The sequence below is a fragment of the Amycolatopsis sp. NPDC051758 genome (genome assembly GCF_044453095.1).
Taxonomy (GTDB): domain Bacteria; phylum Actinomycetota; class Actinomycetes; order Mycobacteriales; family Pseudonocardiaceae; genus Amycolatopsis.
Genome location: NZ_JBITCJ010000001.1, coordinates 973,217 through 1,029,086 on the forward strand (window position 1 = coordinate 973,217; position 55,870 = coordinate 1,029,086).

At 71.3% G+C, this 55,870-nt stretch carries 56 protein-coding genes (1 of these 56 only partly in view); 23 read left to right on the forward strand and 33 right to left on the reverse strand.

What is annotated here, in order from left to right:
- Positions 1-122: 122 nt before the first annotated feature.
- Both ACIA5G_RS05075 and ACIA5G_RS05080 read right to left on the reverse strand, forming a co-directional pair.
- On the reverse strand, positions 123-1,025 hold the full coding sequence (locus tag ACIA5G_RS05075) for a GNAT family N-acetyltransferase (protein ID WP_395920909.1): 903 nt from the start codon (positions 1,023-1,025) through the stop codon (positions 123-125).
- A gap of 152 nt (positions 1,026-1,177) precedes the next feature.
- On the reverse strand, positions 1,178-3,604 hold the full coding sequence (locus ACIA5G_RS05080) for a glycoside hydrolase family 3 C-terminal domain-containing protein (protein ID WP_395920910.1): 2,427 nt from the start codon (positions 3,602-3,604) through the stop codon (positions 1,178-1,180).
- A gap of 74 nt (positions 3,605-3,678) precedes the next feature.
- On the opposite strand from ACIA5G_RS05080, the gene ACIA5G_RS05085 reads away from it, so the two are divergent.
- Complete coding sequence (locus ACIA5G_RS05085) at positions 3,679-4,260, forward strand: TetR/AcrR family transcriptional regulator (RefSeq protein ID WP_395920911.1); 582 nt, start codon at positions 3,679-3,681, stop codon at positions 4,258-4,260.
- A gap of 2 nt (positions 4,261-4,262) precedes the next feature.
- On the opposite strand, the gene ACIA5G_RS05090 is transcribed toward ACIA5G_RS05085, so the two are convergent.
- Positions 4,263-4,646 carry a TIGR03618 family F420-dependent PPOX class oxidoreductase gene (locus ACIA5G_RS05090; RefSeq protein ID WP_395920912.1) on the reverse strand — a complete coding sequence of 128 codons (384 nt, stop codon included), beginning with the start codon at positions 4,644-4,646 and terminating at the stop codon, positions 4,263-4,265.
- A gap of 26 nt (positions 4,647-4,672) precedes the next feature.
- Positions 4,673-5,260, reverse strand: coding sequence for a dihydrofolate reductase family protein (locus tag ACIA5G_RS05095; RefSeq protein WP_395920913.1), 588 nt, complete (start codon positions 5,258-5,260; stop codon positions 4,673-4,675).
- Positions 5,261-5,350: 90 nt separating this feature from the next.
- Between ACIA5G_RS05095 and ACIA5G_RS05100 the strand changes: the two genes are divergently transcribed.
- Positions 5,351-5,806: a winged helix-turn-helix transcriptional regulator gene (locus ACIA5G_RS05100; protein WP_395920914.1), complete on the forward strand. Its 456-nt coding sequence runs from the start codon at positions 5,351-5,353 to the stop codon at positions 5,804-5,806.
- A 70-nt stretch (positions 5,807-5,876) separates the two neighbouring features.
- Positions 5,877-6,377, forward strand: coding sequence for a hypothetical protein (locus tag ACIA5G_RS05105; RefSeq protein WP_395920915.1), 501 nt, complete (start codon positions 5,877-5,879; stop codon positions 6,375-6,377).
- A 24-nt stretch (positions 6,378-6,401) separates the two neighbouring features.
- Here ACIA5G_RS05105 and ACIA5G_RS05110 read toward each other — a convergent pair whose 3' ends face one another.
- Entirely contained in the window at positions 6,402-6,848 is a 447-nt protein-coding gene (locus ACIA5G_RS05110; RefSeq protein ID WP_395920916.1) for a MarR family winged helix-turn-helix transcriptional regulator, read from the reverse strand.
- A gap of 49 nt (positions 6,849-6,897) precedes the next feature.
- On the opposite strand from ACIA5G_RS05110, the gene ACIA5G_RS05115 reads away from it, so the two are divergent.
- From ACIA5G_RS05115 to ACIA5G_RS05130, 4 genes are all read left to right on the forward strand, one after another.
- Positions 6,898-7,365, forward strand: coding sequence for a DUF1579 family protein (locus tag ACIA5G_RS05115; RefSeq protein ID WP_395920917.1), 468 nt, complete (start codon positions 6,898-6,900; stop codon positions 7,363-7,365).
- Positions 7,366-7,730: 365 nt separating this feature from the next.
- Positions 7,731-9,641: an ABC transporter ATP-binding protein gene (locus ACIA5G_RS05120; protein ID WP_395921891.1), complete on the forward strand. Its 1,911-nt coding sequence runs from the start codon at positions 7,731-7,733 to the stop codon at positions 9,639-9,641.
- A 176-nt stretch (positions 9,642-9,817) separates the two neighbouring features.
- Complete coding sequence (locus ACIA5G_RS05125; protein ID WP_395920918.1) at positions 9,818-11,293, forward strand: wax ester/triacylglycerol synthase family O-acyltransferase; 1,476 nt, start codon at positions 9,818-9,820, stop codon at positions 11,291-11,293.
- Positions 11,293-12,168 (forward strand): alpha/beta fold hydrolase, encoded by an 876-nt coding sequence (locus tag ACIA5G_RS05130; RefSeq protein WP_395920919.1) that lies wholly within the window; start codon positions 11,293-11,295, stop codon positions 12,166-12,168. Before ACIA5G_RS05125 ends, ACIA5G_RS05130 begins: the two co-directional genes overlap by 1 nt.
- Positions 12,169-12,228: 60 nt before the next feature.
- Here the strand turns inward: ACIA5G_RS05130 and ACIA5G_RS05135 are convergent, their stop codons facing one another.
- Both ACIA5G_RS05135 and ACIA5G_RS05140 read right to left on the reverse strand, forming a co-directional pair.
- Positions 12,229-12,984: a 2-keto-4-pentenoate hydratase gene (locus ACIA5G_RS05135; protein ID WP_395920920.1), complete on the reverse strand. Its 756-nt coding sequence runs from the start codon at positions 12,982-12,984 to the stop codon at positions 12,229-12,231.
- The gene (locus ACIA5G_RS05140) at positions 12,981-13,781 is read right to left on the reverse strand and encodes a 2-keto-4-pentenoate hydratase (protein ID WP_395920921.1); all 801 of its coding nucleotides are present in this window, start codon (positions 13,779-13,781) and stop codon (positions 12,981-12,983) included. The genes ACIA5G_RS05135 and ACIA5G_RS05140 overlap by 4 nt, the downstream gene beginning before the upstream one ends.
- Positions 13,782-13,920: 139 nt before the next feature.
- On the opposite strand from ACIA5G_RS05140, the gene ACIA5G_RS05145 reads away from it, so the two are divergent.
- The 3 genes from ACIA5G_RS05145 to ACIA5G_RS05155 are packed head-to-tail and all read left to right on the forward strand — an operon-like array spanning position 13,921 to position 15,478.
- Positions 13,921-14,424, forward strand: coding sequence for a VOC family protein (locus tag ACIA5G_RS05145; protein ID WP_395921893.1), 504 nt, complete (start codon positions 13,921-13,923; stop codon positions 14,422-14,424).
- A gap of 56 nt (positions 14,425-14,480) precedes the next feature.
- Positions 14,481-15,053 (forward strand): hypothetical protein, encoded by a 573-nt coding sequence (locus tag ACIA5G_RS05150; protein ID WP_395920922.1) that lies wholly within the window; start codon positions 14,481-14,483, stop codon positions 15,051-15,053.
- A gap of 23 nt (positions 15,054-15,076) precedes the next feature.
- Positions 15,077-15,478 carry a CoA-binding protein gene (locus tag ACIA5G_RS05155; protein WP_395920923.1) on the forward strand — a complete coding sequence of 134 codons (402 nt, stop codon included), beginning with the start codon at positions 15,077-15,079 and terminating at the stop codon, positions 15,476-15,478.
- Here the strand turns inward: ACIA5G_RS05155 and ACIA5G_RS05160 are convergent.
- The 11 genes from ACIA5G_RS05160 to ACIA5G_RS05210 form a co-directional block, all read right to left on the reverse strand.
- A complete protein-coding gene (locus ACIA5G_RS05160) occupies positions 15,475-16,008 on the reverse strand; it encodes an NHL repeat-containing protein (RefSeq protein WP_395920924.1) in 534 nt (177 codons plus the stop codon). The genes ACIA5G_RS05155 and ACIA5G_RS05160 overlap by 4 nt on opposite strands.
- A gap of 74 nt (positions 16,009-16,082) precedes the next feature.
- A complete protein-coding gene (locus tag ACIA5G_RS05165; RefSeq protein ID WP_395920925.1) occupies positions 16,083-16,640 on the reverse strand; it encodes a GvpL/GvpF family gas vesicle protein in 558 nt (185 codons plus the stop codon).
- Positions 16,637-16,864, reverse strand: coding sequence for a hypothetical protein (locus tag ACIA5G_RS05170; protein WP_395920926.1), 228 nt, complete (start codon positions 16,862-16,864; stop codon positions 16,637-16,639). Before ACIA5G_RS05170 ends, ACIA5G_RS05165 begins: the two co-directional genes overlap by 4 nt.
- Positions 16,865-17,013: 149 nt before the next feature.
- Positions 17,014-17,286, reverse strand: coding sequence for a gas vesicle protein (locus ACIA5G_RS05175; protein ID WP_395920927.1), 273 nt, complete (start codon positions 17,284-17,286; stop codon positions 17,014-17,016).
- Positions 17,181-17,903, reverse strand: coding sequence for a GvpL/GvpF family gas vesicle protein (locus ACIA5G_RS05180; protein WP_395920928.1), 723 nt, complete (start codon positions 17,901-17,903; stop codon positions 17,181-17,183). Before ACIA5G_RS05180 ends, ACIA5G_RS05175 begins: the two co-directional genes overlap by 106 nt.
- The gene (locus tag ACIA5G_RS05185) at positions 17,900-18,199 is read right to left on the reverse strand and encodes a gas vesicle protein (RefSeq protein ID WP_395920929.1); all 300 of its coding nucleotides are present in this window, start codon (positions 18,197-18,199) and stop codon (positions 17,900-17,902) included. The genes ACIA5G_RS05180 and ACIA5G_RS05185 overlap by 4 nt, the downstream gene beginning before the upstream one ends.
- Before the next feature lie 16 nt (positions 18,200-18,215).
- Positions 18,216-18,308: a hypothetical protein gene (locus tag ACIA5G_RS05190; protein WP_395920930.1), complete on the reverse strand. Its 93-nt coding sequence runs from the start codon at positions 18,306-18,308 to the stop codon at positions 18,216-18,218.
- Positions 18,309-18,650: 342 nt separating this feature from the next.
- Positions 18,651-19,331, reverse strand: coding sequence for a response regulator transcription factor (locus ACIA5G_RS05195; RefSeq protein ID WP_395920931.1), 681 nt, complete (start codon positions 19,329-19,331; stop codon positions 18,651-18,653).
- On the reverse strand, positions 19,331-20,719 hold the full coding sequence (locus tag ACIA5G_RS05200) for a sensor histidine kinase (protein ID WP_395920932.1): 1,389 nt from the start codon (positions 20,717-20,719) through the stop codon (positions 19,331-19,333). Before ACIA5G_RS05200 ends, ACIA5G_RS05195 begins: the two co-directional genes overlap by 1 nt.
- Positions 20,720-20,739: 20 nt before the next feature.
- A complete protein-coding gene (locus ACIA5G_RS05205) occupies positions 20,740-21,447 on the reverse strand; it encodes a type 1 glutamine amidotransferase (RefSeq protein WP_395920933.1) in 708 nt (235 codons plus the stop codon).
- The gene (locus tag ACIA5G_RS05210) at positions 21,440-22,633 is read right to left on the reverse strand and encodes a MurT ligase domain-containing protein (RefSeq protein ID WP_395921894.1); all 1,194 of its coding nucleotides are present in this window, start codon (positions 22,631-22,633) and stop codon (positions 21,440-21,442) included. The genes ACIA5G_RS05205 and ACIA5G_RS05210 overlap by 8 nt, the downstream gene beginning before the upstream one ends.
- A 397-nt stretch (positions 22,634-23,030) precedes the next feature.
- Between ACIA5G_RS05210 and ACIA5G_RS05215 the strand changes: the two genes are divergently transcribed.
- The 3 genes from ACIA5G_RS05215 to ACIA5G_RS05225 are packed head-to-tail and all read left to right on the forward strand — an operon-like array spanning position 23,031 to position 26,107.
- Positions 23,031-23,813: an IclR family transcriptional regulator gene (locus tag ACIA5G_RS05215; protein ID WP_395920934.1), complete on the forward strand. Its 783-nt coding sequence runs from the start codon at positions 23,031-23,033 to the stop codon at positions 23,811-23,813.
- 41 nt (positions 23,814-23,854) lie between these two features.
- Positions 23,855-25,543, forward strand: coding sequence for an L-lactate permease (locus ACIA5G_RS05220; RefSeq protein ID WP_395920935.1), 1,689 nt, complete (start codon positions 23,855-23,857; stop codon positions 25,541-25,543).
- A 9-nt stretch (positions 25,544-25,552) separates the two neighbouring features.
- Positions 25,553-26,107, forward strand: coding sequence for an HD family hydrolase (locus ACIA5G_RS05225; protein WP_395920936.1), 555 nt, complete (start codon positions 25,553-25,555; stop codon positions 26,105-26,107).
- Here the strand turns inward: ACIA5G_RS05225 and ACIA5G_RS05230 are convergent.
- From ACIA5G_RS05230 to ACIA5G_RS05240, 3 genes are read right to left on the reverse strand one after another with little or no spacing between them, the layout of a single operon-like run.
- Positions 26,104-27,369 carry an RNA polymerase sigma factor gene (locus ACIA5G_RS05230; RefSeq protein ID WP_395920937.1) on the reverse strand — a complete coding sequence of 422 codons (1,266 nt, stop codon included), beginning with the start codon at positions 27,367-27,369 and terminating at the stop codon, positions 26,104-26,106. The genes ACIA5G_RS05225 and ACIA5G_RS05230 overlap by 4 nt on opposite strands.
- A gap of 39 nt (positions 27,370-27,408) precedes the next feature.
- Entirely contained in the window at positions 27,409-27,759 is a 351-nt protein-coding gene (locus tag ACIA5G_RS05235; RefSeq protein WP_395920938.1) for a YciI family protein, read from the reverse strand.
- Between the two features lie 4 nt (positions 27,760-27,763).
- Entirely contained in the window at positions 27,764-28,186 is a 423-nt protein-coding gene (locus tag ACIA5G_RS05240; protein ID WP_395920939.1) for a YciI family protein, read from the reverse strand.
- Between the two features lie 148 nt (positions 28,187-28,334).
- Here ACIA5G_RS05240 and ACIA5G_RS05245 point away from each other — a divergent pair, with 148 nt between their 5' ends.
- Both ACIA5G_RS05245 and ACIA5G_RS05250 read left to right on the forward strand, forming a co-directional pair.
- Positions 28,335-29,315, forward strand: a complete 981-nt coding sequence (locus ACIA5G_RS05245) for a small ribosomal subunit Rsm22 family protein (protein ID WP_395920940.1) — start codon at positions 28,335-28,337, stop codon at positions 29,313-29,315.
- 25 nt (positions 29,316-29,340) lie between these two features.
- Positions 29,341-29,916, forward strand: a complete 576-nt coding sequence (locus tag ACIA5G_RS05250; RefSeq protein ID WP_395920941.1) for a dihydrofolate reductase family protein — start codon at positions 29,341-29,343, stop codon at positions 29,914-29,916.
- On the opposite strand, the gene ACIA5G_RS05255 is transcribed toward ACIA5G_RS05250, so the two are convergent.
- Positions 29,913-30,749 carry a maleylpyruvate isomerase N-terminal domain-containing protein gene (locus ACIA5G_RS05255; protein ID WP_395920942.1) on the reverse strand — a complete coding sequence of 279 codons (837 nt, stop codon included), beginning with the start codon at positions 30,747-30,749 and terminating at the stop codon, positions 29,913-29,915. The genes ACIA5G_RS05250 and ACIA5G_RS05255 overlap by 4 nt on opposite strands.
- Before the next feature lie 167 nt (positions 30,750-30,916).
- On the opposite strand from ACIA5G_RS05255, the gene ACIA5G_RS05260 reads away from it, so the two are divergent.
- Together ACIA5G_RS05260 and ACIA5G_RS05265 are read left to right on the forward strand one after the other, a co-directional pair.
- On the forward strand, positions 30,917-32,248 hold the full coding sequence (locus ACIA5G_RS05260; RefSeq protein WP_395920943.1) for a sensor histidine kinase: 1,332 nt from the start codon (positions 30,917-30,919) through the stop codon (positions 32,246-32,248).
- A gap of 56 nt (positions 32,249-32,304) precedes the next feature.
- On the forward strand, positions 32,305-33,621 hold the full coding sequence (locus tag ACIA5G_RS05265; RefSeq protein ID WP_395920944.1) for a DUF2079 domain-containing protein: 1,317 nt from the start codon (positions 32,305-32,307) through the stop codon (positions 33,619-33,621).
- A 141-nt stretch (positions 33,622-33,762) separates the two neighbouring features.
- Here ACIA5G_RS05265 and ACIA5G_RS05270 read toward each other — a convergent pair whose 3' ends face one another.
- The 6 genes from ACIA5G_RS05270 to ACIA5G_RS05295 all read right to left on the reverse strand — a co-directional run bounded on the left by ACIA5G_RS05270 (position 33,763) and on the right by ACIA5G_RS05295 (position 40,379).
- Positions 33,763-34,368, reverse strand: a complete 606-nt coding sequence (locus ACIA5G_RS05270; RefSeq protein WP_395920945.1) for a DUF4232 domain-containing protein — start codon at positions 34,366-34,368, stop codon at positions 33,763-33,765.
- 23 nt (positions 34,369-34,391) lie between these two features.
- A complete protein-coding gene (locus ACIA5G_RS05275) occupies positions 34,392-34,880 on the reverse strand; it encodes a DUF4232 domain-containing protein (protein ID WP_395920946.1) in 489 nt (162 codons plus the stop codon).
- 131 nt (positions 34,881-35,011) lie between these two features.
- A complete protein-coding gene (locus ACIA5G_RS05280; protein ID WP_395920947.1) occupies positions 35,012-37,558 on the reverse strand; it encodes a CHAT domain-containing protein in 2,547 nt (848 codons plus the stop codon).
- 132 nt (positions 37,559-37,690) lie between these two features.
- Complete coding sequence (locus ACIA5G_RS05285) at positions 37,691-38,176, reverse strand: hypothetical protein (RefSeq protein WP_395920948.1); 486 nt, start codon at positions 38,174-38,176, stop codon at positions 37,691-37,693.
- Positions 38,173-38,748 (reverse strand): RNA polymerase sigma factor, encoded by a 576-nt coding sequence (locus tag ACIA5G_RS05290; protein WP_395920949.1) that lies wholly within the window; start codon positions 38,746-38,748, stop codon positions 38,173-38,175. The genes ACIA5G_RS05285 and ACIA5G_RS05290 overlap by 4 nt, the downstream gene beginning before the upstream one ends.
- A complete protein-coding gene (locus tag ACIA5G_RS05295; RefSeq protein WP_395920950.1) occupies positions 38,745-40,379 on the reverse strand; it encodes a S8 family peptidase in 1,635 nt (544 codons plus the stop codon). The genes ACIA5G_RS05290 and ACIA5G_RS05295 overlap by 4 nt, the downstream gene beginning before the upstream one ends.
- A gap of 197 nt (positions 40,380-40,576) precedes the next feature.
- On the opposite strand from ACIA5G_RS05295, the gene ACIA5G_RS05300 reads away from it, so the two are divergent.
- Positions 40,577-43,753 carry a SpvB/TcaC N-terminal domain-containing protein gene (locus ACIA5G_RS05300; RefSeq protein WP_395920951.1) on the forward strand — a complete coding sequence of 1,059 codons (3,177 nt, stop codon included), beginning with the start codon at positions 40,577-40,579 and terminating at the stop codon, positions 43,751-43,753.
- 18 nt (positions 43,754-43,771) lie between these two features.
- Here the strand turns inward: ACIA5G_RS05300 and ACIA5G_RS05305 are convergent, their stop codons facing one another.
- Complete coding sequence (locus tag ACIA5G_RS05305; RefSeq protein ID WP_395920952.1) at positions 43,772-44,656, reverse strand: sigma-70 family RNA polymerase sigma factor; 885 nt, start codon at positions 44,654-44,656, stop codon at positions 43,772-43,774.
- A gap of 155 nt (positions 44,657-44,811) precedes the next feature.
- Here ACIA5G_RS05305 and ACIA5G_RS05310 point away from each other — a divergent pair, with 155 nt between their 5' ends.
- A complete protein-coding gene (locus ACIA5G_RS05310) occupies positions 44,812-47,625 on the forward strand; it encodes an alpha-L-fucosidase (protein ID WP_395920953.1) in 2,814 nt (937 codons plus the stop codon).
- On the opposite strand, the gene ACIA5G_RS05315 is transcribed toward ACIA5G_RS05310, so the two are convergent.
- Positions 47,614-48,234 (reverse strand): hypothetical protein, encoded by a 621-nt coding sequence (locus tag ACIA5G_RS05315; RefSeq protein WP_395920954.1) that lies wholly within the window; start codon positions 48,232-48,234, stop codon positions 47,614-47,616. The genes ACIA5G_RS05310 and ACIA5G_RS05315 overlap by 12 nt on opposite strands.
- 310 nt (positions 48,235-48,544) lie before the next feature.
- Between ACIA5G_RS05315 and ACIA5G_RS05320 the strand changes: the two genes are divergently transcribed.
- Entirely contained in the window at positions 48,545-50,872 is a 2,328-nt protein-coding gene (locus tag ACIA5G_RS05320) for a chitobiase/beta-hexosaminidase C-terminal domain-containing protein (protein ID WP_395920955.1), read from the forward strand.
- A gap of 59 nt (positions 50,873-50,931) precedes the next feature.
- Here ACIA5G_RS05320 and ACIA5G_RS05325 read toward each other — a convergent pair whose 3' ends face one another.
- Positions 50,932-51,849, reverse strand: a complete 918-nt coding sequence (locus tag ACIA5G_RS05325; RefSeq protein WP_395920956.1) for an erythromycin esterase family protein — start codon at positions 51,847-51,849, stop codon at positions 50,932-50,934.
- A gap of 80 nt (positions 51,850-51,929) precedes the next feature.
- On the opposite strand from ACIA5G_RS05325, the gene ACIA5G_RS05330 reads away from it, so the two are divergent.
- Entirely contained in the window at positions 51,930-52,670 is a 741-nt protein-coding gene (locus tag ACIA5G_RS05330; RefSeq protein WP_395920957.1) for a TioE family transcriptional regulator, read from the forward strand.
- Here the strand turns inward: ACIA5G_RS05330 and ACIA5G_RS05335 are convergent, their stop codons facing one another.
- On the reverse strand, positions 52,671-53,519 hold the full coding sequence (locus tag ACIA5G_RS05335) for an ion transporter (RefSeq protein WP_395920958.1): 849 nt from the start codon (positions 53,517-53,519) through the stop codon (positions 52,671-52,673). It lies immediately after the preceding gene.
- Between the two features lie 129 nt (positions 53,520-53,648).
- On the opposite strand from ACIA5G_RS05335, the gene ACIA5G_RS05340 reads away from it, so the two are divergent.
- Both ACIA5G_RS05340 and ACIA5G_RS05345 read left to right on the forward strand, forming a co-directional pair.
- Positions 53,649-55,046 (forward strand): MFS transporter, encoded by a 1,398-nt coding sequence (locus tag ACIA5G_RS05340; protein ID WP_395920959.1) that lies wholly within the window; start codon positions 53,649-53,651, stop codon positions 55,044-55,046.
- A gap of 14 nt (positions 55,047-55,060) precedes the next feature.
- Positions 55,061-55,687: a TetR/AcrR family transcriptional regulator gene (locus ACIA5G_RS05345; RefSeq protein WP_395920960.1), complete on the forward strand. Its 627-nt coding sequence runs from the start codon at positions 55,061-55,063 to the stop codon at positions 55,685-55,687.
- On the opposite strand, the gene ACIA5G_RS05350 is transcribed toward ACIA5G_RS05345, so the two are convergent.
- A protein-coding gene (locus ACIA5G_RS05350; protein ID WP_395920961.1) for an alpha/beta fold hydrolase crosses the window boundary here: on the reverse strand, positions 55,674-55,870 show its 3' portion. 676 nt of this gene lie beyond the right edge of the window; the window shows 197 of its 873 coding nt (coding positions 677-873); the start codon falls outside the window, past its right edge; its stop codon occupies positions 55,674-55,676. The two genes, ACIA5G_RS05345 and ACIA5G_RS05350, sit on opposite strands and share 14 nt — an antisense overlap.

Genomic DNA, 55,870 nt, shown 5'->3' on the forward strand with positions numbered 1-55,870 from the left:
GCCCACCCCCACCCACCCGACCCACTCCGCCCCCGGGCCCCCGCGCCCCCCCCACACCCCCCCCCCCCCCGGGGGGCCCGGGGGGGGGGCGCCCCCCCCCCCCCCCCCCCCCCCACTCCTGGTCAGACCAGGTCGATGCGGTGCTGCGTCACCGGGTAACCCGCCTTCGCGAAGGCCTTGGCCATCGGGACGTTGCCGACGTCGGTGCCCGCGATGATCCGGTCCGCACCGTGCGCGACGAGATCGTGCGTCGCCTCGACCACCAGGTCGTACGCGTAACCGTGACCGCGGTGTTCCGGCAGCACGGCGACGTAGCCGACCACCGGGTCGTAGACGTTGCGGCTCGGCAGCGTGAACCCGACCAGCTCGCCGTCACGTGTGTACGCCAGCCGCCACCAGTCCCGCGGCGCCGGCATCCAGCGCATGATGTCGAGGTCTTCCTGGGCCGCCGCGTCGAGACCCTTCTCGGCCACCGTGTGGCGGACGTGCGCGTCGAGACTGCCTTCGTGCACCCGCTTGAACACGGCCAGGATGACGTCGTCGTCCGGCTCGGGCCGGAACTCGAGCCGTCCCGGCCGGTCCGGCAGGCCGTTTTCCGGCGTCCAGCAGAACCGGTAGCGCTCGACGAGCTTGCGGTAGCCCGCCTTCTCGGCCGCCTCGACCCGGACGTTCACTTCGTGCGCGACGTCCGGATCGTCCTGCCACGCGGGAGGCGTGGTCAGCGAGTACTCCGAGCGCAGCGGCACCGTCTTCAGCAGGTGGACACCCGCGTCGAAGTCGGTGAAGTCGAACCAGTCCAGCGCGATCGGCTCTTCGTCGTCAGGCCTGGCCCACCAGGCGGCCCGCGCCACGACGACGTCGTCGCGCAGCGCGACCCAGGTCCACTCGGGCCGGTATTCGCCCTTCTTGGCCATCTCGGCGAAGTCGTTGCCGAGGAGCTTGCGGCCGACGAGACCGCGGTCGGGCAGGGAGGTGAAGAGTGTTTCTTCGCCCGCTTCGAGCGGGCGCACGACCAGTTCGGTCATGGAAGTCCTTCCGGGAGTACACGCTCCCGGTCAGAAACCCGGCACCCTCGAGGCGAGGTGGGAGCGCGTGATCGGTTGCGTGATCATCGGACCCACCTCCTTTCGCTCGTTCCGGGGTGCACGGCTGAAGTTAGGGACTCCCGCGGCGCACGTCAACGTATTTTCTGGAGAACCACTCTCGTGCTCAGCCGAGGCTGGGCGTAGGAGTGCGAAGCCTCCAGGACGTACTCGCCGGCGATGTGCCGCCAGCCGTCGCGCCAGACTTCGGCGGACCTCGGCCTGATCACGATGTCGGACTCGACGGCCTCGCCGGGTCCCGCTTCCACGTTCGCAAAACCCACGAGCCACCGCTGCGGCCGGTCGCCGCGCTCGGTCGGGACCAGGTAGAGCTGGACGACCTCGCGGCCCCTGCGTTTGCCCGAGTTGCGCACGCGCACCCGGACCCGCGCACCGCCCTCTTCGTCCGGGTAGACGTCGAGCTCTTCGTACACCCAGCTCGTGTAACCCTGGCCGTGGCCGAACCAGTAGGCGGGCTGCCGGTCCGTGCGTCCCCAAGCGCTGTAACCGATGTAGACGCCTTCTTCGTACGGCAGCACCCCTTCTTCCGGCGTCACCCTGGTGACCGGCGCGTCTTCGAGCTTCGCCGGCCAGGTGGTCGGCAGGCGGCCGCCGGGTTCTTCGAGGCCGAAGAGGACGTCGGCGAGCGCGTCGCCGCCGGCCTGGCCGGGGAACCAGGTGAGCAGCACCGCGGCGACGTCGGCCCGCCACGGCATCTCGACCGGGGAGCCGGCGTTGACCACGACCACGGTGTTCGGGTTGACCTCGGCGACCCGCTTCACCAGCTCGTCCTGACGGCCGGGCAGCGCCAGCGAAGTCCGGTCGAAGCCCTCGCTTTCGACCTCTTCGGTGGTGCCGACCACCACCACGGCGACGTCGGATTTTCCGGCCGCGGCAACGGCTTCGTCGAGGGCGGCGTCCGGGTCGGGCACCGGGCCGCGGTGCCCGAGCGCGAAGGTGACCCAGGCGAAGGTGCCCCGCGCGAACTCCGCCATCTCCGACGGGATCCAGTAGGTCAGGCTGACGTCGACGAGCTCACCCGCGGTCAGGTCGACCTCCCGGCGTTGTTCGTTGACCTGCATGATCGAGGTGAAGACGTCGCCGCCTTCCGGCAGGTTCACGCCGTCGAAGAGGGTCTGCCCGGCGACGGTGAGGCGGAGGTCGCCGGGGCCGGTGACGGCGAAGGTGTGCGTGCCGGTGGCCTCCGGCAGGTACGTGCCTTCGATCGCGACCGACGCGAGCGTGGCCAGGTCGAGGGCCTTCGGCAGCTCACCGATCCAGTTTATTTTGGCTTCCCTGAGCGGAAATTCAGCCAATCGGGTGCCGTCTGCCGCGTAGGCGGTCGCGCGGAGCCGGAAATTGTCGGTGGCCGGCGGTAGCGTCGTTCGCGGATCGGCACCGAGGGCGAACGTCAGGTCGGTGCCGGGGGGAACGGCCTTCCGGAGGCCGTCGAGAGGGGAGACGATGTGGTCGGGGAACACGGTGGCGCTGCCACCACCGAGGATCTTCGGGTCCGTGGCCAGTGCGCCGATGAGCGCGATGCTTCGCGGTTCGTGCAGCGGCAGCAGGCCGGTTTCGTTGCTGAGCAACACGAACGACCGGTGCGCGATCTCGCGCGCGACCGCTTCACCGTCCACATCGGACTGAGCCGGCTCGGGCCCGTTGCCGAGCGCGCCGGTCCGGTGCGCCAGCAGGAGCACCCGGCGGACCATGTCGTCGACGACGTCTTCGTCGACTTCGCCACCGCGCACGGCTTCGGCGAGCCGTTCGCCGAACACCGTGCGCGGGCCGGGCATCGCCACGTCGAGGCCGCCGTTGGCGGAGGCGACGGTGTCGCGCGCGGCCAGCCAGTCGGAGACGACGAAGCCGTCGAAACCCCATTCGTCGCGCAGCACCCCGGTGAGCAGTCCGGCGTGCTGGGTCATCGTGGTGCCGTTGACACCGTTGTAGGCGGCCATGATCCCCCACGGCTTGGCCCGGCGGACGATGAGTTCGAACGGCGCGAGGTAGAGCTCGCGCAGCGCGCGCTCGCCGACCTGGACGTCGGCGGTGAAGCGTTCGGTCTCGAAGTCGTTGGCCACGAAGTGCTTGAGGGTGACGGCGACCCCGCCGTCCTGCACGCCGGTGACGTAACCGGCGCCGATCATCCCGGTGAGGAGCGGATCTTCGGAATAACACTCGAAGTGGCGGCCGCCCAGCGGCGACCGCTGGAGGTTGACCGTCGGCGCGAGCAGCACGTGCACACCCTTGCGGCGGGCCTCCTGCGCCAGCAGGCGCCCGGCCCGCACGGCCAGCCGCGGGTCCCAGCTCGCGGCGAGCGCCGTCGGGCTGGGCAGGGTCACCGAAGGGTCGTCCGGGCTCCACCGCACCCCGCGGACGCCGACCGGGCCGTCGGAAAGGACCAGCGACCCGAGGCCGATCCGCGGCAGCGCGGGGAGGCTCCAGACGTCCTGCCCGGCGAGCAGGCTCGTCTTCGCGTCCAGGTCGAGCTCGGCCAGCAGGGCGTCGACGTCGAAGCTCATGGACACCTACTCTACCTGGCGATGAGTAGCGAACGTTATGGTTCCGTGACGGCTTGTCCCGTAGGCTCGGGATCATGACCCGGGCCAGGGGCGCCGACCGCCGAGCGAGCATCGTCCGAGCGGCGTTCGAGGTGATCGCCGAGCGCGGTTACCGCGGCAGCTCGCTGGCCGCCGTCGCCGATCGGGTCGGGCTGACCCAGCAGGGCCTGATGCACTACTTCCCCACGAAGGAAGACCTGCTCACGGCGGTGCTGGAGACCCGGGACGAGTGGGACCTGCTGCACTTCGGCCACGCGCCGGCGGGTGATCCGTCGGCGATGACGGTGAACCAGCTGGCCGACCTGGTCGACTACAACGCGACCCGGCCGGGGATCGTCCAGACGTACACGGTGCTGGCGGCGGACAGCGTCACCGACGACCATCCCGCCCGGGAGTACTTCCAGGACCGCTACGCGCGGGTCCGGGCGGGCATGACCGAGATGCTCGAACGCCACCGTGACGAGCTGCCCCCGGGTACCACACCGGAACAGCTGGCCCCGATCGCGATCGCCGTCCTGGACGGCCTGCAGCTGCAGTGGCTCCTCGACCCGGCGGCGGTCGACATGCCCGCCGGGTTCCGCACGTTCCTGACGGCGCTGGGGATCAAGCCCGGCTGACGTCAGCGCATGCCCACGCTCTGCCGTTCGACCTCGATCAGCCCGACGACCCGCAGCAGGTCGCGCGAGTAGGGCTGCCCGATGTACTTGTTCGCGATCCGGTCGACGATCTCCCAGCCGGCGTCACCCTCGATCCAGTCGACAACCCGGCCGCGGATGATGACCGGCTCGAAGGGGTTGTCCGCGGGCGTCAGGGAAAGCGCGACCCGCGGGTCGCGGCGCAGGTTGCGGGCCTTCTGCGAGTCCGGCCCGGTCATGATCGCGATGTGGTCGCCTTCCGGGTCGACCCAGAGCGGGATCGAGTGCGGTGCGCCGTCGGGCAGGACGGTGGCCAGGTGCGCCACCACGTTCGTCGAAAGGATGCGGCGGACGTCGGCGTTGAGCATGGTGCTCTCCTTCAGCAGATGGCGGTTCAGCGGACGGTGTAGTGGAGGTGGGTGACGCCGGGCGCGGCGACGGCCTGGACCAGGTCGAGGCGCACGTGCGAGGGCAGCTCCTGGAAGAACGACCGGCCGCCGCCGAGCAGGACCGGCACCTGGTGGAGCACGAACTCGTCGACGAGCCCGGCCCGCAGCGCCGAGGTCAGGACACCGCCGCCCATCAGCGCGACGTCCTGGTCACCGGCGACCTCACGAGCGGCCTCGATCGCCTCTTCGACGGTCTTGCACAGGGTCTGCCGCTCGGTCAGCTCCGGCGCCGGACGGTTGCTGACGAGGAAGAGCGGGGCGTTCGGGTGCGGGCTGCCGCCGCCGAAGTGGTCGGAGTCCTCGTAGGTGTTGCGGCCGGCCACCACCGCGCCGACCCGCCCGGCGAGCTCGTCGAACACGCGGGCGCTGGGCTCGCTGAGCTTGAAGAAGTCGAACACCTGGCTCTGGGTGTCTCCGTCGGAATACCAGTCGAAGAGCGTGCCACCGTCACCGAGGCCGTGCCCGGGGCCGGCGCCCCGGCCGGTGATGTAACCGTCGACCGAGACCGCGTGGGCGCTGATGACCTTGCTCATCGCTGCGTTCCTCTCTGGGTTCCTTCAGGAGACTCCATGACCGTAGCAGCCTACGTTCCTTAAGGGAACCCCGAATGCTAAAGTGGGGTCATGCAGCGCACGAACTTCAGCGAGCTGGCCGCGTGCTCGATCGCGCGCACCCTCGACGTCATCGGAGAGCCCTGGTCACCCCTGATCCTGCGGGACGTGTTCGCCGGGTTCGGCCGGTTCGAGCAGATCCAGGCGGACCTCGGCATCTCGCGCAAGGTCCTCACCGAGCGCCTGAACCACCTCGTCGACCAGGGCGTACTGGAGCGCAAGCCGTACGACCGCCGGCCGCGCTACGAGTACGTGCTGACCGAGAAGGGCACGGACCTGGTCGACCTGCTCCTGGTCATGACCCGCTGGGGAGACAAGTGGCTGGCGGGCGAGGCCGGCCCGCCGGTGCTCTACCGCCACCACGCGTGCGGCGAGATCAGCACCGTCGACCTCCGCTGCGCCCACTGCGGCGAGCCGATGCACGCCGGCGACGTCGACCCGCTCCCCGGCCCCGGCTCAGCCGTCTGACGCACACGACGCCGGCTTCGTCTTTCGTCGTTATGGTCGGGCCACTGGACGCCCGAGCAAAGGACGGCAGATGGCCCTCTGGGAGTCAGCTGTGTTGGCCGGCCTGGCCGGCGGCTTGACGATGACAGGCACCTGGCTCGGCTTCCGGTGGCAGTCGCGCGAGGCGCGCCGGGGCCGAACGGAGCAGTTCGCCAGGGAGGATCGGTTTCGGCTCCACAACGAGCGGCTTGAAGCTTATTCGGCGTTCTACCTCGCGGCCGGCCACATGCGGTCCGGGATGCGACAGCTGCGCTTGGCGAACCCGGCTGCTTCGGCCGCACACGAGGTCCATGGGCAACGCAGGACCCTTTGGGAGGCATTCGCCACCGTCCGGCTCATCGGGACCGACGACGTGGTCGAGGCCGCTTCAGCGGTGCTCGCCTACGCGACAGAGGTTGATCACCTCGAAACCGAGTTCGACATCGACCACTACGACAGTCTGATCCGGGACTACGTCAGGCAGGCAAGATCCGGCTTGCTCGTCCCTTCAGCCGATCGCAACCAAGAGACCTCGGCACGAACGTCGAGATGACGGCCCATCGCGCGAGGGGTCCGCTCACAGGAGCCGCGGCTGCGCCACCACCTCACGCAGCCGCTGCAAGGTGCGCAGCGTCGTCTCCAACTCCTCCTGCGACACCTCCGCCGCCACACCCTCCGCCCACTCGACCTGCGCCGCACCCAGCTCGCGCAGTGCCTCCTTCGCCCGCCGCGTCACCAGCAACAGCGGCGCCCGCGCGTCGGCCGGGTTGGGCAGTCGGTCGAGCATTCCGTTGCGCAGCAAGCGGTTCACCGTCTCCTGGACACTCTGGCGGCGCAGCCCGCGGCGGCGGGCCACCTCCGCGGCGGTCGCCGGGCCGTCCTCGAGGAAGCCGAGCACCTGCCACTGCGCCGCGGTCAGCCCGACCGGCTCCGTGAGCGCGTCACCCGCCGCGAGGAACCCGCCGTTGCACGCGAAGACCGCGTCGATCACGCGGGTGAACGTCTCGGCTCGATCGGATCGCATGCGTGTTAGTCTCGCATATTGACAGGTACCTGTCGAAATGGAGACGACCATGGACATGCCCAGCCTCGGCCCCGCGCACGACGCGCTGAAGGCCTTCGCCGGTGACTGGACCGGCACCGAGGAGCTCGCCGCCTCGGCGTGGGCGCCGGCCTCGACCGCGCGCGCCGACTGCGAATACCGCTTGGCGCTCAACGGTTTTGCGCTGATCCAGCACTACCGCCAGCGTCGCGAAGACGGTTCGGAGTTCCTGGGGCACAACATCTTCACCGCCGACCCGCAGACCGGCGAGACACTCTGGTACGGCTTCGACAGCTACGGCTTCCCGCCCGAGTCACCCGCCCGCGGCGACTGGGACGGCGGCACGCTCGTCCTGGACAAGAAGACGGCCCGCGGGGTGGCCCGGCACCGGCTCACGCCGGACGGCGACACCCTGAACCATGAAATCGATGTGAAGATGGGCGAAGACCGCGAATTCAGCCCATTCCTGCGTGCGCACTACACCCGGAAAAACGGGTAGGAGGAAACAGGTGACGCCCCTCCCCCCTTACTTGAGGACGTCACCCGTTTCCGGTCTCTGCCAGCACATTCGCGGACCTGCCGACCTGGGCGGTCCCGCGACTGGCTAATTAAACAACAATTATGAGTTATTCGGTGTTGCTCACTTTCGCGCTGTGCAGCGAGTGTGTCCCGGATATCGTCGGAGGCCCAGAGAAAACGATTACTTTCACCCGAACGGCCTAGCGTCGTCGGCCGCCCACCAGGACTCCGGTGACTCGCCGGCACCCGGAATTGTCGGACCCCCGGAGTACAGATGAACCCGTGCCCGAATCCGCCCGAACCACCGAGGACCCGCCCCCGCTGATCGGGGTCGAGAACGTGAAGATGCCCGAATGGGCACGCGTCGACGAACGTGTGGCCGCCGCGGGCTTCGGCCAGGCCGTGCGCGCGCTGCCGACCGCGATCAGGGTTGTGCTGCGACTCGCGTGGCGGACGTCGCGGCGGCTGACGCTGCTGGCCGGCGTGGTGCACGTCGTCTCCGGCTGCGTCACGGCGTTCGGGCTGCTCGCCACCGCGAACGTCTTCACCGCGCTGCTCGAACAGGGCCCGACCCCGGACCGGGTGCTGCAGTCGCTGCCCGCGCTCGCCGTCGTCACCGGGTCGTACGCGGCGCGCGCATTGCTCGATGCCGCGGTCGCCGCCGTCGAAGGCGCGCTGCGGCCCCGCGTCACCGCGGCGGCGGACGACGCGGTGACGTCGGCGGTCGTGCGGGTCGGGCTGATCGCGTTCGAGGACGCGGACTTCCGGGAGCTGGCCCGGCAGGGCGCCCGGTTCGGCGTGCGGTCCATCGAGACCAGCCTGCGCCGGGTCGCCGACCTGACGTCGTCGTTCATCTCGCTCGCGGCGGCGATGCTCACCGCCGGCCTGCTGAACCCGTGGCTGGCGCCGGTGCTGCTGCTCGCCGCGGCGGCCGACGGCTTCGCCGCCGCGCGCATCGCGAAGCTGAACTACCGGCACTTCATCGACACGGTGGGTCGCAACATCCGCAAGTCGGTCGTCGAAGAGGTCGCGACCTGGCGTTCGATGGCCCTCGAACGCCACGCGCTGACGTTGCAGGAGCCGCTGCTCGGTGAGTACCGGCGGATCTCGCGCAGCCTCACGCGGGAGGAGATCCGGCTGGCGCACCGCAGCAACCTGGTCCGGACCACCGGCCGCGCGGCGGCCGGCTTCGGCACCGCCGTGGCGTACCTGGTGCTCGGCTGGCTGCTCTACACCGGCGGGATGGAGCTGGCGCTGGCGGGCACGGCGGTGCTGGCGATGCGCACGGCGTCGACAGCGCTGTCGAACACCATGCGCGCGGTCAACTCGCTCTACGAGGACTCGTTCTACATCGGGTTCTACAACCAGCTGCTGGTGGAGTCGGTGAAGCGGCAGCCACCGCCGACGGCGCTGACCGCACCCGCCGACCCGGGCGAGATCCGGCTCGACGGCGTCACGTTCGCCTACCCGGGCCAGAAGAAACCGGCATTGCGGGACATTTCGGTGACGATCCGCCGCGGCGAGGTGGTCGCGCTCGTCGGTGAGAACGGCTCGGGAAAGACCACCCTCGGCAAGCTGCTCACCGGGCTCTACCCACCGGACGCCGGCACGGTCCACTGGGACGACGTCGACCTCGCGCGCGCCGACCCGGCCTCGGTGCACACGAACATCGCGGTGATCGCGCAGGAGCCGGCGGAGTGGCCGATGACGGCGGCGAACAACATCACGGTCGGCCGCCTCGGCCGCGCCGACCCGGACGGCCGCGCATGGCGCGAAGCGGTCGACTACTCGGGCGCGGGCGAGGTGATCGAGTCGTTGCCCGGCAAGGAGAACACGATGCTGTCGAAGAAGTTCGACGAGGGCCAGGACCTGTCGGGCGGCCAGTGGCAGCGCATGGGCATCGCCCGCGGCATCTACCGCGACGCCTCGGTCCTGGTGGCCGACGAACCGACGGCAGCCCTCGACGCCCGCGCCGAAGCCCGGGTGTTCGCGGGGCTGCAGCACGCAAGCACGTCGGACCGCGGCCGCCGCACGACGGTCCTGGTGACCCACCGCCTCGCCAACATCCGCTCGGCCGACCGGATCTTGGTGCTGGACAAGGGAAGGCTCATCGAGGAGGGCACCCACGACGAACTGATCAAGGCGGGCGGGACCTACCACGAGCTGTACGAAATCCAGGCCCGCGCGTACCGCAACGGCACGGCCGAGGTCCCGGCGCCCCGGGCGACGAGCACATCGAACGAGCCATCGCACTGAATAGCCGGGGGGCAAGACCCGCCGCAGCGCTCACCGAGAGCACCCAAGCCCCGCACATCCCGGGCCGGCCGGCACCAAGCTGCTCCCGCAGCCGGCCGGAACCCCACACCCACCCAGCGGTTCCACCCCCGCCACCCGGCGAGGCAGACTGGCCTGCCGAGTCCCGAGGAGGCCCGATGCGCCAGCTCACCGCCCTCGACGTGCAGTTCCTCAACGCCGAGTCGACCACCACGACCGGGCACGTCGGCGGGCTGTCGATCCTCGACCCCGCCACCGCACCCGACGGACAGCTGACCCTCGACGATCTTCGGGAGCTCATCGGCTCGCGGCTGCACCTCGCCAAGCCGCTGCGGTGGCGGCTGCTGCCCGTGCCGCTCGGGCTGGACCACCCCTACTGGATCGACGATCCGGAGTTCGACCTCGAGTACCACGTCCGCGAGATCGCGCTGCCCGCGCCGGGGGACGAACGGCAGCTCGCGGAGCAGATCTCACGGCTGACCGCGCGGCCGCTCGACCGGCGGCGGCCGCTGTGGGAGGCCTACCTGATCCACGGTCTGCAGGACGGCAACGTCGCCGTCTACACGAAGGTGCACCACAGCGCGATCGACGGCGTCTCCGGCGCCGAGCTCATCGGCGTGCTCATGGACACCACCGCCGAGCCACCCCGGCCGAAGCCGCCGGAAACGCCGCAAGTGGAGTCCGTTCCCAGCGGAGTGGAACTCGCCCTCAACGGCGCAAAACGGCTCGCGCTGCACCCCGTCAAAGCCGCCCTTCAGGTGCCGAAGCTGCTTCAGCACATCGACGAAGTGCCCGGGCTCGGCCGCTACCCCGGCGTCGGGCTGCTCGCGAAGGCCGGCAGTCTGCTCAACCGCGTCACCCGTCAGGGCTCGGGGCGCCACGAGGCCGACCGGCCGCGGCTCGTCGCGCCGGACACGCCGTTCAACGGGCCGATCGGCCCGCACCGCCGGTTCGCGTACGGCTCGCTGCCGCTCGACGAGGTCAAGCAGGTCAAGAACGCTTTCGGCGTCACGGTGAACGACGTCGTGATGGCGTTGTGCGCCACCGTCATGCGCCGCTGGCTCGTCGACCACGACGCCCTGCCCGAGCAACCGCTCGTGACGCTCGTCCCGCTGTCGGTGCGCACGCCCGAGCAGGCGAAGGACGCCGGCAACCAGGTGTCGGTCATGCTCGCGCCGCTGCCGACGCACCTCGCCGACCCCGGCGCGCGGCTGGCCGAGGTGACCAGCGCGATGGTCGCCGCGAAGCAGCGTTACCAGCCGCTGCCGGCGTCGTGGCTGGTCGACTTCAGCGGGATGCTGCCGGCCGCGCTCGGCGGGCTCGCCGCCCGCGCGACCATGAAGTTCCTCGGCGCCACCGCGCCGGTGGTGAACCTCGTCGTCTCGAACGTCCCCGGCGCGCAGGTGCCGCTCTACCTCGCCGGCGCGCGGCTGCTCGCGAACTACCCGGTCTCCGCGATCACCGACGCGAGTGGCGGCCTGAACATCACCGTGATGTCCTACGACGGCAAGCTCGACTTCGGGTTCGTCGCCTGCCGCGAACTGATCCCGGACGTCTGGGACCTGATCGACCACCTGCACGACGCGCTGGCCGAGCTCCTGAAGCTGGCCGCCGAGCACACCCGGGAGGCCTGATGGCGGAGCGCGTCACGGAGGTCGGCGACGTCGAGCTGTGCCACGAGACGTTCGGCGACGCGGGCGGGCGGCCGCTGCTGCTCGTGATGGGTCTCGGCGCGCCGATGATCTGGTGGGACGAAGAGTTCTGCGAAACCTTGGCCGCACAAGGGTTTCACGTCGTCCGGTTCGACAACCGCGACTCCGGCCGATCGAGCCGGATGCGCGGGCGCGCCAACCTCGGGCAGGCGTACCTGCTGCACCGCGCGCCGTACTCGCTCGCCGACATGGCCGGCGACGCCGCCGGGCTGCTGGACGCGGTGGGCATTCCCGCCGCGCACGTCGTCGGCGCGTCGATGGGCGGGATGATCGCGCAGACGCTCGCCATCCGGCACCCCGAACGTGTCCTGTCGCTGACGTCGATCATGTCCAGCACCGGCGGCCGCCTGGTCGGCCGGCCCAGCGGGAAAGCGATGGCGATGCTGCTCAGCGCGCCGCCACGCAACCGCGCGGACTACGTCGAGATGCTCGTGCGCACCTTCCGGCTGATCGGCTCGCCGGGCTACCCGTTCGACGAAGAACGCATGCGGGATCGCGCCGAGCGGACGTTCGACCGCGGTGTGCACCCGGGCGGCACCGTCCGCCAGCTCGCCGCGATCATGGCCGAACGCGACCGCGGGCCGCGGCTGCGCCGGGTGCGGGTGCCGGCGTTGGTGGTGCACGGCGCCCGCGACCCGCTGGTGCACGTCTCGGGCGGGCGCGCGACGGCCCGCGCGATCCCGGGCGCGGACCTCGACGTGGTCCCGGGCATGGGCCACGACCTGCCTCGCGCGGTCTGGCCGCGGGTGGTCAAGGGCATCTCGCGGATCGCCGACCGCGCCGAAGTGGCGAGCTGACGTACCCAGACGGTCGGCTCGCGTACCTGGAGGGTCGGCTCGCGTACCCGGAGGGTCGGGTCAGCCGGCGAGCGTGACCGAGCCCAGGTGGGAGAAGTGGGCCGCGACGCGGGAGCCGCGGCGGAGCGGGACGGCGTCGGTCATGCCGCCGGTCAGGACCAGCCAGCCCGGTTCCAAAGCCAGGCCACGCGCGCCGAGGGCGTTCGCCGCCAGGGCCAGGGCCTCCGCCGGGTGGCCCTGGACGGCCGCGCCGGTGGCGGTGTCGACGATCTGGCCGTCGACCTCGAGCAACGCCGCTTCCAGGGACAGATCCAGAGCGGCAGGCGGCAGACCGACCGGGCCGACGCCGAAGTACGCCGACGACCCGTTGTCCGCGACGGCGTCCGGGAGTGTGAAGCGGTAGTCGGTGTAGCGGCTGTCGATGATCTCGATGCCGCCGTAGACGCGGTCGACCGCGGCCAGCGCCGTCGCCGCCGTGACGCCGGGGCCCGCCAGGCGGCGCCCCAGCACGAAGACCAGTTCCGGCTCCGCTCGCGGGTGGATCAGCGACGGCACCGGGACCCCGGCGGGCAGCACCATCGCATCGGTCAGCCAGGCCAGCAGCGGCGAGGTGATGCCCATCCGCTCCTGCTTCGCCCGCGAGGTCAGGCCCAGCTTCAGCCCGATGAGCGTCTCGCCGCGTTCCCGCCGCAGCCGCAGGGCTTCGTCCTGGATCGCGTACGCCGTCTCGACGTCGAGATCCGGCCAGTCCGCCGAAAGCGGCGCGCGCTCCGACTCCGTGGCCAGCAGAGCGGCCGCCGCCTCGCGCACGTTCATGATTCCTCCGGAACAGGAGCGAAAACCGCGGTGACACTGCCGATGCCGGCGATCGTGGCGACCACCGTGTCACCCGGCGACACCGGGATCGCGCGGGTCATCGACCCCGGCAACACGACGTGCCCGGGTTCGAGCGTGACCCCCAGCGGCCCGACCGTGTTCGCCAGCCACACCAGCGAGTTCAGCGGCGAGCCGAGCACCGCGCCGCCCGCGCCCGTCGCCGCCACCGAACCGTTCTGATGGAGCACACAGCCGGCCAGCCGCAGATCCACCGAACCCAGCGCCGTCGGGCTGCTGCCCAGCACGACCCCGCCGGACGACGCGTTGTCGGCGATCGTGTCGAACAGCGAGATCTTCCAGTCCCGGATCCGGGAGTCGACGATCTCCAGCGACGGCAGCACGAAGTCCACCGCCCGCACCGCGTCGGCCACCGTGACGCCGGGGCCGCGCAACGCCGAGCCGAGCACAAACGCGATCTCCGGCTCGATCCGCGGCTGCAGGAACGCCGACGTCGGGATCGGCTGGTGCTCCAGGTGGAACATGCTGCCGGTGAGGTGCCCGTAGTCGGGCTGGTCAACGCCCATCTGCCGCTGCATCGCCGCGGAGGCGAGGCCGACCTTGTGCCCGCGCACGGCGTCCCCCGCCGACGTCCAGTGCCGCACCTGCTCCTGCTGGATCCGGTAGGCGTCTTCGACGGACGCCTCCGGGAAGGTCTTGATCAGCGGCTCGATCGGTTCCCGCGTCGCGTAGGCCTGCGCCAGTAAGGCGGCGGCCTCCTGCACCCTGCTGACTTCCACGACCGGGACTCTGCCCGCGCCGGGGGCCGCGCACAAGCCCGCATGTTCCACCCAACGGAACTCTCGCCAGGCAACCTCTTGCGCGCGAGATAATTTGGGCGTACGTTCGGAGACACCACCAGGAGAGGACGTGAGGGACATGGCACCGACCCAGGCCGAGGTCACCAAGCTCGCCGAGATCCGGGACGAGCTGCGCGAGCGCCACCTGCACCCGGCCGCCGAACGCCCGGCGACGAACGGGCGCGGCATCCACCACACCGCGCTCATCTCCAGCGACGTCGAGCGGACCATCGGGTTCTACCAGGACATCCTGGGCTTCCCGCTCACCGAGCTGATCGAGAACCGCGACTACCCCGGCTCCAGCCACTTCTTCTTCGACGTCGGCAACGGCAACGCCGTCGCCTTCTTCGACCTGCCCGGTCTGGACCTCGGCCCGTACGCGGAAGTCCTCGGTGGACTGCACCACCTGGCCCTGTCCGTCACGCCCGAACGGTGGAGCGTGATCAAGGACAAGCTCGACGAAGCCGGCGTGGAGTACCTGCTGGAGAGCAAGACCTCCATCTACCTGTCCGACCCGGACGGTGCCCGCGTCGAGCTGATCTCCGACCCGCTGGGCGAGATGTACGGCGAGAAGATCGGCTGAAACCGTGGTTCGGACGTCGTGCGCCGTTTAGCCTGTGCGCGACGTCTGGAGGTCCGATGTCCGACTGGTCGCACTCCCGCGCGAAGGCGCGGTTCGATCACCGCGAGCTGCTCGACGAACTGACCGCGCGCACCCGGTTCGAGGTGCGGCTGCACCTCAACGAGCCCGCGGCGAACGGCAGTTACGACGACTTGGCGAGCATCTTTGCGATCGGCCACGGCGAGTGCGCGGCGCTGCTTGCGCGCCGGCGGCTCCTGCCGCTGTGGGAACGCCTCCTGCTCGCGCGGTACGCCCGGCGGATGCACGGCAAGGCGATCACACGCAGTGTCGGCGCGGTTCCGGTGGAAGCCGCGCCGGGGGTGGCCCGCGGGTTCGGCGCCGAGATCGCCGAACTCGCCCCGGACTCCGGTGACACCGGCGCGAAGTACGACCTCCAGGGCCGCGGCCTGCTGACGGTGTTCCGCATCGCCGTCGGCGCCAAGGGCGAAGTCTGGCCGGACCGCCACGAGGTGACGACGACGTCCGCCCGCAACATCCTGACCTGCGCGGCGACCTTCGCGCGCCGCAAGCCGTGGCATGTGATCTGGCCCGTCTATCGCGTCCGCGGGCTTCGGCTCTGGAAGCTTTGACGCGCGCGAAGCGTTCCACCGACATGAACGCAGAGGAAATCCTCGCGAACGCGAAGACCATCGCCGTTGTCGGGCTGAGCCGTGACCCGGCCAAGGCCGCGCACGGCGTGCCGGCGGTGCTGCAGGCGCACGGCTTCCGGATCATCCCGGTCCACCCGAGCGCGTCCGAGCTGCTCGGCGAGAAGGTCTACCGGTCCCTGAAGGACATCCCCGAGCCGGTCGACGTCGTAGATGTTTTTCGGCCCTCCCCGGAAGCACCCGGCATCGCCCGCGACGCCGTCGAGATCGGCGCCAAGGCGCTGTGGCTGCAGCAGGGCATCGTCTCCGCCGAAGCGCGCCGCATCGCCGAGGAAGGCGGTCTCGAGTACGTCGAGAACCGCTGCACCGCCGTCGTCCGCGCGACCGCGGCGATCTCGAAGAACTAGGCGGACGCTCCGAAGTGGACGATCCGGTGGTTGCCGGTTTCGGCGACCCAGACCCCGCCTGCGCCGTCGTCGGCGACGTCACGCGGTGAGCTGATCCGCTCGGTGGTGTCCGGCAACTCGGCGCCCGTGCGCGTGTCGAACCGCGCCACGCGCCGGTGTCCGGTGTCGTCGACCAGCAGCCGCCCGGCCGCGTCCACCGCGACCGCGCTGGGCCGGCCGAAGGTCCCGAACTCGCGGACGAACCGGCCCTGCCACGAGTACTGCGCGACGCGGTGGTTGCCGGTGTCGGCGACGTAGACGTTGCCCGCCGCGTCGACCGCGACGGCTTCCGGCGCGTTGAGCCGCCCGGCGAGCACACGCACGAGTGCGCCGGCGCGGGTGAACGCCTGCACCCGGTGGTTGCCGGTGTCGGCCACCCACACCTGCCCGCGTCCGTCGACGGCGATGCCCGACGGCGCGCGGAACTGGCCCGGCCCGGAGCCGGGCCCGCCGATCGCGCGCGGGAGCGTCCCGGCTTCGCTGGTGGTCACGGCGTCAGGATCGCCGACCGCGGGCCGCCTTGACCAGTACCGAAAAGAGTGTTCAGCCGCTGTTCCGCCGTCGCTCACCAGCTCCAGCGGGAGCACGTCCGCCGCTCCAGGAAGCTGTACGCGGGCAGCGGCCCGAGCCAGTCCGCCTCAACACCGCCGTGGACCAGACTGGCGACGGCATCCCGGACGACGAGCAGATCGCCCATCCCGACGAGGAACGCCCACCGCTCGTCGGCGGACTCGCCCGCCGGCAGCGCCACCGAGTCGCGGGCACGCTCGGCGACCTCCATCAGCAGCACGTCCGAGCGCGCCGAGCGCCACGCCGAGCCGGGTTCGGTGAACCGCAGGCAGACGTGCACCTCGGCCAGGCCGTCGAGCCGGTCGAGGTCGGCGCGGTACTCGTCGGCGGCCGGTGCGAGCACCTCGTCCCGGACGGCTTCCTCGTCGTCGGCGACGGTGCCGAACCGGACCGGCAGCACCGGCCCGCCCTCGACCAGCGCGGACACCATCGCCAGGTGCACCGCCGGATCGGGCTCGGGCTCGCCGACGACCATCGCGAGATCCTCCCAGCACACCGTCCGCGGCGCCCGCGGATGCCCGGCACGCACAACGCCGTAGAGCTGCAGCGTCACGGCTGGTCGACCGGCACGGCCACCGCGGGCGGCGGCGGCGGGATCAATCCGGTCGGCTGCCCGAGCCCTTGCGAAAACTGACCGGGCACGGGGGTGTTCTGCAGCCGCTGCATCGCTTCGAGGTAGCGGATGCAGGTGTCGACGCCGGCGATCACGAGTCCCTTGTCGAGCAGGATGTCGAGCGTGTCGGCGAGGCCGCCGCCGGTCTGTCCCGGTCTGGTCACCTGGTTCCTTCCGTGTCGGGGATGTCGTCGAGGGCCGCGCGGATCTCGGCGAACCGGAGCTCGAGCGCGATCAGGGCTTGGCCGAGGCACGGTGACGACGAGGTGGCCGAGCCCGCGTCCCGCGTCGGCGGGGATCCGGAGCGGCTCGGTCATCCTTCGATCCCGAGCAGCAGCAGCCGCAGGTCGAGGCGCACCAGGTTGATGCCGGCGAGCGAGATGATCACGTCGCCGGTCACCACCGCGCCCCGGTGCACCACGCGGTCGAGCAGGTCGGCGACGGCTTCGGCGGTGCCCGTCGCCGGTGAGCACCACGGTGTCAGCCATCGGCCGCCCCGAGCTCGACGTCGGTGAACGAGTACGGCGGCCACGGCCCGGACGTCTCGACCGTCGCGCCCGCCTCCCGCAGCTCGCGGGCGAACCACTCGAACTCGGCGTGGAACGCCGCCTCCCGCCCGGTTTCGACCAGGTAGGCGGTGTTGACCAGCACGCCGTGCGGCCGGGCCCGCCCAATGCTGTCGGCGGCGTGCCGACGCAGCGCGTCCTGGAGCCGACCGGCGGCGCCGGCCACGTCTTCGCGGGCGCGCTGGATCGCCTTCAGCCGTTCGTGCCGCCGGACGAGGTACTGCGTGCCGGTCAGGCCCGCGGCGTCCGGCCGGGTGGTCGTGACGGGTTCGGTGTGCCGCACGCGGACACCCCACTCGCGGTGCCCGGCGACTTCGTCGAGGCAGTCACGGGCCTGGTCGTACCCGGCCTTCAACAGCCGGCGGGCGGCGTCCTCACCGTCGAGGACCGTGCCGAACCGCAGCGGCAGCACGGCTTCGTGGCGGAACACCGCACGCACCACGGCGTCGTGTTCGCGGGCCAGCTCGGCGAGCGCGCCGTCGACCGGGTCGAGCGTGTCGATCCGGTCGAAGCGCGCCGGCGCCACCGCGGAGACGACCACACCGAGGTCCCGGTAGCCGATGAGCCGCGGCAGCCCGATGTCCAAAGTGGCCGGCCGGTTGCGGGTGATCGCGTACGCGCAGAGCCAGTCGCTCACCGCGGCTCTCCCGTCGCGCTCGGCGCGGGCAGCCGCGCCTCCAGTTCGGCGACGCGTGCCGCCAGGTCCGTCTTCCCCAGTTCCCCGCGCGCGGCATTCGGCGCAAAGAACGGGTCGTTCGTCCACCAGTCCATCCCCATTTCCCGGGCGGTCTGCGCCGAAGCGATGAACAAGCGGATCCGCAGCGTCAGCAATTCGACGTCGACGACGCTGACACCGATGTCACCGGCTATCACCACGCCCTTGTCGAGCACGCGTTCCAGAATGTCCGCCAATGAATCGGACGAAGCGGCCAACCTGTCGACCTTCCTTTCAGGAATCGGTGGCGCCCCGGGTGAACCGCCGCAGCCGCTCGCACGCGGCCAGTTCGCCGGCGCCGTCGACGTCCACCCGGCAGGTGGCCATCACACTGGTGGAGTCGGGGATCCGGACCAGCCGGTCACCACGCCGACCTGGACCCTCGCTTCGCGAATGGCGTCGGCGGCACGGAGCCGGGAAACGGATTTCTCGGGGGGCTCTTGAACATTGTTACTGAGGGCAGGGAACGGCTGCGGCGATTCCTTCATCGCTTTCCTGATCTCGGGTGGTGCCCACCGTAGCAACGCGCACAACAGCTCGCAGTCGAGCCGCGACAGGTATTTTTCACCGGTTCGCGGGAACGGCTGGGCTTTCCGCGGCAACCGGCGAAGGCAAACGGCGCAACACGAGACACCCGGGCGCACCAATTTCCCGATTCCGCCCGGAAGGTTACGATCGAGTAACGTCCACGAGCCGGTACCCGACGCCCCGGACCGTCTCGATGGTGCGGGTGCCGAACGGCACGTCGATCTTGCGGCGCAAGTAGCCGATGTAGACCTCGACGACGTTCTCGTCCCCGTCGTAGTGCGCGTCCCAGACGTGGCCGAGGATCTCGTTCTTCGTCAGCGCGGCGCCCGCCCGGCGCAGCAGGAACTCCAGCAGCCCGAACTCCCGCGCGGTCAGCTCGATCCGCTGCTGTCCTCTGTAGACGGTCCGCGCGGACGGGTCGAGCCGCAGGTCGCCCGCCTCCAGCACGGCGGGCCGGGCCGGGGCGCCGCGTCGCAGCAGCGCCCGCAGCCGGGCGATGAGGACCACGAAGGAGAACGGCTTGGACAGGTAGTCGTCGGCGCCGAGGTCGAACGCGTCGGCCTCGTCGTACTCGCCGTCCTTCGCGGTCAGCATCAGCACCGGCGTCCAGTTTTCGGCCGCGCGCAGGCGTTTGAGCACCTCGTAGCCGGACAGCTCGGGCAGCATGATGTCGAGCACGACAACGTCGTACTCCTGCTCGGTGGCCCGCCAGAGGCCGTCCCGGCCGGTGTGCGCGACGTCGACGGTGAACCCCTCGGCGACCAGCCCGCGCCGCAGCATCTCCGCGAACGCTCGCTCGTCCTCCACGATCAGCAGGCGCACTATTCCTCCTTCGCCAGTTCGAGTACCGGCAGCTCGAGCACGAACCGCGCGCCCGGCTCGTCGGTCACGACGTACCGCGCCCGGCCGCCGTGGCGCGCCGCGATCCCGGCGACGATCGGCAGGCCCAGCCCGGTGCCGCCGTGCCCGCGCTGCCGCGACGCGTCGAGCCGGACGAACCGTTCGAAGATCCGGTCGCGGTCGGCTTCCCCGACACCGGGGCCGTCGTCACTCACCTCGACGACGGCGAGGTCACCGCGCACCGAGCTGGTGACGCGGATCCGCGAGCGCGCGTGGCCACGCGCGTTGTCGACCAGGTTGCGCACCGCCCGCCGCAGCTGGGCCTCGCTGCCGCGCACCTTCGCCGGGCCGGCCCGCACCTCGACCTCCAGCGCGCGTTCACCGCGGACCCGCTCGGCCTCGGCGCGGACGATGTCGTCCAGGTCGACCTCGGTGCGGGCCGGCCGGTCGGTGGTGTCGTCGGTGCGGGCCAGCATCAGCAGGTCGTCGACGAGCTCACGCAGCCGCGCGGTCTCCCGGCCGATCACCGGCACCAGGTCGGCGGTGCTTTCCGGGTGCCGCCCGGAGACGTCGAGCGCGGTGCTGATCGTCGACAGCGGCGAGCGCAGTTCGTGGCTGGCGTCGGCGACGAACCGGCGTTGCGCCGCCTGCGCCGAGGCGAGCCGGCCGAGCATTTCGTTGAGCGTCACGGCCAGCCGGTGCACCTCGTCCCCGCCCGGTGGCAGCGGGACGCGGGCCGCGAGGTCGCGCGTCGAGATCTCCGCGACGGTCCGGCGCATCCGCTCCACCGGCCGCAGCGCCGAGCCGACCGCGCGGTACACCGCGAACCCGGCGGCGGCCAGCAGCGGGACGGCGATCAGGCCGAGCAGCAGCGTCAGCCGGGTCGACGCCTCCGTCACCGGCTCCAGCGAGCGCGCGGAGACCACCGTGAACGGCCCGCCCGGCCCGTTCACCTCCTGCGACACGACGCGGTAGTCGTCACCGTCGCCGTTGAGACCGAGCGGGAGGGTCTCGACGGTCTCGTGCCCGACGGTCGGGCGGGCGGTGGTCAGCGGCGGGTGCCCGACGATCGCGGGGTCGCTCGCGATGGGGCGGCCCTGGGCGTTCAGCACCTGGGTGACGGCTTCGGTGTCGCCGGTGCTCGCGACGTCACTCGCGCTGAGGTCGCGCGCGCCCTCCCGGACGAGCTGGATGGCGACCTGCCGGCCGGTGCTGCGGGCACTCTCGGTGACGCTGCGGTCCAGGGACTCCTCGAGCAGCAGCACCACGACCACCCCGGCGGCGGCGATGGCCAGCGCGAGCGCGAACACCGCCACCGCGGTGGTGCGCATCCGGACGCCGGTCGCGGCGATCACCCTGCCCAGGTTCATCAACGCAGCGTAACCGGCCATCACGACGGCCGGCGGCGGCGCGCGAGGCGTTCACCGCGCAGGCGCTCGACTTCGGGCACCTCGAGAGCCGGCAGCGCCTGCCCGGCCGCCCAGGTCAGCAGGAGGTCGGCCAGCGCGGGGTTGCGGGCGAGGGCCGGGCCGTGCAGGTAGGTGCCGGCGATGTGGTCGGTCACCGCGCCTTCGGTGCCGTCACCGTTGCCGGTGCCGCGCACGACCTGCCCGAGCGGCTCGCTGCCGGCGCCGAGCTTGCTGGCGCCGAGGTGGTTCTCGAAGCCGGTGAGCGGGGCGTTGCCGAGGAGGTCCGACGACGTCGCGACCAGTTCGGAAACCGCCCGCCGCTCGCCGGGTTCGGTGGTCAGGTCGAGCAGGCCGAGACCGTCGTGGTCAACGCCGTCGGAACCGCGGAAGCGGGTGCCGAGCACCTGCAGGCCGGCGCAGACGCCGAAGACCACAGCTCGGGGTGTCAGGGCCCGCCGGTGCTTGCGCAGGTGGGCCGCGGCCAGGGCCTGCGCGCCGTCCTCACCGCCGCCGAGCAGGTAGAGGTCCAAAGTGGACGGCACCGGCTCGCCGAGCCCGACCGGCACGACCTCGGCGTCGAACCCGCGCCAGCGCAGCCGCCGGCACAGGACCTGCGCGTTGCCGGTGTCGCCGTAGGTGCCGAGCACCTCGGGCAACAGGAGCCCGATGTGGACGATCGAGTCACGCACCGGGCAGCCTGCTCACCAGGTCGCGGAAGGCGGTGTAGTTGGCGACCAGCTCGACGCCGCCGGGCGGCAGCGCGTCGATCGCGGCGACCGGGTCGGACTCGGCCCAGTGCGCGACCTCGGCGTAGCAGAGCCGCACGGCGAGGTCGGCGCCGCGCTCGCCGGTGACGACGACCTGGCGGCCGCGCAGCCGTTCGAAGTGCACGTCCCAGAGCCAGGACAGGTCGCGGCCGTCGGCCTCCTGGGCGTTGACCGCGACGACCACCGGGGTGTCCTCGTCCAGCACGCGCAGCGTTTCGGCCCAGCCGGCCGGGTTCTTGGCCAGCATCAGCCGCACGGAGTGCCGCGACCGGCGGATCGTCCGGTAGCGGCCGCCGATGTCGGTGATGGTCCGCAGCCGGGCGGCGGCGGTGTGCGGCGGCACGCCGAGCCGGTGCGCGGCGGCGAGCGCGAAGGCGGCGTTCGCCCGGTTCGCGTCACCGGGCAGTCGCAGATCCAGGTCGACCTGGCGGCCGCCGGGCGTGCGGACGAGGTCGCCGTCGAGGGTCCAGGCAGGCTCGGGGCGGGCGAGCCCGCAAGCGCAGCTCCAGTGTTCTCCGACGTGGCGGATCAGGCCGTCGCAGCGCGGGCAGGCGGTCGAGTCCCCGGTCCACCGCCGGCCGGTGCCGACCCAGAGGGGCCTGGCGGCCGCGGTCGCCGCGGAGGTGACGAGAACGTCGTCACAATTGGCGACAATCGTGGTTCCGGGATGTCCGGCGATCGCGGCGCGCAGATCGCGTTCGGTCGAACGGACCTCGCCGACCCGGTCGAGCTGGTCGCGGCTGAGGTTGAGCAGCACGAGCACCGCGGGTTCGAGCTGCTCGGCGACCCAGGGCAGGTAGGTTTCGTCGACTTCGAGAACGGCGTAGGGCGCTTCGGGGCTTTTGGCGAGCGCGGCGAGGATGCCGTCGGGCATGTTGGCGCCATCACTGTTGGCGGCGACCTCGGCGAGGGCTTCGAGGGCTTGGCTGATCATCAGCGCGGTCGTGGTCTTGCCGTTGGTGCCGGTGACGAGCACGACGGTGCGTTCCCGGCCGAGCCTCTCGAGCGCGCGCGGATCGAGGGCAAGGGTGACGCGGCCGCCGATCATGCCGCCGCGGCCGAGGCCCGAGCTGCGGGACAGCCAGGCGGTCAGCCGCCCGGCGGCCACGGACGCGCGGGTTCGCAGTGGGCTTCGGACGGTCACCGCCCCGACGGTGCCCGCCGGGCGCTGTGATTTTGCTGAGTCCGTGACCCGGGTCTCGGACCGTCCGAAAAGGACGTGAATGGGGACCGCCCGCAATTCACGTTCACGAATGTGACATTCACGGATCTGAACGTTTTGTCCCGTCGAACTCGTCGAACGAGCCTTGTCGCAGCCGCGCAACCGCCATAGGTAGGAAACTTAACCATCGGAGGTTGTACCAATTAGCCTGCACAACTAACTGGGTTTCTTGTGAGACGTTTTAAGATCTTCCGGAGATACATCGGAGGTGTTACCGTCCAAGCCCACCCAGCGGAAAGGCAGACCGCTGAGCGGGAAACCGGAACGTCCAACGGAGGACAACGTGGGACCGGAGCGCGGGCTGGAACAGAGCGGAACTCTCGAACGCGGGCTCGCGGTGCTCGAGCACGTGGGTCGGCACCAGGAGATTTCCACCAATGCGATCGCACGGCAACTGGGGCTTTCCCGCAGTGCCGCCTACCGCATCGTCGGCACCTTGAAGAACCTCGAATACCTCGAAGCCGACCAGATCACCGGCCGGGTCCGGCTGGGGACGCGGCTGGTCGAGCTCGGCGCCCGCGCGATGGCGGCGACCGACCTGCACCGGTGCGCGCCGCGGTACCTCGCGTCGCTCGCCGAACGCTCGGGCGAGACGACCTACCTCGCCGTGCCGGACAACGACACCATGGTCTACGTCGCGACCGAACGCAGTGCCAGCGCCGTGACGCTCGCCTGCCGCCTCGGCACCCGGCGCCCGCAGCACGCGACGTCACTCGGCAAGGCGTGGCTCGCCGCGCTGCCGGAGCCCGACCGCGCCGAGCGGATCCGCCGGATGAAGCTGGATTCCCTGACCCTCAAGACGATCATCGACCCGCACCGGCTGATGGACGAGCTCGCGAAGACGAGCCGTCGCGGCTGGGCGGTCGACGAGGTCGAGAACGAGCCGGACGTCGGCTGTGTCGCCGCCGCCGTCCGCGACCACTCGGGACGGCCGATCGCCGCCATCAGCATCGCCGGGCCGGCGCCGCGGGTGCTGCGCCGGCTCGACGAGCTCGGCGCCTCCGTGGCCGGGACGGCCGCCGCCCTGTCACTGCGGCTCGGCTTCGTGCGGGGCCGGCCGGCCTGATCCGCTTCACCCATCCGGCCGACACGGCAAAGGAGCCGACCGTGACCTGGATCCAGGACTACCAGCCGGCGGGCGCGCTGTGGGTCTCGGCGTTGCTCGCCGCCCTCCCGATCATCGTGCTGCTGGTCGCGCTCGGGGTGGTCCGCTTCTCCGCGCACCTTTCGGCGGCGCTCGCGCTGGTCACCGCGCTGGGCGTGGCCCTGCTGCTGTACCGGATGCCGGCCGCGCTCGCGTTCGACTCGGCGGCGATGGGTGTGCTGTTCGGCGTGTGGTCGGTGGCCTGGATCGCGTTCCACGCCGTGTACTTCCACAACGTCACGGTCGCGACCGGCCGGTTCGACAGCATCAAGCGTGTCCTCGCCGGGTTCAGCGAAGACCGCCGGCTACAGGCGCTGCTCATCGCGTTCAGCTTCGGCGCGCTGCTCGAAGGGGTCGCCGGCGGCGGCTCGCCGATCGCGATCACCGCGGCGATGATGGCCGCGCTCGGCTTCCCGCCGGTGAAGGCCGTGGTGCTGGCGCTGCTGGCGAACACCGCGCCGGTGGCGTTCGGCGGGCTGGGCAACCCGCTGATCGTGCTGGGCCGGCTGACCGGGCCGATCATGCACCTGAAGCCGGACCAGGCGACGGACCTGTTCTCGGCGATGGTCGGGCGCCAGGTGCCGGTGCTCGCGCTGATCATCCCGGCGTTCCTGGTCGTCGTGCTGGCCGGCTGGAAGCGCATGCTCGAGGTGTGGCCGGCGGTGCTGACCGCCGGGCTCGCGTTCGCGGCCATGCAGTTCGTCGCCTCGAACTACATCAGCGCCAGCCTGGTCGACGTCCTCGCCGCGCTCACCGCGATGGCCGCGCTGTGGATCCTGACCCGGTTCTGGCAGCCCGCGACCGTGTGGCGCTTCGACGGCGAAGAAGTCGCCGCCGCGAAGAACTTGGGCGCGGCTCAGGCTTCGCGGGGCGCGCTCTACGCGTGGATGCCGTACGTCATCCTGATCCTGGCGATCTTCCTGTCGCGGATCGGAACGATCTTCAAGAACCTGCCGGTGTGGCTGGACCTGACGAAGCTGCTGCACAAGGCGGACTGGATCTTCGCCTGGCCGGGGCTGCACAACCACGTCGTCCAGCACCCGCCGATCACGGCGAAGAACGCGCCGTACGCGGCGACGCTCACCATCGACTTCCTGTTCTCGCCCGGCACGATCGCGCTGATCGCGGCGGTGATCGCCGGGTTCGTGCTGGGCGCGCGGCCGAAGCTCCTGGTGGCGACCTACCGCAAGACCCTGGTCCAGATGCGCTGGGCGCTCGCGACGATCTTCATGATCCTGGCGATCGCGTTCGTCATGAACTACTCGGGCGCAACGCAGACACTGGGCCTGGCCCTGGCGACGACCGGCGTGCTGTTCCCGCTGTTCTCGGCCTACATCGGCTGGCTGGGTGTGTTCCTGACCGGCTCGGACGCGTCGACGAACAGCCTGTTCGGCCCGATGCAGGTGATTTCGGCCCAGCAGCTGCACATCGACCCGATCCTGGCCGGCGCGACGAACACGTCGGGCGGCGTGATGGGCAAGATGATCTCCCCGCAGAACCTCTCGATCGGTGCGACGGCGATCGGGCAGAGCGGCAAGGAAGGGTCACTGCTGCGGCAGACGTTCCTGTGGTCCCTGCTGCTGACCGCGGTGGTCGGCGTGATCTCACTCCTGCAGGCGACGATCCTGACGGCGATGATCCCGGCACCCTAGGCTGCGTGTATGCCTCATGACGCCCTCGCCGGTTTCGGGTACGAGCTGGGACTCCTGAAGCGTGTCCGCCGGTCCGGCTGGTGGCACGCGGGGGTCCGCGACCCGGAGTCGGTCGGCGAGCACAGCCTGCGCGCGGCCCAGCTGGCGGCGCTGATCGCCGCGGAGGAGGGCGCGTCACCGGAGCGAGCGGCGTTCCTGGCGCTGTGGCACGACACGCAGGAGACCCGCACGGGCGACCTGCCGCTGACGGCCGCGGACTATCTGCGGAAGCCGGAGCCGCGGGAGATCACGGCGGACCAGACCGCCGCCCTGCCGGAGCGGTCCCGTTCGCTCGTGCGCGAGGCCGTGGACGAGTACGAGACGCGGTTGTCGGCCGAGGCATTGTGCGCGAAGGATGCGGACAAACTGGAGATGTTGTTGCAGGCGCTGGAGTACCGGGACGTCGGCGTGCAGCGCGTCGACGAGTGGATCGAGTCGGCGCAGAAGGGCCTGAAGACGGAGACGGCGCGGAAGATCGCCGAGGCGGCTTTGACGCTGTCGCCGATGTCCTGGCGGGACCGCTAACGCCCCACCGCCGTCGCGCGGTCCAGCAGCAAGGCCCGTTCCCGCGCGTTCTCCGTCATCTCGGCCGCCCGGCGGAACTCCTGCTCGGCCTCCTCCAGCCGGCCCAGTTTCTGCAGCAGGTCGCCGCGGACGCTCGGCAGGAGGTGGTAGTCCTTAAGCGCCTCCTCGTCGGCGACCGCGTCGACCACCGCCAGGCCCGCTTCCGGGCCGTAGGCCATCGCCACCGCCACCCCGCGGTTCAGCTCGATCACCGGGGACGGCTGGAGCTTGCCGAGGCCTTCGTACAACGCCGCGATCCGCACCCAGTCCGTCTCGTCGGCCGTCCGGGCCCGCGCGTGGCAGGCCGCGATCGCCGCCTGGGCGGAGTACGGGCCGTACGCGCCTTCGGCGATCTGCTCCGACAGGGCCAGCGCTGCGAGGCCGTGCTGGATCAGCAGCCGGTCCCAGCGTGACCGGTCCTGGTCCAGCAGCAGCACCGGTTGGCCGTTCGGGCCGGTGCGGGCCTTCGCCCGGGACGACTGCAGCTCCATCAGCGCGACGAGGCCGTGCACCTCGGACTCGCCCGGCATCAGGCCCGCCAGCACGCGCCCGAGGCGCATCGCCTCTTCGCACAGCGCCGGGCGCATCCAGTCGTCACCGCGGGTGGCCGAATACCCCTCGTTGAACACCAGGTAGAGGACCTCGAGCACGGACGACAGCCGGGCGACGCGCTCGTCGCCCTCCGGCACCTCGAACGGGACCTTCGCCGCGGCGAGGGCCTTCTTCGCCCGGACGATCCGCTGCGCGATCGTCGACTCGCGGACCAGGAAGGCGCGTGCGATCTCGTCGGTGGTCAGGCCGCCGAGCATGCGCAGCGTCAGCGCGACCCGCGCCTGCGTGTTCAGCACCGGGTGGCAGGCGACGAACAGCAGGCGCAGCAGGTCGTCTTCGATGTGGTCGTCGAGCGCGGCGTCGAAGTCCGGCAGCACACCCTCGCCGAGCTGCTGGTCGCGTCCGACCTCTTCCAGCTTCTCCGCGTACCGCTCGTTGCGGCGGAACAGGTCGACCGCGCGCCGCTTGGCGATGGTCATCAGCCACGCGCCGGGGTTGCGGGGCACGCCGGACTCCGGCCACTGCTCCAGCGCCGCCACCAGCGCGTCCTGCGCCAGCTCCTCGGCGAGACCGACGTCACCGCGGGCCATCCGGGCCAGGCCCGCGATGAGCCGCGGCGACTCGATCCGCCAAACCGCTTCTACCGTGCTCCGGGTGTCCGCTACCGTCACCCGGCCATCAGACAGGGTGATCAGGCGCGGTGCAACCCACTACTCCGCGATCGCCCGGATCTCCATCACGCCGCCCTGCGCTTCCGGGTTCGGCGCCTGCTTCATCAGCGCGACGACGTCTTCGAGCGAATCGCCGTTCAGCACCCAGAACCCGGCGACGAGCTCCTTCGTCTCCGTGAACGGCCCGTCGATGACCTTCGGCTCGGCCTTCCCCTCGAAGACGACGCGCACACCTTCCGAGCTCGCGGTGAGGCCTTCGACGAGCACGATCCGGCCGTCCTCCATCAGCCGCTCGTTGAACTTCCCCATCTCGGCCAGCTCCGCCGCACTGGGCTGGAGCCCGGCCGACTCGGACTCGGGGCTGGCCTTCACCATGACGAGGAACCGCACGGCGTCACGCCTTCCCGTCGCTCTGCGCGCGAAGCCGTCCTTCCAGCTCCGCGACCTCGGGCGTCATGTTCTCGAAGTCGGACGCCTCCGCGACCCGCCGGATCTCGACCTCGCCGTGCTCACCCTCGGGGTTCGGCATCCGCTTGATCCACTCGATGCACTCGTCGCGGTCGCGGCACTGGAGGATCCAGAACCCGCCGACGAGCTCCTTCGACTCGGTGAACGGCCCGTCGACGACCTTGGGGTCCTCCTTGCCGTCGAAGACGACCCGGGCCCCTTCCGCGCTCGGCGCCAGCCCCTCGCCGGCCAGCAGGATGCCGGCCTTGACCATTTCTTCGTTGAACTTCCCCATCTCGGCCAGCAGCTCGGCACTGGGGGCCTTGGCGTCGGTGTGCTCGTTCGTCTTGACGATGACCATGAACCGCATTTCGATCTCCCTTGTCGCTCGCTCTTGCCCACGCGTCGAACGGCCCCGCCCTGGATCGACAGCGTCCGCCAAAAAACTTTCGCGCCGGAAAACTAGCAGCTCAGGGCGGATCCAGGTGGGCGAACCGGACAGGGGAGAATCACCAGCCGTGGCGGTACTCCCCGACGACCTCTCCTCCGCGCTCGACGAAGAGCTGGCCCGGCACCCCGTGCCGCGGCTGACGCAGTCCGTCGACCGGCTCAGCACGCGCTACCGCCAGGGTGACGCGGCGACTTCGCCGATCCTCAGCTCCGAGGTCGACATCGCCGCGTACGCCGGCTACCGGATGCCGGCGACCTACGCCGCCGTACACGCTGTGCTCGCCGAAGCTGCTTCGCGCGCGCCCGGCTTCGAGCCGCGTACGCAGGTCGACGTCGGCGGGGGCACCGGTGCGGCGGTCTGGGCGGCCGCGGCGGTCTGGCCGTCGCTGGCGAAGTGCACCGTGCTCGAACAGGTCGCCGGCGCGATCGGGCTGGGCAAGCGGCTGGCCAAGAGCGCCGAGCGCGCCGCCGTCCGCGACGCGGAGTGGCGGCGCGGGCTGGTCGACCCGGCCGCGCCGGCGCCGGAAGCGGACCTCGTGACGCTGTCCTATGTGCTCGGCGAGCTGCCGGAGGCCACCCGCGCCGACGTCGTGGGGTGGCTCGCGGCGAAGGCCGGCACGGTCGCGCTGATCGAGCCGGGCACCCCGGCCGGGTACGAGCGGATCCGCGCCGCGCGCGCCCAGCTGATCAACCTCGGCCTGCACGTCATCGCCCCCTGCCCGCACGACGACGCCTGCCCGATCGTGCCCGGCGAGGACTGGTGCCACTTCGCCGCGCGGCTGCCGCGCTCGGGGCTCCACCGCCGGCTGAAGGCGGGCACGCTCGGGTTCGAGGACGAGAAGTTCGCCTACGTCGTCGCGTCACGGTCCACACCGGAGCGGCCGGACGCGCGGATCATCCGGCACCCGAAGAAGCACAAGGGCTGGGTCGCGCTCGACCTGTGCACGACGGAGGGGCTGAAGCCCGGTGTCGCCGTCTCGAAGAAGCAGGGGCAGCGGTACCGCGCGGCGCGGGATGCCGAGTGGGGCGACGGCTGGTCGACGAACTGACCCGGCCGTGGCAGGCTCGCTCGCCATGGGGCGAGTCATCGCGGAGATCAGCATGTCGGCGGACGGGATCGTGGCCGGTCCGGACACCAGCACCGAGCACCGGCTCGGCAAGGGCGGCGACCTGCTGCACGAGTGGATGTTCGAGGGCACCGACGCCGACACCGAGGTCGCCGCGCGGCTGTTCGACGGCACCGGCGCGTTTGTGCTGGGCCGGGCGATGTTCGACGTCGGCCTCGAACCCTGGGGTGACGACGGCACGTTCAAGAAGCCCTGCTTCGTCGTCACACACCGGCCACACGAACCCGTGATCAAGGGCCCGACGACGTTCACGTTCGTGACCGACGGCGTCGAAAGCGCGCTGCGGCAGGCGAAAGCAGCGGCGGGCGCGGACAACGTCGTGGTGATGGGTGGCGGCACGACCATGCGGGAGTTCCTGCACGCCGGGCTGGTCGACGAGCTGCGGCTGCACGTCGTCCCGCTGCTGTTCGGTGCGGGCGTCCGGCTCTTCGACGGCGCCGTCGGCGACCACGTCAAGCTGGAGCGCACCGGTGTGCACGAGACGCCGAACGCGACCCACCTGACCTTCCGCGTGCTGCGCTAAGGCATCCGCACGGTCCGCAGGAACGCCGGGAGCAGCCACGGCCGCGGCCCGCTGATCCGGACGCCGCCGGTCAGCACCGCGCGGGCCTTCGAAATACGGCCGAACATCATCGGCACCAGCACCGCCGGGTCGAAGCGCAGCCGCACGTCAGCCGTGCCGTCCGGTTCCTCCAGGCGGAGCTCGCCGTGCTGCAGCGCCAGGACCGCCGGTTTTGTGTACGCCGACCGGAACTCCACCGCGATGCGGCGGGGTGACGGTGTTGCGTCGTCGAGCAGGCGGCCCAGGTCGTTGCGCACCATGCCGAACAGGAACAGCTCCAGGAACAGTGCCTCGTGCGCCGCGGGGACCGGCCACGGCCGGCGGGCCACGCGGGCGATGTCGAGGCCGTGGATCAGCATCTCGTTGACCAGGTGCGCGAGGACGCCGGCGACCGGCACGCGTGCGCTGCCCAGCCACCACACCGGCTTCTCCGGATCCAGGTCGGCGCTGACCAGCAGCACTTCGGCGATGTCCGCGCGGAGCCGTTCGGCCAGCCGGGCGGGGTCGCGCTCGGGGTAGAGGTCGAGCGCGAGCGCGTTCATCTCCGAGATCGTGTCGACGCTGGCCGCGCCGATCGGCCCGGCGAGCCCCGGCAGCGGGAGCGGGCCGCCGTCCCCGCGGATCATCGCCGTGTACACCAGCGCGATCATCCCGACGTGCGACGCCGTTTCGGCGATCGACCACTCGCCGAGCGACCTCGCGTGCGCGTCCGGCACACCGGCCACCAGGTCCGCGAACCGGCCGCCGACCTCCGGCAGCGCGGCGCGCACCGCTTGCCACTGTTCGCCCGTCACAGCTCTCGACGGTAAGGGCCCGGACGCCGTCGGCGGATCTCCGAAGGTGCGGAGGTACCGATCCGGCCAAAAGCAGGCCGCCCCTCAGCGGCACTTAACCGTTGCTGCGGAACGATTCGGCCGTGGCTGTGGTCGGATTGGTACGAGCGATACAGTATCTTCGCGGGATGGCCCGGCTCCTGCCCCGGTCGACCCGGGTGCGGGTCGCGCTCTTCGCCGCGCTCGCTTCGGCGCTCGTGCTCGGTCTGGGTTCGTACTGGTTCGTGCAGTCGCTGCGAAGCGGCCTGGAGAACAACGCGCGGGCGCTGGCCGGCGACAAGGTCGAAGCCGTCATGGCCCTGCTGAACTCGGGTGTGACCCCCGCCGACGTGGCGCAGCGCCTCGAAAAGGGCGGCGGCTACATGATCAGCGCCGAGCGGGTGAACCGCTGCTCGACCGGCCGTCCGGAGGTGCCGTTCGAGGGCCGGGCCCAGGTGTACAGCCCGGACTGCGTCATCGCGATGCCCTACGGCCTGCCGGACCAGGAGTACCGCGGCTCGTCGACACCCGACGGACGGTACTTCGTCGACGCGGCCCAGTCCCTCGATCCCGTCGGCCTCCAGACCGTCGACACCGCCCAGCGGTTCCTCTGGGGCGGGGTGCCCGCGGCGGCGCTGCTCGTCGGCGGGGTCGCCTGGTTCGCCGTCCGGCGGTCGCTGCGCGCGGTGGGCGCGATCCGCGCCGAGGTCGACGGCGTGCGTGCGGGAGACCTCGGCCGCCGCGTGCCGGTGCCGGACTCCGGTGACGAGATCACCGAGCTGGCCGTGACGATGAACGAGATGCTGGCCCGGCTCGACCGGTCGGTGCAGCGGCAGAGCCGGTTCACCGCGGACGCGTCGCACGAGCTGCGCACGCCGCTGGCGTCGATGCGCACCCAGCTGGAGGTGCAGCTCGCCCACCCGGACCGGCTCGACTGGCGCCGCAGCTACGAAAACGCCGTTCTCGACGTGACGCGGATGGAGGCGCTGGCCGGCGACCTGCTGCTGCTCAGCAAGCTCGACGCGGACCAGCCGGCCGGGAGCGCGCCGGTCGCGCTGGCGGACCTGGTGACCGGCCACGTCGCCGCGCGACTCCCCCGGGACGGCGTCGAGGTGAGCACGGAAATCGAGGCGATGCCGGTGGTGCACGGCCACGCGGGACGGCTGGAGCGGGTGCTGCGCAACCTCGTCGACAACGCCGAGCGGCACGCGAAGACCCGCGTGACGATCACGCTCACCGCGTCCGACGGCGAGAGTGTGCTGACGGTCCAGGACGACGGCCCCGGCATCCCGCCCGAACACCGCGAGCGGGTCTTCGACCGGTTCGTGCGGCTCGACGACGACCGCGCTCGTGAAGACGACGGCGGCTCCGGCCTCGGCCTGGCGATCGCCGCCGAGATCGCGCGGACGCACGGCGGCAGCCTGCGGGTCGCCGAAAGCGCGTCCGGCGCGCGCTTGGAGCTCCGCCTTCCGCTTGCCTGAAGGCGTCTTCAGCTTGCTTAAGCTCCGGTTCAGCGTGGCCCCACGAGCATCCCGCCATGCTGATCGACTTCGCGCCGGCGCCGGTTCGCACGCGCCGCGCGATCCCCTACTTCGTCGCCTCGGTCGCCTTCGCCGGGTATGCCGCTTGGTCGCTGCAGCGGCTCCGGACGTTCGACGCGAGCGGGTTCGACCTGGGAATCTTCGAGCAGGCCGTGCGGTCCTACGCGCACGGGCACTGGCCGGTGTCGGACCTGCTCGGCCCGGGCGCGCCGACGCTCGGTGACCACTTCCACCCGATCCTGGCGCTGCTCGCGCCGTTCTACCTGCTCTGGCCGTCGCCGGCGTGCCTGCTGGTCGCGCAGGCGCTGCTGTTCGCGCTCTCCGCCGTGCCGGTGACGCGGTGCGCGATCGGGGTGCTGGGCACGCGGCCGGGTGCGGTGGTGGGGGCCGGGTACGTGCTGTCGTGGGGGCTGCTGTCCGCGGTGAACTTCGACTTCCACGAGGTCTGCTTCGCCGTGCCGATGCTGGCGTTCACCGCCGAGCACCTCCTGCGCGAACGGTGGCGGGCCGCGGTGTGGTGCGCGCTGCCGCTCGTGCTGGTCAAGGAGGACCTGCCGATGACGCTCGCCGCGGTCGGCGTGGTGCTGGTGCTCAACCGGCAGCGACGGCTCGGCTGGGCGGTGGTCGTCTTCGGCGTGGCTTCGACGGTTCTGCTGGTGACGGTGGTGTTGCCGGCCCTGAATCCGGCCGGTGCGTATGCGCACAGCGGCGGCTTCAACCCGTTCGGCGGATCGATCGTGAAGGTCTCGATGCTGCTGGCCCTGCTGGCGCCGACGGCGTTCACCGCGCTGCGGTCGCCGCTGCTTCTCCTGGCGATCCCGACCCTGCTGTGGCGCCTGGTCTCGGCGAACGACCGCTACTGGGGCATGGGTTACCACTACAGCGCGGTCCTGATGCCGATCGTGTTCATCGCGGCCGCTGACGGCGTCCGCCGGATCGACCGGCGGTGGCTGCTGCCGGTGTGTGCGCTGGTCGCCGGGCTGGCGTCGTTCGGCCTCCAGGCGGCGCACCTGACCAGCGGCGTCTGGACGCCTTCGCAGCGTGCGGGCATCAACGCGGTGCTGGCCCGGATCCCGGACGGCGCGACGGTGCTGGCGTCCAACCGCCTGGCCCCGCACCTGACGTCCCGCTGCACGGTGTTGTTCTTCGACGGCGTCTCGCCGCTGCGGCCGGAGTGGGTGGTGGTCGCGAAGCCGGAGCAGTCCTGGCCGACGACGCTGGCGTCGAAGGCGGCGGCGCTCGAGGACCTGGAGCGCACGGGGTACCTACGCGTCGACGGGACGGACTCCGTCGTGCTGCTCCACCGTGCGTAGAAAACACCGCAGCGGTAACCGGCCAGTCGGGGGGCGTGCCGGCCGGTTACCGCCGCATGGAGGAAGAGGGCACCTCGCGTCAGGAATGACGCGCAGGTCCACGCTTCACCCGATCGAGTGACGAGAGGTTTCGGCGCAGCGTCAGGCCGGGTCGGCCAGGATGCCGTTCACGTACGAACCCGGGTGGGTCGCCGCGTCCTGGCGGAGCACCGGCAGGTCCGCCGGCCACTCCGCGGTCAGCGCCGTCGTCTGGCCCGGCGGGATCGTGTTCAGCTTCGCCGGCGTCCAGGCCGGCTCACCGGCGGCCGGCTTCACGACCGTGATGGTCGCCGACGCCGTGGTCCCCGCGGTCACCTCGTTGTACTTCACACCGTTGTCGACGCGCGGCAGGTGGTAGACCGGGCCGAACGTCGCGTCGTCCGGGCCGACCAGGTCGACGCCCGGCACGCCGTACAGACCGCACGTGTGGTCCGTGGTGTTGCGATACGTCAGCGGGATGTCGAACTGGCCCGGCGCGTCGTTCTTCTCGGCCGGCTTGCCCAGCAGGACCTCCAGATCCGCCGTGGTGCACCGCGGCGTGCTCGACGACGCCGTGGCCACGCCACCCCCGGATGCCCCCTGGGCCGGAGCCGGAGCAGCCGCGTTGCCCCCGACCGGTGCCGGCGCCTGAGCCGCCGTCGAAGTCCCACACGCCGCCAGCACGAAGGCCCCCGCCGCCGTGCCGATCCCCATCAAGATGCGCTTCATGGATTTCTCCTCCCCGGGAAAGATCAGTTGCCGACCGGCGTGACCTGGACGGTGTCGCCCTTCAGCGGCGCCCCCGCCGGCCACTCGACGCTCACCGGCTGGCCGAACGGCCCGGTCGGCAGGTCGAACGAAACGAACGCCGGCGTGACCGCGGCCGCGGCCGAGCGCTGCACGATCCGCGACACCGCCGGGTGGCCGTCACGCAGGTTCACCGGCAGCGCCTCGCTGCCGTCGGTGGTCGTGGTGACCGGCAGCCGCTGCCCGTCCGCGATGAAGGTCAACGCGGTCGGCGCGCCTTCGAGCTTGCAGTTCGTCGTCGGCGAGGCCGCGGTGTAGGTGAGCACGTAGGCCTCGTGCCCGGCGGCGTGCGACGGGTCCGCGGCGACGGACACGTGGACGTCCGAGGCGCCGCACGGGGTGTCGCTCGGCATGGCGTTCGCGGCCCCGCCGGCCAGGAACAGCCCGCCGGCCACCAGGCCCCCGGTGATCATCGCGGTACCAAGTCGCTTCATGGTCATCCTCCCTCGTTCCGTGATCGACTGGACTCACTGGGGAAGATGCCCGGGAGCCGCCCGGGGATGCGCCGCGATGGGGTCGCTCACCCGAAAGCAACCCCGAAGATCACCAGACGTCGAAAGGAACGTCAGCTACGGCCGAAGCAGACGAACGGCATCAGCGGTTCCGCCTGCGCCGCGTCGGCCAGCGCACGCGCCGGCGGCGTCCCGGACGCCAGCGCCCGGTGGTAGGCCAGCATCACCCCGCCCGCGGTCCGGTCGTCGACCCGCGCCACACTCGAGACGACCGTGCGGCTCCCGCCGTAAAGCAGCGCCGCGGTGAAGCCGAGGACCTCGTCCCCCGCGCGGACCACCGTCTGGCCGACGTCGCACGACGACAGCACCACCTGCTCCGGCGCGGTCGAAAGCTGCTGGACGTCGTAGGCCATCAGTGGACCGTCGGCGAGGTTGAGCCGCGAAAACAGGACGTTCTCCTGCTCGTGGTGGCCGTGCGCGGCGAAGTGCGCCAAGCGGCAGCCGTCGAACGCCTTGAGCGTCGCCGTCACCGTCGCGTCCGGGCCGGTCAGCACCTCGGCCTCCGGGTAGAACGGCGCGAGCAGCGAGATCTCCGCCTCGGCGTGGGTCAGGTCCGAGCCCGCGACCAGCAGCGGCGCCCCGGCCGCCCGGCGGGGGCGGCGGCCCGCGTCGAGCCAGGCCGACGACGACGGCGTGACCGTCACCGGACGGCCGCGCAACGTCGGCAGCAGGCCCCACGGGATCGCCGAAAGCGCACCGGTCGGCACCACGACGACGTCGAGGTCGCCGAGCCGGGAAGCCAGCGGCGCCAGCAGGATCGTGTCGAGCGCGGTGACCTGCGTCCGGACCGACCGGCGGATGACCTGGTCGAGCTGCGGCGGCAGCTGCCGCCCGCACAACGCGTCGAGGTCGCTGTGCAGCCTCGCGACCGGCTCCGCGACGGCCGAGGCCGGGCCGAGCTCGATCAGCGCCACCCGGTGGTTCGCGATCACCTGCGCGCACAACGCGCCGTGGTCGGCGAGGAAGCAGACCATCGCGCTGCCGGTGGCCGCGAGCTCGTCGCCGAGGTCGCCGAGCTGGGCCTCCGGGTGGTCGACAACGGCGCCTTCGGCCTGCCAGCCCTTGGCGCGGATCTCGCGTTCCAGCGCGGCACACCGCTTCACGGCCTGGGCGTCCGGCTTCCCGGACAGCTCGCCCGCGCGGATCTGCATCGAGAGGAACCGCAGCTCGGCGACGGCGTCGACGGTCTCCGGGTGCGCGGGCGGGCGCACCGGCCGGAACCGGAACGCCTGGGCGCGCGAGCGGTCGAGCCAGCGGAAGACGACGCCGGGTGAGCGCTGGGCGAGCGCGGCGGCGAGGCCGGCGTCCGCGAGCTCCTTGCCGAGTGACGTCGTCCCGGTCTGCAGGTCGACACTGCCGAACCGGCTGCGGTGGCGCTGCAGCTGGGTCAGCCCGGCCCGCGCGTTCGCGAACGTGACGCGCCTGTTGCCGCTCGCCGCACCGAGTTCGGCGAGGGCGAGCCGCCGGAAGAGGCGGTTCTCCAGCGGCGCGGTCCGGCGGTCGCGCGGGGCGATCCCGGCGCGGGCGCCGTCGAGGTCGCCGAGAGCGATCCGGGCCCGCGCGGCCAGCAGCGCGGCGATCTCGGCGTCGTTGCGCAGGCCCAGCCCGGTGAGCCGGTCCGCGAGCGCGGTCGCCTCCGCGGCGACACGCGCGATCCGCCGTCCGGCCGCGAAGTCCGCGCGCAGCACGGTCAGCTGCGCCACCGCGGCCCAGGTTTCGTTGCCTCTTCGGCGAAACCGGCGTTCGGAGCGCACGGCCCAGCTGCGCGCGGCGGCCGGGGCGCCGCTCGCCAGCGCGGCCAGCGCGCGGGTCAGCTCGGCCTCGGCGTGTTCCTGGTTCATCCGCAGCCGCGGGAACTGCTCGAGTGCCGCGTCCAGTTCGGCGGCGGCTTCGTTCGGCAGCCCGGCCGCGAGCAGCGCCCGCGCCTTGTCGACGGCCAGCACCGGCAGCATCCCGACACTCTGATCGGCGTAGAACCCGCTCGCCGCGTCGAAGTCGCGCAGGGCGCCCGGGATGTCGCCGGTCAGCACCCGCGCCTGGCCACGGCCGTGTGCCGCCTTCGCGAAGATCCGCTCCAGGCCCTCTTCCGACGCCTGCCCGGCGCCGATCTGCTCGCACTGGTCGAGGTCGGCGAGCGCGAGCCGGACGCGCCCGGCGTACTGGTGCAGCATCGCGCGGTTGAGCAGGGTCCGGGCGAGCACGACGAACTCGCCGGCCTGCCGCAGCAACGGAATCGCTTCGTCGAAGCAGGTCAGCGCTTCGTCCATCCGGCCGATCAAGATGAACACGAGACCGCGTTGCTGGCGCAGGATCCCGCGCCCGGCCTCCGACACGAGGACGTCGGCCTCGTCGAGCAGCGCCAGTCCGCGGGAGCTGTTGCCCAGCGCCGTTTCGACGGCCGCGTACGTGCCGAGCACGCGCGTCGCGAGGTCGGGCCAGGCCGGCCACGCGGGCGGCGGCGCGAGGGCGGGCAGGCCGAGCAGCCGCGCGGCGGACCGGATCAGCTTTCCGCCGACCACCGGCTGGCCGTTGTTGGTCGCCGCGACCGCACGTCGGTGCAGGTCGCGCACCCGGTCTTCGACCTTCGGCGACACGGCCACGGGCTGCCCTTCCGGCCGGGATTCCTCCCCTCGGCCGAGAAGGACGTGCCGGATCGTACCTCCGGGTCGGCGGCGTCCGGGAGTTCTCGCGGGCCGGGCAGTTTTCAGTTCGGAGCCGGGGCGGCCGACCCGTCAGAGTTCGATGGCCGGTGTGCTCACCGTCCTCGACCGCCCGAGCGTCCGGACCAGGACCTGCACCATCCCGTGCGGCACCCCGCAGACCGCGAACCGGCCTTCGGCGTCCGAAGTCGTCGTCAGCGGGCCGGTGGCGGTGCGGACCTCGATCGGGTGCTCGGCGGGCGGGGTGAGCCAGCCGTCCAGGCGGATCGAACCGCCTGGCTCCGGGCTGACGTTCACCATGATGGTCAGGCTTTCGCTGTCGAACGTGATGAGCCTGCCCTGTTCGGCGGCGCTGCGGGCGACGGCCAGTCCTTCCTGTTCGCGGATCCGCATCACCTCGAGGTCGACGTCCTCCAGCTGGATCGCGAACCGGATCTGGTCCACCAGCGTGTCGGGCATCGGGTCGGCGTCTTCCCACAGTTCGCGCAGTCCGGCCAGCAGCCGGAAGTCGAGCGCGTCCAACGGCTCGTTCGCGCCAGGTGGTTCGACGGTGGTCACAGCCAATCTCCTTCGCCGTTGGCGAGTAGCTGCTCGCGCAGGCGCGCGAGACAGCGTCCCCTGGTCGGGCCGATACTCCCCCTCGGCATTCCCAGCCGGGCGCCCACTTCGGCGTAGTCCGGCCGGTGCACGAACGCCACGATCCGCAGCAAGCTGCGGCAGCGTTCGGGCAGTGCGTCGACCGCACGCCACAAACGAGCGCGCTGGTCGTCGCGCAGCACCCCCTCCTCGGGTGCCGGTGACGCTTCGGTCAGCCGCTCCGGAAGCTCCGGCAGCGGCCGTTCGACCTGGCGTTTTTCCCCAGCCCGCCAGGCCTCCCGCTTGGTGACGGTGATCAGCCAGCCGGTGAGCGCGACCGGCGAGCGGATCTCCGCGAACGAGCCGAGCAGGCGCAGCCACGTCGTCTGCACGACGTCGGCGGCCTGGTCGGCGTCCAGCCCCTGGTCCCGCGCGACCTGCCAGAGCAGCGGCGTGAGCAGGGAAACGAGTTCGTTCAGCGCCGCGCGGTCGCCCTCCCGCGCGGCGTCGAACAGGACGGCGACCCGCCCGTGGTCGGTCCTGGCCACCGTCACAGCGAGCCGAGCGCGGCCCAAGCGCGCTTGACGACGGTGTCGCGGTCGACGGTGGCCAGCTCGGACCCGAACTGGAACAGTGCCTTGCCGATTTCGGCGGCGGCCAGCGGCGCGGCGAACGACGTGCCGTCCCAGACCGCGAAGCCGGCGGTGAAGTCGTCCGGGTCGAACGAGTTCCGGCCCTGGTCGGGCACTTCGTGGTCGGCGGCCGCGGTGCCGCGGACGTCGGTCGGGTAGGTGCTGACGACGCCGGCGCCGGTCGCCCAGCAGTGCACCCACGGGCCTTCGTTGGAGAACAGCGCCTTGCTGGCGGAGACGTCGGGGTTGAGCGCGCCGACGCTGATCACCTGCGGGCCGCAGCCGCCCGTCAGCGGCTGGTCGGCGAAGGCCGCCGGGTAGAAGCGGCGGGTGGTGGCGTCGTTGCCCGCCGCGGCGACGACGAGCACGCCGAGGCCGAGCAGCTCCGCGATGACCGCGCCGAACTGGCCGGTGTAGGCGATGTCGGCCGGGTTCTCTTCGTAGTAACCCAACGACAGCGACACGATGTCGACCATGTTCTCGGGCCGGTTGTTGGCCTGCGCGTCGCGGACGCGGTCGGCCAACATGTGCAGCGCGAGCAGCACGTCGGCTTCGTACGCGACACCGTCGCTGTGCACGACGCGGATCGCGAGCGTGTCGGCTTCGGGGCAGGCCTGCCGGATGATGCCGGCGATGAACAGGCCGTGCCCGGTGTCGGTGTCGATGTCGCCGATCAGCGGCTGGCCGGTGGTCGGGGCGTCCCAGAAGTCGGTGAGCAGCTGCGTCGCCAGGGTGCTGCCGGAGTCGATCTGGGCCTGCAGGATCGCCGCCTGGATGTCCGGTGCCACGGTGAGCCCGGCGCCGGCGGGCGGCGGGCCGCTGCGGTCGGCCAGCCCGAACCACGGGTGCGGGCCGATGCCGGTGTCGAGCACGGCGACGACCGGCCGCCGGTGCCCGGGCTTGTCGCTGCGGTGCGGCGGGTCGGCGGCCAGGGTGACCGGGATCCGGTTCGCGCCGCGGGTGCGCCCGTAGGAGCTGCCCGCGCCGAACCCGCTGGTCTCCCAGGGCGTGCCGCCCAGGCCGCTGGTCTCCCAGGGCACCCCGCCGAACACCGGCGTGCTGAACAGCAGGTGCTCGACCGAAATCCGCGCCACGATCTCCGGCGCGATCTCCGGGTTCTCACCCGCCGACGCGCCGCGCAGCAGCTGGACCGCCTTCCAGCAGTCGACGACGACCGGGTCCGAGTCCTCGCGGACGTGCAGCAGCGCCCGCACCGGCAGGTCCTCGAGCTGCCGGGCGCGGGTGGCCTCCTTGCCGTCCCCACCGCGGTCCGCCGGCTCGGCGTAGAGGCCGATGCGCGCGAGCACGCGGTTGATCGCGGCCAGGGTCTCCTGGTCGCGCAGGTACCGGTCGGGGATGAGGAACGCGCCCGGCCGGTACACGGTCGTGCGCGGCGCCGGCCGGCCCGGCACCGCGGTCGACGTCGCCGGGTCGAGCACCCGCGCGCCGTGCCGGTCGAGCAACTGCCTGGGCGGGGCCGGGAGCTCGTTGAGCGTGCTCACGTCCTCCGCCGCCACTTCCGCGGTCTCGTCCCTCACGAACCTGACGACCATCGGGTCCACCCTCCTGCTGCCTTGCCCCCGCCATTGATCACGTCTGGCACCCGGAAAAGACCGGTGAGCCGCACTCGGAATACGGCACCGACGTCTCGAATGCATAACAGCGACGGCAAACGGGTGACGACGTATCTGGCGCGCCCGGCTCACCCACTTGGCCCTCCGGAAGTCACGTATCCATCAGGGGAGAGCACATGGTTCCGCTCGGGTCGGGCGCACAGGAAGCAGGCCGGCCCGCGCCGGTCCGGGGGCCGGGCGGGGTCTTCACCCCGGAACCGGCCACCGGCGGCGGCAGCTTCACGGTGCCGCTCGACCTGCCGCCCGGTCCCGGCGGCATCGCGCCGGCGCTGGCGCTGCGCTACACGACGGGCGCGCCGAACGGCCCGTTCGGCGGTGGGTTCGCGCTGCCGCTGCCGCACGTCGGGCCGGACGACGGCCGCGCGCGGACCGGCACCGGGGGCCGGCTCGCCCGGCGGGGTGACGGCTACCTGCTCACCACCCGCTCGGGGATCCGGCACTTCCTCGGCCCGGACGAGGGCGCCGGCGCCGCCTGGCACCTGCAGCGGACCGAGGACGCGCTGGGCAACACCGCCGCGTTCAGCTGGGCCCACCACGGCGGCCAGGCCTACCTCGCGCGCGTGGCCTACGGACCGTACGAAGTGGACTTCTCCTACGAGCCGCGGCCGGACGTGCTGCGCCGGGGCCGCGGCGGCACCCTCGTCACGACGGGGCTGCGGTGCGCCCGCATCGACCTGCGGGTGCCGGGTGACGCGCGGCCGCTCGTCCGCCGGTGGAGCCTCGGTTACGACACCGACGAAACGACCGGCGCGTCGATGCTGACGTCCGTGGCGCTCACCGGCTTCGACGTGCGCGGCGCCGAAACGGCCGCGCCGGTGCTGCGGCTGGCGTACGCCGGCGCGGACCCGCCGGCGGTGCCGCGGGTCCGGCTCGCCGCCAAGGCCCGTGCCGGCGGTGTGCTGCTGCTCGACGCCGAGGACTCGGCGCCGCAGTTCTCCCTCGAACCCGGCGACCTGCCGCGCGCCGGGCGGCTGAGCGAAATCGACAACGGCATCGGGCTGCGCACCGAGATCGACTACACGACCGTCGAGGCGATCCCGGTGGTCCGGCGCGTCTCGCTCCTCGAGTCGGCGACCGGCCACGTCGGGGTGACCGAGTTCGAGTACCACGACGGCCGGTCCGGCGACTCGTTCACCGGGTTCGGCCGGGTCGTCCAGGACGAGCTCGGCGACGACCACGCGCCGACGCTGCGGACCGTGCGCTGGTTCGGCGCCGATGGTTTCCTGCACCAGGAAGAGAAGTACGGCCTCGACGGCTCACCCGACGAAGACCGCCCGTACCGCCGGGTCGAGCACACTCGCCGTCCGAAGTGGACAAGATCGGTGACGACGGAGTTCGAGCGCCGGGAGAAGCCGGTCTCGGTCACCACGACCGAGACGGCGTTCGACGCCGCCGGGAACCCGACCCGCGAGGTCGAGACGACCGAGCGGCCCGGCCGTGAGCCGGTGGTGCGCGAGACGCGCACGACGTACACGACCGACCCCGAACACCGGTTCGCCGCGTTGCCCGCGCGGGTCCGCCGGCTGGACGGTACCGGGAAAGTCTTGTCCGACAAGGTGTTCCGGTACGACGAAAGACCCGACGGGAGTGCCGGCTCGCGCGGCCTGCTCACCGCGCGCGAAGAGCTGGTGCTCACCGACGCGCTCGTCACCGACGTCTACGGGGCGATCCCGCCGGACTTCCGGCACCACGGTTACCACCGCCGTCCCGGCGAGGACGGCTGGTGGGTCACCACGTTCCACGGCCGGTTCGACACCGTCACCGGGCTGCGCACCACGACGACCGGGCCGCTCGGCCACCCGCGCGAGGTGCGGTATTCGGCCGACCGCTGTTTCCCCGAAGTCGTCACGGACTCCCTCGGGAACGTGACGGCCACGCGGTACGACGTCCGCACGGCGCGGGTGTGCGAGGTGGTCGATCCGGCGGGCGCGGTGACCACGGTGACCCACGATCCCTTGGGCCGTCCCGAAACCGTCGTGCGGCCGGGTGACTCGGCGGACCTCCCGACCGTCCGGCACCACTACGACCTCAGCGGGCCGGTGCGGGTGACCACCGAGCAGCGCGCGGTGTCCGGCGAGGCGGAGGTGCTGGTGATGTCGGAGCTGCGCGACGGCGCCGGCCGGCTGCTGCAGCGCCGGCACGCCGAGCTGCTCGGCGACGTTGTCGACGAACACCACGAGTACTGCGCGCGGGGCCTGGTGTGCCGGACGAGCCGGGCGTTCCGGGACGGCGGCCCGCGCAGCACGCCCACCGAGTTCCGCTACGACGCCCTCGGCCGCCCACTGCCGGCCGCCGAACGCCATGAAGGGCATGGCTTTGAAGTCCATGAGGGTGCCCTTCATGGACGTACCCGCGACCTGCTCGGGCGGAAGCTGCGGGGTGCGGACGGCGTGGTGCACGTCCGGGACGCCGCCGGGAACGCGGTGGAGTCGCGGACCGTCGGCGGGCGCACGGTGTACCGCGTGTACGACGCCGCCTGCCGGGTGGTGGCGGTGCTGGTCGACGACCCGGGCGGCACCCCGGTCACGACGTTCACCTACCACGACGGCGGGCTCCCGGTGCCGCTCGGCGCCGGGCCCCACAGCTGCGGCCGGCTGGTGCGCGTCGCGGACGAATCCGGCGTCACCCTGATCGGCTACGACGCGCTCGGCAACCCGGCCGAACGGCGCTGGCGCCCCGCGCACGTCGCCGTCGAGTACCGTCTGGACGTGGTGCGCCGCGCGGACGGCCGGCTGTCGGAGGTGGTGTACCCCGACGCCGGCGACGGGCGGGTGACCGTGCACCACCAGTACGACGAGGTCGGCCGGCTGGTGAGCGTGCCCGGGTTCGTCGACGCCGTGCACTACGACCTGCGGGGCCGCCGCACCGCGGTGCACTACGCGAACGGCATCAGCGAGCTCTTCACCGCGGGCCGGCACGTCGTCGCCGGCCCGGACGGGCTGCTGCACGACATCGGGCCCGGCGTGGCCGAAGTCCCGGAAACACCGCCGGGCAGCGAAATCCGGGACGCGTTCGGCCGGCTGCGCGGTGTCCACGGTGACGGTGTCAACGCGCTCTACGGGTACGACCACGCCGGCCGCCGGGTCCGCACCCTGGTCACCAACGGCACACGCATCCACGAAGTCCTGACGCCGGACGAGCTGTACTCCATCGAGGACGGCGAGCTGGTGATCACCGTGGCGGGCGCGGTGCGCCAGTACGCGGACGGCCGGCGCCGCTACCTGCACTTCGACGACCAGGACGGCGTCGCGCTGATGACGGACGAGTCGGGCGCGGTCGTCGACACGCCATGAACGCCGCGCCGCAGCGGCTCAGTCCAGCACCGCCAGGTCCAGCCGGCTGAGCCGTTCGGGGTCGGCCAGGATGTCGATCTCCACGATCCGGCCGCCGGCCACCGTGAACCCGAGCACCGAGAACGGCCGGCCTTCGCGCGTCGCCACCACGCCCGCCGCGCCGTTGACCAGGGCCCGCCGGACCACTCCGCCGCCGGCGCCGAGCCGCGAGAACGTGAGCGCCTGGTTCGCCACCTGCGCCGCGCCGTGGATCTCGACCGATCCGCCCGCGGCGGCCCCGCGGTCGGCACGCAGCACGACCTCCGGGTCGAGGACCGTGACGAGCGCGTCGAAGTCACCGCCGCGCGCGGCCGCCAGGAAGGCGTCGACAACTTCGCGCTGCCGCGTGAGATCGGGATCCGGCGCGACCGGCGCACCCTGCACCCGCCGCCGGGCGCGGCTCGCGAGCTGCCGGGTCGCGGCTTCGGAGCGGCCGACGATCGGCGCGATCTCCTCGAACGGCATCGCGAACATGTCCCGCAGCACGAACGCCAGCCGCTCGGCCGGGGTCAGCGTCTCGAGCACGACCAGCAGCGCGAGCCCGACCGAATCCGCGATCAGCGCTTCGTGCTCGGGGCCGGCGTCCTCGCGGCTGATGATCGGGTCGGGCACAAAACCGTCCAACGGCTCCTCGCGCCGGGCCTTGCGCGAGCGCAGCATGTCGAGGCAGACGCGCCCGACAACCGTCGTGAGCCAGCCGCCCAGGTTCTCGACGGCGCCGGTGTCACTCCGGCTCAGCCGCAGCCAGGACTCCTGGACGGCATCCTCGGCCTCGGTCAACGAGCCCAGCATCCGGTACGCGACGGCCCTCAGGTGGTCGCGGTGAGTCTCGAAACGGAGCGCCAGCCAGTCGGGGTCGTTCACGGTGCCGTCCTTCGTTCGCGTGCGGTCACCACCATGACGGATCCCGTGCGGCGGATGTGACAGATCCGAGGACTGAGTGCCGCTGAGCGGAATCTCCCCTTGACGTACGATATATGACCGCATAATCATCGGATCTCTCCGGACTGAGGAGAGCCATGAGAGCACTCGCCTGCCTCGCCGCGGCCTTCGCACTGGTGCTGAGCTTGGTCAGCCCGGCCGCGGCCGAGGTCTACCACCCGCGTCAGGACTGGCTGCGCGCTTCGACGGCCGGCCTCTTCCTGCACTGGGGCATGTTCACCGCACCGAGGCACACCGACTGCGCCGCCTGGGAGCACGACGTCACCGCCGGCGGCTGGACACCGGACTACTGGATCGACGAGGCGACGAAGCTCGGCGCGTCGTACGTCGTCCTCACCACCTTCCACAGCCGGCTGGGGTACGCGCGGCCGTGGCCGTCGAAGATCCCGGGCAGCTGCTCGACCCAGCGTGACTTCCTCGGCGAGCTGATCGCCGCGGGCCAGGCCAAGGGGGTACGCGTCATGCTCTACATGACCGACGATCCCCAGTGGCACAACGAAACCGGGCACGAGTCGCTCGACTCGGCCGCCTACTCCGCGTACAAGGGCAAGCCGGTCGACCTCACCACCCGGCCCGGCTTCGGCGAGTTCAGCTACGACCTGTTCGACGAGGTCATGGACCGCTACGCCGGCCTCGCCGGGTTCTGGATCGACAACGACAACGAGTACTGGGAGCAGCACGGGCTCTACGAACGCGTCCGCGAGAAGCGGCCGTCCTGGTTGCTGAGCAACAACAACGAGGACACGCCGATCATGGACACGGTGAGCAACGAGCAGAAGACCGGCATGACACCGTCGTACGACTACCCGCAGGCGGTCTACACGCCGATGCCGCGGCTCACCGAGGCCGACTACAAGCTCCCGACCAACGGCGACTGGTGGTACAGCGGCGGTGACCAGGCCGTCGACGTCCGGCTCTCCACCGGCCGCTACATCACGAACGCGGGCTCGTCGATCAAGTCGCTGATGGCCGAAACCGCCATGCTGAACGGGAAGTTCCCGCCGCAGCAGGAGGCGTTCAACAACTTCATGGCGTCCTGGACGCAGCCGATCAAGGCGTCGCTGCAGGGCACCCGGGGCGGCGGGTACATGTACGGCGGCATGCAGCCGGGCTTCTGGAACGACGGCGCACACGGTGTGCTCACCGTCGGACCCGGCGCGAAGACGCAGTACGTCCACGTCGTCACGCGGCCGTCGACGAACCTGGTCCGCCTGCGCGACAACGGGTACCGCGTCACACGCGTGTCCGACCTGCGCACCGGGAAGCCGATGCGGTTCGCCCAGTCCGGCGGTTATCTGTCCATTCTGGACATCAAGGACTGGGACACCTACGACACGGTGTTCAAAGTGGACACCGCCGGGCAGCAGTACTTCTACGACAAGCGCACGATCAAGGCGACCGCGTCGGCGTCGGCGGCCGGGCACCCGGCGGCGAACCTCGTCGACGGCAGTTACGAGAACTATTGGGACGCCAGCGGGCAGCAGCCCGTCTCGGTGACGCTCGACCTGGGCCGGCGGAAGGCGGCGGCCTACCTGGCGGTGCACGAACGCGAGTCGTCGCCGACCGCCGCGCGGGAATCCTTCGGCCGCGCCGAGGACTCCGCGCGGATCAAGGACTACCGCGTCTACACCAGTGACGACGGCAAGAACTGGGGACGGCCGGTGCGCACCGGCGCCCTGCCCAGCAACCGCGGTGTCCAGTTCATCAACGTCGACGGGGTGCATGCGCGGTACCTGAAACTCGAGGTGCTGAACACCTGGTCCGGCCCGCAGGCCAAGCCGTTCTACCACCAGCTCGCGCTCGACGAGATCGACGTCGCCTACGGTTATCCGGGCCCCCGCGGCGAATTACCGCTAGAGGCGGAGTCGTGGCGCAACGGCTTCGTTGGCCACGCGACGCCGGCGTGGTGCGACGCGTGCTCGGGGGCGGGCAAGGTCACCGGGCTCGACCACGGCGCGGTCGTCTTCCGCGACGTCCAGGCGTCGGGGCCGTCGCGGCTGCAGCTGGACACCACGGGGCCGGGTTCGCTTTCGGTGAGCATCAACGGCGCGGCGCCGATCGTGGTCACCGCACCCGCGGCGATCGCCGCGCCGCTGAACGCCGGAGCCAACACGATCAAGGTCTCCGGGACGGCCGACCTCGACCGCATCGCGGTGGCGCCGCTGCCACCCGAGTCGGCCACTCCCCGGACCACGCTGACCGTGGAACCCGCTGGTGTGCAATGGGTTTCGCCGGGCGAGCAGTCGCTGAAGATCACCGCGTCGCTGCGACTCGACGTGGACGACCCGCTGGACCAGGTGACGCTGGCGCCGGTCGTCCCGGCGGGCTGGACGCTGCAGGGCGCCCCGGTGACCGCGTCGACCCTGCGGCTCGGTCAGGTCCTGAGCGGTTCCTGGACGGTGACGGCCCCGGCCGCCCAGGACGTGACCATCCCGGTGACGGCGTCGTTCCGGACGCTGGGGCGCGCGAAGTCGGTGAGCAAGCCGGTGCTGGTGAAGCCGCGCCCGGCGGACCGCGTGTTCATGCGGGAGGCGGAGGACTCGGCCAATGACATCGGCGACGCCGGCGTCACGAGCTGCTCACCGTGCTCGGGCGGACAGAAGGTGCGCAACATCGGCGGCAGCCCGGGCGCGGCGGTGCTGTTCCCGGCCGTGCCGGTCGCGGCGGCCGGGCAGTACCGGCTGTACCTCGACTTCACCGTCAACGGTGACCGGTCGTACTTCGTGTCGGTGAACGGCGGCGCGCCGGTGGAGGTGAAGGTCAGCGGCGTCGGGAACAACACGCCGTACACGACGTCGATCCCGGTGACGCTGGCCGCGGGGCCGAACACGATCAAGATCGGCAACAACAAGAGTGGCGCGCCGGACCTCGACCGGATTTCAGTGGGTTAGCTCGCGCAGCACCCGGGCCGGGTCGAGGTCGACGGCGCGGCCCGGGTCCCCGCCCGCCGCGCTCCAGGCGACGGCGACCCACAGCTCGGCGTAGTCCCCGCGCTCGACCCCGGGCAGCTGCCAGGTGAGCCGCGCCCCGTCGAGTTCGACGGACTCGTCGGCCAGCCCCGACCAGTAGGGCGGAACGTGGTGCCCGGCCCGGGAACAGCGGCGCAGTGCTTCGGCGCCGGGACCGCCGACGCTCACCGCGGCGTCGGCGGTCTCGACGGTGAAGGCGCTTTCACTGCCGACCGCGTCCGCCGGCGGATCGGCCAGCTCGACCTGGACGACGAACTCGCTGAGCGGTTCCCGGGCCAGCACCCGGAAGACGGCGGTCTCCCGGGTGACGCCGGGCAGCCCGGATCCGGTCTCCCCGGAGAGCACGTCGAGCCGGACGGACCGGTGCCGCCACCGGCACAGCCGCCCACCCGAGTCCAGACCCCAGGTGAACTCCGGCCGCGCCGGCACGTCCCAGCCGTCGACGCGCACGGCGAACCGCACCGCGCCGACGGGGGTGACGACGTCGAGCGCCCGCGAAGGTGTCCGCGACAGCACTTCGGTGTCCAGCATGAAGACATCCTTACCCTGCCGCGGCAGAGCCGAAAATGCCGAGCGCGAACGTCACCCGTCCGTGGAACCTCAGAATCCGGCTGTCCCGTTCGGGGTGCCCAGCCTGGTCGGCCCGTCGTACCCGGCGCCGGCCGGGCACAGGTACGTCCCGCCGCCCTGGGGTCCAGCCGTCCCCGCCCTGGGCGAGCAGCCACAACATTGGTCCAGACAAGTGTTATCAAAAAGTGATCTAAGCTCCGCTGACTGGGAGCTACTTTGTTGTGACTCGCAACAAATGCTCGTGGATCCCCAACGGCGGAGGTGTCACGGCGTGAACCGGACCTTTGGCAAGCTTCGACGGCGCCGGCGCGGCGCCGTCGCCCTCATCGCGGCGGCCCTGCTGCTCGGCGGCGGGCTCAACGCCCCGGCCGCGCTCGCCGCGGACGACTACACCCAGAGCGTGACGCAGCTGAGCTCGACGCAGCTGCAGCTCAACTTCACCCCGACCACCCCGGCTGTGTACGTGGACGTCCACTACACCGGCGTCCCGGGCGTCGGGCAGCAAAACCTCCGCATGACCAACTCGGCCGGCACGTGGCGCACCACCGTCAACGGCCTGAGCAGCGGAAACACCCTCGACTACTGGTTCACCTACGAGAAGAGCGGCCCGCAGTACGACACGCCGCACTTCACCTACACCGTGGGTGGCAGCTCCACGACGGTCGCCGCGCCGACGTTCAGCCCGCCCGGCGGCACCTACTCCAGCACCCAGACGGTGACGCTGAGCAGCGCCACCTCGGGGGCGACCATCCGGTACACAGTGGACGGTTCGACGCCGACCGCGTCGTCACCGCAGTACACCGCGCCGATCAGCGTCCCGACCTCGCGGACGGTCAACGCGATCGCCCTCAAGTCCGGTTCGACGACGTCGGCGGTCTCGAGCGCGAGCTACACGATCGGCACCCAGGCCGGCTGCCCGACGCAGTCCGACACCCCGAACTTCGGGTCCAACGTGCGGATCTTCGACCCGGGCATGTCCGCGGCGACGATCCAGGCGCAGCTCGACACCGACTTCAACAACCAGAAGGACACGCTCACCGCGCAGATGGCGGACCGGCGCGTGGCCCACCTGTTCAAGCCGGGCACGTACAACAACGTGCACGACAACGTCGGCTTCTACACCTCGGTCGCCGGCCTCGGCCAGAACCCGGGTGACGTCCTGATCAACGGCGACGTCACCGTGGACGCCTTCAACGCTTCCGACAACGGCGTCGCGCTGCAGAACTTCTGGCGCTCGGCGGAGAACATGGCGGTCAACCCGTCCGGCGGCAGCGAACGCTGGGCCGTCGCGCAGGCCGCGCCGTTCCGCCGGATGGACGTCCGCGGCAACCTGCAGCTGTACCCGGCGAGCTACGGCTTCGCCAGCGGCGGTTACATCGCCGACACGAAGGTGGCCGGCCAGGCCGCGTCGGTGTCGCAGCAGCAGTGGTACACCCGCGACTCGCAGCTCGGCAGCTGGGCCGGCGGCGTCTGGAACATGGTCTTCTCCGGCACCGGCGGCGCGCCGGCGAACACGTTCCCCAACCCGCCGGAGACCACCCTCTCCACCACCCCGGTCTCCCGCGACGTGCCTTATCTCTACGTCGACGGCAGCGGCAAGTACCGCGTGTTCCTGCCTTCGCTGCGCACCAACGCGTCCGGCCCGAGCTGGGCGAACGGCAGCACCCCGGGCACGTCGGCGCCGATGAGCCAGTTCTACGTCGTCAAGTCCGGTGACACGGCTTCGTCGATCAACAACGCGCTCGCCGCGGGCTGCAACCTGTTCTTCACGCCGGGCATCTACCACCTCAACCAGACGCTCAACGTGACCAAGGCGAACACGACGATCCTCGGCATCGGCTACCCGACGCTGGTGCCGGACAACGGCGTCAACGCCATGCAGGTGTCCGATGTGGACGGAGTGCGGCTCAAGGGCCTGCTCTTCGACGCGGGCACGACGAACTCGCAGGCGCTGCTCACCGTGGGCCAGTCCGGCTCGTCGGCGTCGCACGCGTCGAACCCGACGACGGTCCAGGACGTGTTTTTCCGGATCGGCGGCGCGATCGCCGGCAAGGCGACGAACAGCCTGATCGTCAACAGCGCCAACACGGTCATCGACCACATCTGGGCGTGGCGCGCCGACCACGGCAACGCGGGCACCTACGGCTGGAACACGAACACGGCCGAGACGGGGCTCGTGGTGAACGGCGCGAACGTGCTGGCCACCGGCCTGTTCGTCGAGCACTACCAGAAGTACCAGGTGATCTGGAACGGCCAGGGCGGGAAGACGATCTTCTTCCAGAACGAGATGCCCTACGACGTGCCGAACCAGGCGTCCTGGAACGCGCCATCCGGTGTTGCGGGATATGCCGCCTACAAGGTCGGAGCGAACGTGACGTCCCATGAGGCCTGGGGTCTCGGGAGTTACTGCTTCTTCGACACGAACCCGGCGGTGTCCAGCTACCACGCGTTCGAGGTGCCGAACAACAGCGGCGTGCGGTTCCACAACCTGCTGACGGTTTCGCTCAACTACCGCGGCACGATCACGCACGTCATCAACGACACCGGTGGTGTCACGCCTTCGGGCACGGTGCCGGTGAACGTGGTGAACTACCCGTAACCCGGGTTGAACGGCGGCCCCCGCACCGGACCCGACCCCGGTGCGGGGGCCGCCGTGTGTCACCCGAACACCACTTCGCCGTCTTCCAAGCGGCCGGCGGCGAAGACGTACCGATCGCCCACCAGCGACGCGACGATGGCCCCGGCGCTCCACCACTCGAAGTCGACCATCGGCGACCGCCAGGTGCTGATGTCGAGCTGCAGGTGGCTGTTGTGCGCGAACACCATGGTCGCGCCCCGGCCGGCTTCGACCTCCCGGATGTCGAGGAGGTTCTGGGCCATGATCACGTCGCGGGTCCCGCACTGGCGGCACATCCGCGTGCGCTGGTCCCCCGGCTGCGCCGACTCCCGGTGGTAGCGCAGCAGGCCGAGACCGGCGGTGACGTGGGTCTTGGCGCGGAACCACGCCGCCCGCGACGTCGCCGCGATCAGCTCCGGCGCCCGGAGGTGCAACTCGGTGAGCAGGTCGTCGGCCAGCGCGCGCAGCCGGTGCGCCTCGGCCGTGTCACCGACGGACACGGCCGGGTCCAGGACGGCCTCGCCGCGGCTCCACCGTTCGTCGTCGCCGGCCAGACCGGCGATGTCGAGGTCCAGGCCCAGGTAGTCGCGGGTGTGCTCGAGGTAGGAGCGCGGGCTGGGGGCGCTCATCATCTCGGTCGAGGCGTCGAAGCCGTGGAAGGCCAGCCGTTCCTCGGCGGGACGGCCGTTGTTGTACTCGCGCATCCAGGCGACCAGCTCGCGGTTGGGCTCCAGCGTGCCGAAGCTGTGTGAGAAGCCTTCCTTCAGCACTTCGTCGAGCGTGCCGACACCGTCCTGGACGAAGTCGTCCACGATCAGGCCGGCCACCCGGTCGGTCTCCAGCGCGATCGACCGGACGCCCTGCCCGGCCAGCTCCTCGAACAGGGTGTTGCGGCGCCGCCCGAAGGCCGGTTCGTCGTGGGCCGGCTCACCGAAGGCCAGCAGATCTCGAATATCCATGAGGTTTGATCGTATCGCTGAAAGTTCTGTTGAGACTTCCGCCAACTTCACCTGCACTTTGTCGGCTAAAGTCTCAAGCCGTGCGACCTGCCGACCTCGCCCGTGAACACGGCCTCTCGACCCAGGCCGTCCGCAACTACGAGCAGGACGGCTTCCTCCCGCCCGCCGCGCGCACCGCGAGCGGGTACCGGATCTACACCGAGGTGCACGCTTCCGCGCTGCGTGCGTTCTTGGCGCTCGTCGCAGCGTACGGCCACTCGACGGCCGGCGGGGTGATGAACGCCGTCCACAACAACGACCTCGACCGCGCGCTCACGCTGGTCGACCGCGGCCACGCCCAGCTGCTCCGCGACCGGGAAACCCTCGACACGGTGCGGAAAGCGATCGGGCACCTGACGAGCGCGCCGGAACCGTCGGGACCCGTCCGGACCATCGGCGAGCTGGCGCACCGCCTCGGCGTCACCGCGGCGACCGTGCGCGCATGGGAGCGCGCCGGGATCCTGGCCCCCGAACGAAACCCGGCCACCGGTTACCGCGTGTTTCGCGCCACCGACGTCCGGGACGCCGAACTCGCGCACCTGTTGCGTCGCGGGGGTTATCCGCTGGAGCACATCGCGACGGTGGTCGACCAGGTCCGCACCGCGGGCGGCACCGACTCGCTGGCCGAGGCTTTGGTGACCTGGCAAGAGAAACTCACGGCACGAGGCCTGGCGATGCTCGACGCGGCCGGCCTGCTCAGCGCGCACTGGCGAGCGCGATCTTGGCCGGCAGCCGGAAGGTCCCGGCCTACGCCGGAGGAGGTCCTGCCCGCGTCCCCCTGATCAGGGTTTGCGGTGCAGCCGGTCGTACTCCAGCGCGGCCGAGTGCTGGGTGCGCACGGGCAGCGACTTCTCCTTCTCGTCGTCCTCGGACTCGTGCAGGCCGAGCTGCACGGCCAGCCGGATCTGCTCGCGGTTGTCGCGGACGACGGCGGAGAAGAAGTCGTCGATCCGCGGGTCGACGAGGACTTCGAGCAGCACGCGGAACGACGTGTCGACCACGGTGCGCACGATCTCGTCGTGGAACGGCAGCCGCTTGAGCTTGCCGAGCTGCGGGTCTTCGGCGATCTTCTCGGCGATGATCGTGCGCAGCTCGTTCTTGTTGGCCCCGAGCGACTTGGCGAGGTTTTCGGGGTAATTCCCGGTTTCCAGCACCTTGACAACCTCGTCGAGCACGGCGATGGTCACCGGCTTCTTGATCGCCTTCACGATCGGCTCGGACAGTTTGTCGACAAGCCGATAGGTGAACTGCTCCCCGACAGCCCGGTCCGCGGCCCGCCCGATCCGGATCAGCAGCAGCACCACGCCGATGAACTTGTGCCCCGCGATCACCGGGTGCGCCACCGGGATCATCGCGAACAGCTCGTACCAGTTGCGCACCAGGAACTTCTTGGCCCACCCGCGCTTCCGCCACCGCCACAGGAACTCGAGCAGGAAGATGCCGCAGATCCCGCAGTCGATGAAGAACATGACGAGCGCAGCATCCCGCGCGGGCGGGCTGAGCAGCATGAACCCCAGCAACCCGACCGACCCGGCGGCCAGCACAAGCATGATCCAGTCATCGGCGCGCACGTTCCCGGGCAGAACCCCACTGTTGAGCTCCGGCTCACGGGCGTCACGAAGGGTGGCCATGCCCGATGATGGCACGCACCCACCCGATCAGCCGGTTGCCACCACGGCCGCCGCTAATCAAACAGATGGTTGACACAGTCTCCTACTTGGCTGATTATCGAAACGGTCCAGGAGACAGGGGGAAACGTCGTGGAGAAGCACGCACTCAGGTGGTGGGCACTGGCGGTCGCCGTGCTGGCGGTCCTGGTCGACATGATCGACAACCAGATCGTCGCGGTGGCCCTGCCGACCATCCAGCGGGAGCTCGGCACCGGAGAGGCCGCGCTGCAGTGGATTTCGGCCGGTTACGCCCTCGGATTCGCGCTGACGCTGATCACCGGCGGCCGCCTCGGCGACCGCCACGGGACAAAGAAGCTGTTCGTGGCCGGCATGGTCGTGTTCACGGCGGCCTCGCTGGCCGCAGGTCTCGCCGGGCACGTCGGTGTGCTGATCACCGCGCGTGTTGTACAGGGCATCGGGTCGGGGCTGATGGTGCCGCAGGTCCTGTCCTTCATCCACGCGGAGTTCGACGAGCAAGAACGTCCGAAGGCGATGACCTGGTACGCGGCCGCGTTCCCGCTCGGCGGGCTCGCCGGTCCGCTGCTGGGTGGCGCGCTCACCGAAGCCGACCTGTTCGGCACCGGCTGGCGCGCGATCTTCCTGGTCAACCTGCCCATCGGCGTTTTGGCGCTGGCCGGTGCGCTGGTCACGATGCCGAGCCGGCCCGGATTCCACCGGCACCGCATGGACCTCGGCGGCCTCGCCCTGCTGACCGCCGCGCTCTTCGCGGTGTTCTACCCGCTGGTGCAGGGCCGCGAGCTGGGCTGGCCGATGTGGACGGTCGTGCTGCTGGTGGCCGCCGTCCCGCTGTTCGGCGTCTTTGCACTGCACCAGCGGAACCAGGCCCGCCGCGGCGGCGAACCGCTGATCGCACCGGATCTCCTGAAGCGCCTGGCCGGCGGTCAGGCGGTGCTGCTCTGCGTCAACACCGGCGTCGGCGTCTTCTTCATCCTGACGCTGCACCTTCAGCTCGGGCTTGGCTTCTCCCCGTGGGAAGCGGCGTTGACGTTCGCGCCGTCGACGCTCGGCATCGTCGCGGGCAACGTCCTGGCGATGCAGCTCGCGCCCCGGCTCGGGCGGTCGTTCACCGCGGGCGCCGTCGCAGTGCTGCTGGTGGGCCTGGTTGCGATCGCAGTCCTGGTGCTTCAGCTCGGCACGGCGTTGACCGGGTGGGTGTTGCTGGTGCCGGTGATCGCGGTCGGGCTGGGCCTGGGCGCGGTGCTGAACGCGCTGTTCGCGACGTCGATGTCGCAGATCGAGCCGGCGCAGGCGGGTGCGGCGTCAGGCGTGGTGAACACGACGGTCCAGCTCGGCACCGCGACGGGGATCGCGTTGTGCGGCACGGTGTTCTTCACCCGTCTGGACGGCGGCTACGAATCCGCGACGGCGGGAGCGCTCGCGGTCAGCGCCGGAGTGCTGGTACTCGCCCTCGTGCTGACGGCCGTGCTGCGTCAACCAGTTGTACGGCAGAGTCAAGCAGTTGGTTGACGTATAGTCGCGGCGTGACCGCCTCGAAGCCTCGCCGTTCGCCGAAACCGCAGGAGCGGCAACGGGATCCGGAACGCACCCGCCGGCTGATCCTGGAGGCGGCGGGGGCCGAGTTCTCGGCCAAGGGTTACGCGGGCGCACGGATCGCGTCGATCGCCGCGCGGGCCGGGGTGAACCAGCAGCTGATTTCCTACTACTTCGACGGCAAAGAGGGCCTGTACCGGGCGATGTCGGAGGAGTGGGGGCAGCGCCAGAGTGAACTGGTGGCGCCGGACATACCGCTGTCGGAACAGCTGCGGCGGCTTGTGCTGGAGACGTTGTCCAGCCGCGACGGTGTCCGCCTGCTGGCGTGGTCGGGGCTGGAGTACGACGGCCCGGAGTCGGATCCCGACCACGCGCCGCGGGCGCAGCGCCTGGCCGGGACGGTGGCGCAGATCGCCGCGCTCAAGGCCGACGGGCGCCTCCCCGAGTGGGTCGACCCGGCGAGCCTCACGGTGCTGCTGATGGCCGCGGCGATGGCGCCGGTGACGCTGCCGCACGTCGTCGAGGGCCTCACCGGGACCGACCCCGGCTCACCCGAGTTCGTCCGGCAGTACGCCGACCAGCTGGCCAAGCTGATCGAGCACCTCAGTCCTCAGTAGACAGCACCTCCCGCAGCTTCTTCGCAAAAGCCTCCGGCTGCCCGGCATAACCGAACTCACCACCGAGGAAACCGCCGTGGTGGCTCGGGAACACCGTCGCCTCCTGGCCCAGCGCGGCCGCGGTCGCGAGTGCCGTGCGTCCGGTCATGACGTCGATCGACTCCTCACCCACGCCGATCACGA

Coding starts and splice junctions, on each gene's coding strand:
- ACIA5G_RS05075 (WP_395920909.1), bottom strand. CDS start 1,025: ATGACCGAACTGGTCGTGCGCCCGCTCGAAGCGGGCGAAGAAACACTC.
- ACIA5G_RS05080 (WP_395920910.1), bottom strand. CDS start 3,604: ATGAGCTTCGACGTCGACGCCCTGCTGGCCGAGCTCGACCTGGACGCG.
- ACIA5G_RS05085 (WP_395920911.1), top strand. CDS start 3,679: ATGACCCGGGCCAGGGGCGCCGACCGCCGAGCGAGCATCGTCCGAGCG.
- ACIA5G_RS05090 (WP_395920912.1), bottom strand. CDS start 4,646: ATGCTCAACGCCGACGTCCGCCGCATCCTTTCGACGAACGTGGTGGCG.
- ACIA5G_RS05095 (WP_395920913.1), bottom strand. CDS start 5,260: ATGAGCAAGGTCATCAGCGCCCACGCGGTCTCGGTCGACGGTTACATC.
- ACIA5G_RS05100 (WP_395920914.1), top strand. CDS start 5,351: ATGCAGCGCACGAACTTCAGCGAGCTGGCCGCGTGCTCGATCGCGCGC.
- ACIA5G_RS05105 (WP_395920915.1), top strand. CDS start 5,877: ATGGCCCTCTGGGAGTCAGCTGTGTTGGCCGGCCTGGCCGGCGGCTTG.
- ACIA5G_RS05110 (WP_395920916.1), bottom strand. CDS start 6,848: ATGCGATCCGATCGAGCCGAGACGTTCACCCGCGTGATCGACGCGGTC.
- ACIA5G_RS05115 (WP_395920917.1), top strand. CDS start 6,898: ATGGACATGCCCAGCCTCGGCCCCGCGCACGACGCGCTGAAGGCCTTC.
- ACIA5G_RS05120 (WP_395921891.1), top strand. CDS start 7,731: ATGCCCGAATGGGCACGCGTCGACGAACGTGTGGCCGCCGCGGGCTTC.
- ACIA5G_RS05125 (WP_395920918.1), top strand. CDS start 9,818: ATGCGCCAGCTCACCGCCCTCGACGTGCAGTTCCTCAACGCCGAGTCG.
- ACIA5G_RS05130 (WP_395920919.1), top strand. CDS start 11,293: ATGGCGGAGCGCGTCACGGAGGTCGGCGACGTCGAGCTGTGCCACGAG.
- ACIA5G_RS05135 (WP_395920920.1), bottom strand. CDS start 12,984: ATGAACGTGCGCGAGGCGGCGGCCGCTCTGCTGGCCACGGAGTCGGAG.
- ACIA5G_RS05145 (WP_395921893.1), top strand. CDS start 13,921: ATGGCACCGACCCAGGCCGAGGTCACCAAGCTCGCCGAGATCCGGGAC.
- ACIA5G_RS05150 (WP_395920922.1), top strand. CDS start 14,481: ATGTCCGACTGGTCGCACTCCCGCGCGAAGGCGCGGTTCGATCACCGC.
- ACIA5G_RS05155 (WP_395920923.1), top strand. CDS start 15,077: ATGAACGCAGAGGAAATCCTCGCGAACGCGAAGACCATCGCCGTTGTC.
- ACIA5G_RS05190 (WP_395920930.1), bottom strand. CDS start 18,308: ATGGCCACCTGCCGGGTGGACGTCGACGGCGCCGGCGAACTGGCCGCG.
- ACIA5G_RS05200 (WP_395920932.1), bottom strand. CDS start 20,719: ATGAACCTGGGCAGGGTGATCGCCGCGACCGGCGTCCGGATGCGCACC.
- ACIA5G_RS05225 (WP_395920936.1), top strand. CDS start 25,553: ATGCCTCATGACGCCCTCGCCGGTTTCGGGTACGAGCTGGGACTCCTG.
- ACIA5G_RS05240 (WP_395920939.1), bottom strand. CDS start 28,186: ATGCGGTTCATGGTCATCGTCAAGACGAACGAGCACACCGACGCCAAG.
- ACIA5G_RS05250 (WP_395920941.1), top strand. CDS start 29,341: ATGGGGCGAGTCATCGCGGAGATCAGCATGTCGGCGGACGGGATCGTG.
- ACIA5G_RS05260 (WP_395920943.1), top strand. CDS start 30,917: ATGGCCCGGCTCCTGCCCCGGTCGACCCGGGTGCGGGTCGCGCTCTTC.
- ACIA5G_RS05265 (WP_395920944.1), top strand. CDS start 32,305: ATGCTGATCGACTTCGCGCCGGCGCCGGTTCGCACGCGCCGCGCGATC.
- ACIA5G_RS05270 (WP_395920945.1), bottom strand. CDS start 34,368: ATGAAGCGCATCTTGATGGGGATCGGCACGGCGGCGGGGGCCTTCGTG.
- ACIA5G_RS05275 (WP_395920946.1), bottom strand. CDS start 34,880: ATGAAGCGACTTGGTACCGCGATGATCACCGGGGGCCTGGTGGCCGGC.
- ACIA5G_RS05295 (WP_395920950.1), bottom strand. CDS start 40,379: ATGGTCGTCAGGTTCGTGAGGGACGAGACCGCGGAAGTGGCGGCGGAG.
- ACIA5G_RS05300 (WP_395920951.1), top strand. CDS start 40,577: ATGGTTCCGCTCGGGTCGGGCGCACAGGAAGCAGGCCGGCCCGCGCCG.
- ACIA5G_RS05310 (WP_395920953.1), top strand. CDS start 44,812: ATGAGAGCACTCGCCTGCCTCGCCGCGGCCTTCGCACTGGTGCTGAGC.
- ACIA5G_RS05315 (WP_395920954.1), bottom strand. CDS start 48,234: ATGCTGGACACCGAAGTGCTGTCGCGGACACCTTCGCGGGCGCTCGAC.
- ACIA5G_RS05325 (WP_395920956.1), bottom strand. CDS start 51,849: ATGGATATTCGAGATCTGCTGGCCTTCGGTGAGCCGGCCCACGACGAA.
- ACIA5G_RS05335 (WP_395920958.1), bottom strand. CDS start 53,519: ATGGCCACCCTTCGTGACGCCCGTGAGCCGGAGCTCAACAGTGGGGTT.